Origin of the sequence: Aeromonas sp. Y289-2 (assembly GCF_027705925.1) — a bacterium.
Classification (GTDB): Bacteria; Pseudomonadota; Gammaproteobacteria; order Enterobacterales; family Aeromonadaceae; genus Aeromonas; species Aeromonas veronii.
In genome coordinates, this window is the sequence record NZ_JAPDCH010000020.1 from 1 (window position 1) to 49,214 (window position 49,214).

General features: G+C 60.6%; 46 protein-coding genes. 16 read left to right on the forward strand and 30 right to left on the reverse strand.

Translation table 11 applies throughout. The features are described from left to right. Positions 1-381 precede the first annotated feature (381 nt). Positions 382-1,428, reverse strand: coding sequence for an NAD(P)H-dependent flavin oxidoreductase (locus OKC43_RS19935; RefSeq protein ID WP_236272223.1), 1,047 nt, complete (start codon positions 1,426-1,428; stop codon positions 382-384). Positions 1,429-1,559: 131 nt separating this feature from the next. Beyond that, entirely contained in the window at positions 1,560-2,201 is a 642-nt protein-coding gene (locus tag OKC43_RS19940; RefSeq protein WP_103252389.1) for a ribonuclease T2 family protein, read from the reverse strand. A gap of 203 nt (positions 2,202-2,404) precedes the next feature. On the opposite strand from OKC43_RS19940, the gene OKC43_RS19945 reads away from it, so the two are divergent. After that, positions 2,405-2,965: a gamma carbonic anhydrase family protein gene (locus OKC43_RS19945; protein WP_005343397.1), complete on the forward strand. Its 561-nt coding sequence runs from the start codon at positions 2,405-2,407 to the stop codon at positions 2,963-2,965. Positions 2,966-3,034: 69 nt separating this feature from the next. On the opposite strand, the gene OKC43_RS19950 is transcribed toward OKC43_RS19945, so the two are convergent. Both OKC43_RS19950 and OKC43_RS19955 read right to left on the reverse strand, forming a co-directional pair. Then, positions 3,035-6,073: a cytochrome c peroxidase gene (locus OKC43_RS19950; protein ID WP_236272224.1), complete on the reverse strand. Its 3,039-nt coding sequence runs from the start codon at positions 6,071-6,073 to the stop codon at positions 3,035-3,037. A gap of 191 nt (positions 6,074-6,264) precedes the next feature. After that, positions 6,265-7,173, reverse strand: a complete 909-nt coding sequence (locus OKC43_RS19955; RefSeq protein ID WP_236272225.1) for an SAM hydrolase/SAM-dependent halogenase family protein — start codon at positions 7,171-7,173, stop codon at positions 6,265-6,267. 198 nt (positions 7,174-7,371) lie between these two features. Here OKC43_RS19955 and OKC43_RS19960 point away from each other — a divergent pair, with 198 nt between their 5' ends. From OKC43_RS19960 to OKC43_RS19970, 3 genes are all read left to right on the forward strand, one after another. Further along, positions 7,372-7,836, forward strand: a complete 465-nt coding sequence (locus OKC43_RS19960) for a hypothetical protein (RefSeq protein ID WP_047438433.1) — start codon at positions 7,372-7,374, stop codon at positions 7,834-7,836. Between the two features lie 126 nt (positions 7,837-7,962). Beyond that, positions 7,963-9,462 carry a GGDEF domain-containing protein gene (locus tag OKC43_RS19965; protein WP_236272226.1) on the forward strand — a complete coding sequence of 500 codons (1,500 nt, stop codon included), beginning with the start codon at positions 7,963-7,965 and terminating at the stop codon, positions 9,460-9,462. Positions 9,463-9,560: 98 nt separating this feature from the next. Next, a complete protein-coding gene (locus OKC43_RS19970) occupies positions 9,561-10,811 on the forward strand; it encodes a DEAD/DEAH box helicase (protein WP_270804090.1) in 1,251 nt (416 codons plus the stop codon). A 79-nt stretch (positions 10,812-10,890) separates the two neighbouring features. Here OKC43_RS19970 and OKC43_RS19975 read toward each other — a convergent pair whose 3' ends face one another. Both OKC43_RS19975 and cphA read right to left on the reverse strand, forming a co-directional pair. Continuing rightward, positions 10,891-12,162, reverse strand: coding sequence for a hypothetical protein (locus OKC43_RS19975; protein ID WP_236272228.1), 1,272 nt, complete (start codon positions 12,160-12,162; stop codon positions 10,891-10,893). Between the two features lie 215 nt (positions 12,163-12,377). After that, positions 12,378-13,142 carry a CphA family subclass B2 metallo-beta-lactamase gene (gene cphA, locus OKC43_RS19980; protein ID WP_181269177.1) on the reverse strand — a complete coding sequence of 255 codons (765 nt, stop codon included), beginning with the start codon at positions 13,140-13,142 and terminating at the stop codon, positions 12,378-12,380. A gap of 546 nt (positions 13,143-13,688) precedes the next feature. Here cphA and OKC43_RS19985 point away from each other — a divergent pair. Then, positions 13,689-14,192, forward strand: a complete 504-nt coding sequence (locus tag OKC43_RS19985) for a hypothetical protein (protein ID WP_005354488.1) — start codon at positions 13,689-13,691, stop codon at positions 14,190-14,192. 167 nt (positions 14,193-14,359) lie between these two features. On the opposite strand, the gene OKC43_RS19990 is transcribed toward OKC43_RS19985, so the two are convergent. Further along, entirely contained in the window at positions 14,360-16,072 is a 1,713-nt protein-coding gene (locus OKC43_RS19990; RefSeq protein ID WP_236272229.1) for an amidase, read from the reverse strand. A 126-nt stretch (positions 16,073-16,198) separates the two neighbouring features. Then, positions 16,199-17,296 carry an agmatine deiminase gene (aguA, locus tag OKC43_RS19995; RefSeq protein ID WP_088868542.1) on the reverse strand — a complete coding sequence of 366 codons (1,098 nt, stop codon included), beginning with the start codon at positions 17,294-17,296 and terminating at the stop codon, positions 16,199-16,201. 155 nt (positions 17,297-17,451) lie between these two features. On the opposite strand from aguA, the gene OKC43_RS20000 reads away from it, so the two are divergent. Next, a complete protein-coding gene (locus OKC43_RS20000; RefSeq protein ID WP_033115874.1) occupies positions 17,452-18,405 on the forward strand; it encodes a LysR family transcriptional regulator in 954 nt (317 codons plus the stop codon). A 58-nt stretch (positions 18,406-18,463) separates the two neighbouring features. On the opposite strand, the gene OKC43_RS20005 is transcribed toward OKC43_RS20000, so the two are convergent. Beyond that, positions 18,464-19,030 (reverse strand): TetR/AcrR family transcriptional regulator, encoded by a 567-nt coding sequence (locus OKC43_RS20005; protein WP_216949235.1) that lies wholly within the window; start codon positions 19,028-19,030, stop codon positions 18,464-18,466. 199 nt (positions 19,031-19,229) lie between these two features. On the opposite strand from OKC43_RS20005, the gene OKC43_RS20010 reads away from it, so the two are divergent. Continuing rightward, complete coding sequence (locus OKC43_RS20010; RefSeq protein ID WP_181269180.1) at positions 19,230-20,267, forward strand: alkene reductase; 1,038 nt, start codon at positions 19,230-19,232, stop codon at positions 20,265-20,267. 114 nt (positions 20,268-20,381) lie between these two features. Here the strand turns inward: OKC43_RS20010 and rpoS are convergent, their stop codons facing one another. From rpoS to putP, 10 genes are all read right to left on the reverse strand, one after another. Then, positions 20,382-21,365, reverse strand: a complete 984-nt coding sequence (rpoS, locus tag OKC43_RS20015) for an RNA polymerase sigma factor RpoS (RefSeq protein WP_005362773.1) — start codon at positions 21,363-21,365, stop codon at positions 20,382-20,384. Positions 21,366-21,410: 45 nt separating this feature from the next. After that, positions 21,411-22,481, reverse strand: a complete 1,071-nt coding sequence (locus OKC43_RS20020) for a LysM peptidoglycan-binding domain-containing protein (RefSeq protein ID WP_042081491.1) — start codon at positions 22,479-22,481, stop codon at positions 21,411-21,413. 9 nt (positions 22,482-22,490) lie between these two features. Then, positions 22,491-23,072 (reverse strand): YqaA family protein, encoded by a 582-nt coding sequence (locus tag OKC43_RS20025; RefSeq protein ID WP_021229508.1) that lies wholly within the window; start codon positions 23,070-23,072, stop codon positions 22,491-22,493. Further along, positions 23,069-23,686, reverse strand: coding sequence for a protein-L-isoaspartate(D-aspartate) O-methyltransferase (locus OKC43_RS20030; RefSeq protein WP_005335507.1), 618 nt, complete (start codon positions 23,684-23,686; stop codon positions 23,069-23,071). The genes OKC43_RS20025 and OKC43_RS20030 overlap by 4 nt, the downstream gene beginning before the upstream one ends. 7 nt (positions 23,687-23,693) lie before the next feature. Further along, positions 23,694-24,455: a 5'/3'-nucleotidase SurE gene (gene surE / locus OKC43_RS20035; RefSeq protein WP_005335515.1), complete on the reverse strand. Its 762-nt coding sequence runs from the start codon at positions 24,453-24,455 to the stop codon at positions 23,694-23,696. Beyond that, positions 24,436-25,494, reverse strand: a complete 1,059-nt coding sequence (gene truD / locus OKC43_RS20040) for a tRNA pseudouridine(13) synthase TruD (protein WP_005354508.1) — start codon at positions 25,492-25,494, stop codon at positions 24,436-24,438. The genes surE and truD overlap by 20 nt, the downstream gene beginning before the upstream one ends. Continuing rightward, positions 25,494-25,970 (reverse strand): 2-C-methyl-D-erythritol 2,4-cyclodiphosphate synthase, encoded by a 477-nt coding sequence (gene ispF, locus OKC43_RS20045; RefSeq protein WP_005335518.1) that lies wholly within the window; start codon positions 25,968-25,970, stop codon positions 25,494-25,496. Before ispF ends, truD begins: the two co-directional genes overlap by 1 nt. 146 nt (positions 25,971-26,116) lie before the next feature. Further along, entirely contained in the window at positions 26,117-26,809 is a 693-nt protein-coding gene (gene ispD, locus OKC43_RS20050) for a 2-C-methyl-D-erythritol 4-phosphate cytidylyltransferase (RefSeq protein WP_236272230.1), read from the reverse strand. Further along, entirely contained in the window at positions 26,802-27,119 is a 318-nt protein-coding gene (gene ftsB / locus OKC43_RS20055; protein ID WP_005335520.1) for a cell division protein FtsB, read from the reverse strand. The genes ispD and ftsB overlap by 8 nt, the downstream gene beginning before the upstream one ends. 208 nt (positions 27,120-27,327) lie before the next feature. Then, complete coding sequence (putP, locus tag OKC43_RS20060) at positions 27,328-28,845, reverse strand: sodium/proline symporter PutP (RefSeq protein ID WP_005354514.1); 1,518 nt, start codon at positions 28,843-28,845, stop codon at positions 27,328-27,330. Positions 28,846-29,171: 326 nt separating this feature from the next. On the opposite strand from putP, the gene OKC43_RS20065 reads away from it, so the two are divergent. Continuing rightward, positions 29,172-30,065, forward strand: coding sequence for a VirK/YbjX family protein (locus OKC43_RS20065; protein WP_236272231.1), 894 nt, complete (start codon positions 29,172-29,174; stop codon positions 30,063-30,065). Positions 30,066-30,134: 69 nt separating this feature from the next. On the opposite strand, the gene OKC43_RS20070 is transcribed toward OKC43_RS20065, so the two are convergent. The 8 genes from OKC43_RS20070 to OKC43_RS20105 form a co-directional block, all read right to left on the reverse strand. Beyond that, a complete protein-coding gene (locus OKC43_RS20070; RefSeq protein WP_167574124.1) occupies positions 30,135-31,061 on the reverse strand; it encodes a L,D-transpeptidase family protein in 927 nt (308 codons plus the stop codon). A gap of 187 nt (positions 31,062-31,248) precedes the next feature. Continuing rightward, on the reverse strand, positions 31,249-32,490 hold the full coding sequence (locus OKC43_RS20075) for a mechanosensitive ion channel family protein (RefSeq protein ID WP_005335524.1): 1,242 nt from the start codon (positions 32,488-32,490) through the stop codon (positions 31,249-31,251). Between the two features lie 143 nt (positions 32,491-32,633). Further along, positions 32,634-33,833: an acetate kinase gene (locus OKC43_RS20080; RefSeq protein WP_236272232.1), complete on the reverse strand. Its 1,200-nt coding sequence runs from the start codon at positions 33,831-33,833 to the stop codon at positions 32,634-32,636. Between the two features lie 221 nt (positions 33,834-34,054). Continuing rightward, positions 34,055-34,525, reverse strand: a complete 471-nt coding sequence (locus OKC43_RS20085) for a YhcH/YjgK/YiaL family protein (RefSeq protein WP_157162005.1) — start codon at positions 34,523-34,525, stop codon at positions 34,055-34,057. Positions 34,526-34,839: 314 nt separating this feature from the next. Then, positions 34,840-35,946, reverse strand: a complete 1,107-nt coding sequence (locus OKC43_RS20090) for a 1-acyl-sn-glycerol-3-phosphate acyltransferase (RefSeq protein WP_005362790.1) — start codon at positions 35,944-35,946, stop codon at positions 34,840-34,842. A 130-nt stretch (positions 35,947-36,076) separates the two neighbouring features. Beyond that, positions 36,077-36,775: an aspartate/glutamate racemase family protein gene (locus OKC43_RS20095; protein WP_159144311.1), complete on the reverse strand. Its 699-nt coding sequence runs from the start codon at positions 36,773-36,775 to the stop codon at positions 36,077-36,079. A gap of 126 nt (positions 36,776-36,901) precedes the next feature. Then, positions 36,902-37,492 (reverse strand): LysE family translocator, encoded by a 591-nt coding sequence (locus tag OKC43_RS20100; RefSeq protein ID WP_005335534.1) that lies wholly within the window; start codon positions 37,490-37,492, stop codon positions 36,902-36,904. A gap of 125 nt (positions 37,493-37,617) precedes the next feature. Continuing rightward, entirely contained in the window at positions 37,618-38,214 is a 597-nt protein-coding gene (locus OKC43_RS20105) for a LysE family translocator (protein WP_115523076.1), read from the reverse strand. A 116-nt stretch (positions 38,215-38,330) separates the two neighbouring features. Between OKC43_RS20105 and OKC43_RS20110 the strand changes: the two genes are divergently transcribed. The 3 genes from OKC43_RS20110 to OKC43_RS20120 all read left to right on the forward strand — a co-directional run bounded on the left by OKC43_RS20110 (position 38,331) and on the right by OKC43_RS20120 (position 42,059). Next, positions 38,331-39,707 (forward strand): aminotransferase-like domain-containing protein, encoded by a 1,377-nt coding sequence (locus OKC43_RS20110; RefSeq protein WP_236272233.1) that lies wholly within the window; start codon positions 38,331-38,333, stop codon positions 39,705-39,707. 54 nt (positions 39,708-39,761) lie between these two features. Continuing rightward, positions 39,762-40,229, forward strand: a complete 468-nt coding sequence (locus OKC43_RS20115) for a hypothetical protein (RefSeq protein WP_236272234.1) — start codon at positions 39,762-39,764, stop codon at positions 40,227-40,229. A 168-nt stretch (positions 40,230-40,397) separates the two neighbouring features. Then, entirely contained in the window at positions 40,398-42,059 is a 1,662-nt protein-coding gene (locus OKC43_RS20120; protein WP_236272235.1) for a hypothetical protein, read from the forward strand. A gap of 115 nt (positions 42,060-42,174) precedes the next feature. On the opposite strand, the gene OKC43_RS20125 is transcribed toward OKC43_RS20120, so the two are convergent. Further along, positions 42,175-42,588, reverse strand: a complete 414-nt coding sequence (locus tag OKC43_RS20125) for a CBS domain-containing protein (RefSeq protein ID WP_021229522.1) — start codon at positions 42,586-42,588, stop codon at positions 42,175-42,177. Positions 42,589-42,742: 154 nt separating this feature from the next. On the opposite strand from OKC43_RS20125, the gene OKC43_RS20130 reads away from it, so the two are divergent. Genes OKC43_RS20130 through OKC43_RS20140 form a run of 3 tightly spaced genes read left to right on the forward strand, consistent with a single transcriptional unit; the run spans position 42,743 to position 45,955 of the window. Beyond that, entirely contained in the window at positions 42,743-44,653 is a 1,911-nt protein-coding gene (locus OKC43_RS20130) for an ABC transporter ATP-binding protein (protein ID WP_236272236.1), read from the forward strand. Beyond that, the gene (locus tag OKC43_RS20135) at positions 44,646-45,107 is read left to right on the forward strand and encodes a DUF2390 domain-containing protein (protein ID WP_236272237.1); all 462 of its coding nucleotides are present in this window, start codon (positions 44,646-44,648) and stop codon (positions 45,105-45,107) included. The genes OKC43_RS20130 and OKC43_RS20135 overlap by 8 nt, the downstream gene beginning before the upstream one ends. Then, complete coding sequence (locus tag OKC43_RS20140) at positions 45,101-45,955, forward strand: 23S rRNA (adenine(2030)-N(6))-methyltransferase RlmJ (RefSeq protein WP_236272238.1); 855 nt, start codon at positions 45,101-45,103, stop codon at positions 45,953-45,955. Before OKC43_RS20135 ends, OKC43_RS20140 begins: the two co-directional genes overlap by 7 nt. Before the next feature lie 104 nt (positions 45,956-46,059). On the opposite strand, the gene OKC43_RS20145 is transcribed toward OKC43_RS20140, so the two are convergent. Continuing rightward, entirely contained in the window at positions 46,060-46,266 is a 207-nt protein-coding gene (locus OKC43_RS20145) for a hypothetical protein (protein WP_236272239.1), read from the reverse strand. A 191-nt stretch (positions 46,267-46,457) separates the two neighbouring features. Here OKC43_RS20145 and OKC43_RS20150 point away from each other — a divergent pair, with 191 nt between their 5' ends. Next, positions 46,458-46,823 (forward strand): DUF2061 domain-containing protein, encoded by a 366-nt coding sequence (locus OKC43_RS20150; RefSeq protein ID WP_236272240.1) that lies wholly within the window; start codon positions 46,458-46,460, stop codon positions 46,821-46,823. A 187-nt stretch (positions 46,824-47,010) separates the two neighbouring features. Continuing rightward, complete coding sequence (locus tag OKC43_RS20155) at positions 47,011-47,607, forward strand: MliC family protein (RefSeq protein ID WP_236272241.1); 597 nt, start codon at positions 47,011-47,013, stop codon at positions 47,605-47,607. Between the two features lie 39 nt (positions 47,608-47,646). Here OKC43_RS20155 and OKC43_RS20160 read toward each other — a convergent pair whose 3' ends face one another. Then, positions 47,647-48,822, reverse strand: coding sequence for a retropepsin-like aspartic protease (locus OKC43_RS20160; RefSeq protein WP_236272242.1), 1,176 nt, complete (start codon positions 48,820-48,822; stop codon positions 47,647-47,649). Between the last annotated feature and the right edge of the window lie 392 nt (positions 48,823-49,214).

Consider the following 49,214-nt stretch of genomic DNA (forward strand, 5'->3'; position numbering starts at 1 on the left):
TGTGTTGCTGCGGGAGTGGAATTCTACTCAACCGCCTTCTCGAGTCAAGCCTTATTTTCAAGGGCTTTTCGAGGTTACCGACAAGGTTGTTTGCGTTACCGCTTGCCCTGTCGATGGAGGCGCATTATAGGGAACAGATTCTTTCTGGCAACCCCTTATCGGCAATAAAATTGCAAAAAACAGCACTTTTTTAGTTATTCATATCAACTCACAGCCTTTATACAGGCTTATCCACAGCCCAGGGTGAAGTGAGGACGTTTTACACCGGATAAATGCCTTACAAGGGTACTGGCCTGGCACTCATCCACCATTGCCGCACCGTCGCGTCCGACGCACTGCACCAACGGCCGCTTCTATATAAAGAGGCGTATATAGCAGTGCTTATCCCAATCCAGCCTCTTTGACCCAGCACGCTATCAGCTCGCCAGCGGGAAGATCCCGGCAGCCCGATACATTCTGGCCAGCCCAGAGCGGAGAGAAGCCACTGTCCCCCGCCTTCTCGGCGGCGACGCGCAGCGGTGCCAGTGCGCCACTGGCATAGGGGAAGTGAGGGGCAAGATCCGAGAGCGGGCCCAGCTCTTTCATAAGACGGTTGACGATCCCCCGCGCCGGACGGCCACTGAACAGATTGGTCAGTGCCGTCTGCTGGCCCTCTGGTGAATGGATGGCGGCGCGATGCAACGCCGAGGTGGTCGCTTCATGGCAACAGAGAAAGGCGGTCCCCATCTGCACGGCGCTCGCCCCCATTGCCAACGCGTTGGCGATCCCCTTGCCATCGACGATACCGCCAGCGGCAATCACCGGCAGATCGGTCACCGCGAGGATTTGTGCCAGCAGGGTCAAGGTGCTCTGCTGCAAGGCGAGATCATCGGAGAGGAAATGACCGCGATGACCGCCTGCCTCCAATCCCTGAGCGATGATGGCATCGGCGCCGTGTTGAGCGAGCCATACAGCCTCCGCCACCGTGGTGGCGCTGGCCAAGACCTTGGCCCCCGCAGCCTTCACTTGAGCAAGCAGCTCGGGAGCGGGCAGGCCGAAGTGGAAGCTGACCACCGCCGGTCTGAACTCAGCCACCATGGCGGCATGATCCTCATTGAAAGGTGCACGGCTTGGCGCCGTCGTAACGGTTGGGGGAAGTGTGCCGAACTCGGCGTAGTAGGGAGCAAGCCGCTGCTGCCAGCGGGCTAGTGCAACGGGATCAGGTTCCCGTTGCTGATGGCAGAAGAAGTTGATGTTAAATGGTCCAAGGCCACTTTGGGCAAGTCGCTCCAGCTCGCTGCGCAGCTCCGCTGATGTGAGCATAGCGGCAGGCAAGGAGCCCAAGCCGCCCGCACGGGTCACGGCCAGCGCCAGCTCGCTACCCTGCACACCGGCCATCGGCGCCTGAATAATGGGATAACGCATTCCCAGCTCGGCAAACAGGCTCATCCGTTCACCCCGAGCAGCATTGCCCGCTCTTGCGGGCCAAACCGGTTGTTGCCATCCATCTGTCAGACTCCTTTCCGATAGCTATGGTTACACATCAGGCCCGCAAGGGGCCCGATGAAGAGAGTGGAGGCTTAACGCACGCTGCGCAGCAGGAAGTCCGGCTGACCGCAGGAGCGGCGCTCGCGCTTTTGCATCTCGGCGGAGCAGGTGACCGCATCTGTCCCCTCTTTATTGACGCAGATATAGACCTCCCGCAGGAAGCGGCCACCATCGGCGCAAGCCACCGTGATGTTGTCGGGGACCAGCCACTCGTTGGCGCTCGCCAGATCGGCCTTGAGCTGGAAGCTGGTTTTGCGCAGCGGCTCTTCCGGGGATTGATAAGCCGCCGGGATCTTCACCTTCTGGCGCAAATCACTCGCCAGCTTATGGAAGGCCTGCTGGCTCAGGCCGGAGCAGGTGCCGTGCTTCTCCCACTCATGGCGATAGAGGAAACGGCTGGGGTAGAGGTCAGCAAACTCGCTCTCCATATCGGGATTGAGCCGTTCGCGGGTGCAGTTGCTGGGGTAACCGCGATCGTACTGAGGCCAGAGACCGTGCAGCACAAAGCCCAGCTTGCGGGAACACTGGTCCCGATCCGCCGGTTTGACGGCACAATGCTCGGGCGACCAGGAGAGCGCCATGGCGTAATAGTCAAACGCCCCCGCCTCCCCTTTGGCCTGCACGGCCGAGGAGAGCAATAAACCACCCGCCAACAGGGCAATCATCTTCTTCATCTTTATATGTCCATCTAACGCGACTCGGGATAACAGCCATGCTCCCATATTCTGGCGACCGGAAACAGCCATGCTGAGACGCCGCGCGACAAGGGTCAGACCAGTCAGGGGTTTCACCAGAGGGCGAGCAGGGGTAAGCTGACCGACCGGTAGGCTCCTCGTCCACCACTAGATAATCCCTCTTGGCAACCACAGGATGTAACATGATCCGCAAGAATCCCTCCGGCCATCTGCCTGTCATCGACGAATCCGCCTATATCGACAAGACCGCCATCATCTGCGGCAAGGTGATCATCAAAGAGAATGTTTTTGTCGGCCCCTATGCAGTGATCCGCGCCGACGAAGTGGATGCCAACGGCGAGATGGAACCCATCGTCATCGGCGCCAACTCCAATATTCAGGATGGCGTGGTGATCCACTCCAAATCCGGCGCCGCCGTCACTATCGGCGAGTACACCTCCATCGCCCACCGCTCCATCGTCCACGGGCCGTGCGAAGTGGGAAACCGGGTCTTTATCGGCTTCAACAGCGTGCTGTTCAACTGCCATATCGGTGACGGTGCCGTGGTGCGTCACAACTCGGTGATCGATGGCTGCGATCTGCCGCCGGAGTTCTACGTCCCCTCCACCACCCGCATCAACCAGCAGAGCGATCTGACCCATATCCCGCGGGTTTCGGTAGATGCCGCCGAGTTCTCCGAGGATGTGGCCCATACCAATATCGATCTGGTCAAAGGGTACAAGGCGCTCTCCAACGAGTTCTAATCCCTCTGTATTCCCAGAGAACAAAACGGGCGCCTCGGCGCCCGTTTTTCATCTGACGATCTATGAAGGCTAGATGGCCCTGACGCAGGTGGCGGCATGAGCCTCGTCCGCCAGATCCCACAGCGGGTCGCCGGTGCTCAGGTCGAACAGCGGCAGCTCACCATCGTCATTGGCAGTCGCATCGCTGCTCCAGTAGCGGTTGTAGAGCGGCCAACCCTGCTGCTGGAGCAACTGATCCGTCGCGCCATCCTTGTTGTAGGCGGCAAACAGCACCTCCAGCTCGGCCCGGGTCGGCAGACGCCAGTCATCGTGGCCGCGCGCCACCAGCTGCTGGCAGTAATTCCGCGCCCGCGCCTGACCCATGGTCACATACTCCAGCGGGAAGGGATTGTAGTCGCCATCGCTATCACTGCTCACTCCGTCATAGGAGATGGACAGACGCTCCGCCTCGTCCCTGGTCAACTGGCAGACAAAGGCCAGCTTGCCCGCCACCAGCTCGGGTTGACGGCAGCCCCGGGCAAAATCGGGCTGGGCATCGACCACCTGCACCGTCATGGTCAACGTGTGACGAGCCGTGGTCGCCACCAGTCGTGCCGTACCGACCGCCACACCGCGCACCTCGCCCTGCGGGCTCACGGTAGCGAACTCCGGCTGTTCGCTGCGCCAATCAACAGGCGCATCGAGCGGACCGAGAGAGCCATCGCTCAGTTGCCACTGCAGTTGCAGAGGAAGCGTCCGCCCCACTTCCAGCTGAGGCTGGGCAGGCAGCACGGCCAAGCCGGTGATCACCGCTCCCACCGGAGCCGGGTCATCCACCTCACTCACCCCCAGCTCGGCAACAGTGGCCGGGGTGCGGCGCGGCTCGGCCGAGGCACTGCGCAAAAACTCGCCGATGGCATCGAGCTCATCATTGCTGAGGCCAAGGGCATGCAGGTGATCGGAGGCTTTGGGGAAGAAGGGATCATATTGATCCGCACCGGTCGGGAAGCCGACCCCGCTGCTCCACTTGGTCACGCCAAAGTTGTACATGGCCACCACCCCCTGCACCGAGCCGCCGATACGCTGGGCCAGGATCGGGAAGATGCCGTTGTGCATATAGGGGCCGGTAAAGGCGACGTCCCGCAAGCTGGGGGTCTTGAAGCGACCGATATCTGCTTTGTTGCGGGTCTGCAGGAAGCGCCCGCGATCTTCCAGTTTGCCACGACCGTAATAGGTGAGCCCCACACTCTCGAACCCGTGCTGACTCAACAGCGGGCCGGAGTGGCAGTTCATGCAGCGGCCATCGGTGCGGTAGAGGTGCATCCCCCACAGCGCCTTGTCACTGAGTGCCTGACTATCCCCTTTGACGAAGCGCTCAAAATCGCTGTCTCGGCTGATGATAGTGCGCTCGAAGGTGGCGATCGCCTTGGCGATCCGCTCCAGCGTGATCCCCTGATCGCCAAACGCGGTGGCAAAAGCAGCCTGATAGTCGGGGCTGGCCTGCAAACGGGCCAGCAGCTCGTCATGACTCAGCGCCATTTCGATGGGGTTCTGGATCGGGTGAAGCGACTGCTCCTCCAGCGTGGCGACCCGCCCGTCCCAGAACTGGGTCGAGCTGAAGGCACTGTTGAGGATGGAAGGAGCGTTGCGATTGCCCTTCTGGCCCAGATGACCGACCGATACGCTCAGGCCGTCGCTCCACCCCTTTTGCGGATCGTGGCAACTGGCACAGCTGATATCCCGCCCCTTGGAGAGCTGCTTGTCGAAAAATAACTGCTGACCCAGCACCACCTTGGCCCGGCTATAGGGGTTGTCGGCCGGGAAAGGAACCGCCGGCAACGGCCCCAGCTCCTGCCACTCCACCCCTTCATCCACCCGGGCGGCAGGCCATTGGGCCGATGAACCGCTATATTGGGCGCGCAGGGCCGCCATGTCCGGCTTGCTGCTGTCGCGCACCACGGAGGGACGCACCGGATAGGGTGCCAGCGCATACCAGAGCAGACCCCCCTCCCCCTCATCCAGCCAGATTCGGGTCGCCAGTTGATAGAGATGGGGTTGACCCGCACCATCCTGCAGCCAGATCTGGGCGGGCAGGCCAACAGCAAAGGTATTGGGATAGCGCCATGCCGACTTGTCACTACTCAGCAATCTCTCGAACTCGGTGAGGGTCGGCAGGCGCCAGTCGCTGCGGCCGCAAGCGGTCAGCCCCGCAGCCAGTTGTGGCTGGCTGGCAACCGCCAACGCACTGGTGTCACTGCCATACAGCCAGTACTGGCTACCCTTGACCCCGCTGACCGTGCGCACATCGTGCAGGCACTGCCAGGGGCCACGCACCACCAGCAGCCCCTGCTCATCGAGATGCAGCAGATCTGCCGTCTCCGGCTCGTCCGGCTGACTTGGATTGGCGGGATAGAGCTGGGTACGGGCGGACTGGATCTGGGCACTGTTACTGCGCTGATACCAGCTGCGCGCCTGCTTGTCATCGCGCAGGGCCAACAGCATCTGCCAGCTGTCGGCATAGTCGAGCACGGCGCCCGGCTGGCGCTGGGCCAGCAGGAAGGCTGCATAATCCTGAAGAGCCGCCTGTTGTTGCACGCGGATCTCCTCTGCTCTACCCCACTCGGCCTGACTGAGGGAGCCATCTCCGCTCTGATCCGCCAGCAGGAAGAGCGCCGTCTCCTCCTCGTTCAATCCCAGCCGCGGCACGCTGTTGCGGCGCGCCAGAGTGATCCCGGCCGAGAGATCCGCCACCCGCACCGATACCGCTCGCAGCAGATAGCCCTCGTCGCTGCCAAGCAGCTCCAGCGGCTGATCCAGTTGCAGACCTTCAGGCAAGGTGATGCGGGCAAGCTGGCCCGGTTCGATGGCCTGTTGCACGCGGATCCCGGTGGCGACCTGTCTCACCTCAAGCTGTGCTCCCGCCCCCAGTCGATCAGCCACATTGACCTCAATGGTCAGAGGAACCCGGGTATGAGTTTCCGGCGGTACTATTGGCGGAGTGATGGGCGGTTCGGTCGGCTTGACGACCGGCGGGGTCACCTCGGGTGAGGGGGCCACAGACGTATTGCTGTGATTATCATTGCATGCGGTCAGAGCCAGCAGGCTGAGCAGTAAGAGGCTGGTTTTCATTCGGTATGGTTGGGTGGTCAGACAAGTGCGCGATTATCCAACCAAATACCAATCATTATCAATTGCATTCAATTAATATGCTTTTTGACAACAACTCCTTATCCGCAACGCCTTACCACCCAATGAGAGAGGGCTGCCTCTTTGGCTGCCCTCTCTTGCTTCAAACCCGCTTGTCGAAAGCCCGACAATCTTCAGGAGCACTTCTTCAGGCTGATATGCCAGTTGGCACCGGATTGCACCTGATGCTTGGCGGCGAAGCTGTCCATGTTCAGCGCCACCGACACCTGCAGCAGGCTGTTGAGGTAGACCAGCGGCTGACCTTCCGGCACATCGCCGAAGCTGCTGACGTACGGCGCCTTGCCGTCATATTTGACCACATCCCCTTCGCGGATCTTGATGCAGGCTGTATCCCCTTTGTTGATCCCCGCCTTGGTCAGCAGGGCATCGTCGATATTGGTCCAGACGTTGCCGTACTGCACATCGAGGATCGGGATGGTGCCCTTGAGGGTGCCATCCTTCTCTGCTACCGCAGGCTGATAGGGGATCTTCACCACTTCGGCGGGCAGCAGCGGGCCGACCTGCTCGTAGCTGATGGCGCCGGAGGCGAGCCGTGCGCCGGTATAGGCGTACACATCGCGGCCATGGAAGGTGTAGGACTTCTCGGAGCCCTTGAGGCGGTTGAGCTTCTCATCGATCTGGCGTACCGCCTCGATGCCGAAGTGTTCGGCCACCAGGGTCAGGGTGCCGTTGTCCGGGGTCACGATGTATTGGCCGCTCTTGGTCTTGAGGACCACTGACTTGCGCTCGGTGCCGACACCGGGATCAACCACGCTGACAAACACGGTGCCCTTGGGCCAATACTGCAGGGTCTGGTAGAGGCGGTAGGAGGCTTCCCAAATGTTGTAAGCCGGGATCTCGTGGGTCAGGTCATAGAGCGGCAGGGTGCGATCCACCCCGAAGGCAACCCCCTTCATGGCCGACACGGCGCCATCTTTGAGGCCGAAATCGGTCTGGATCACCAGCGCTTCGTTGGCGGCGGCGATGCCGCTTGCCAGCATGAGGGCGAGCACGATGGCGCGGGGAGCGGTGCGAATATCCATATCTGAACTCCTGAATCATCTGAGGATAACGAAACGGCAACAGCCATTTAGACATCCAGACTGCCACCAATGGATTTTTTTGCAAGGGGTTTGCAACAAAGTGAGGGACGACTCGCAGAAATTGTGCTCGCCAAACGGCGACAGCGGGGGTATCAAAGGCAGAATTGGAAAACGTTTACAATACAGGAGCTCAGCACCATGACACAACCCGTACCGGAGATGATGACCCTGCTGCTGGAGATTGGTGAACAGAGCAGCCAGCTCTGGCTGAGCCAGCCAGATGCGGCCCCGTCACACTACCTGCTGGCCTTTGGCACCCACGCCATCCAGCCCGGACCGTTTCGCAATGCGCCACCCACCCCGCTCGAACTGGAGCGGGCCATCATGGTGGTGGAAGATGAGCTGATGCGCATCGCCCCGCAGATCCCGCCCGGCTTGCAGCTGACCCTGCGCAGCCAGCCGTCGCTGGCCGAAGTGCTGGGGGACAACCAGCTCGACCGGGATCTGGTGGAGCAAGCCTTTGGCCAGCTGGCCGCCATGGCGGAAGGGGATCCCCTCGCCGCCAGCTTGCTGCCCCGCGACGAGCACTTTGCGGCCGTGCTGCTGATCGTCAGGGAGTGGCTGCACCATCTGGCCAGCGAGAGCGTGCTGATTGTGGAGTAGGGATAAATAAGTGGTGAGGGCTTCAGCTTCTGGCAAGGTTTGTCGGTGGATCCTGTCGGGATTTCCTTCGCGTATACTTTGCCCGTATGGCGCCCGCGCCCCTATCGGTACTGCACCCAGACACCTATGACCTTATTTTCAGGTAACCTCCCAGCCTTGCGCTGGCCATCGGCGTGTGCTCGCCAGTTCATCGTCAAAGTGGCCGGATTAGCCCTGCTCGCCCTGACCGGGCTGGGCATTGTCTTCTACTACACCTATCTCACTATCCAGCACGACATGGATCTCATCACCGCCAGACAGAAGAACGTGTTCGAGGTCTTCTACCAGCGAGCCAAGATCCTCAAGGTGGAGAACATCACCAGCTATCTGGCACAACACCATCTGCTCGATCAGCCACCGCCCCCGAATAGCGTCGGCAGCGACTATCTCTACGGGTATGACCTCAAAAGCAAATACCGCTTTGCCGATATTCCGCTGCAATACCCGGCAGCCAATATCCTCAACACCTTCCGCTATGCCCTCTCTTATTCGGAGGTGATCAATATCTACACCATCTGGAATGACTACCGGCTGATCGGCATGGTGGCCGACAACAATGTGCTGCCCGCCAGACTGGCGCCGATCAAGGTGGATCTGATGACACTGCCCGCCTGGTATCACTACTTCGGTTGCGCCAGCTTTACCCCCGGCCGCCCCTTGTGCAGCGCCGATGAGGCCTTTGTCTCCGATATCGAGATCGACAGCTTCAGCATGCGCAACACCATAGTGATGTACTTCCCCTTCATTCATCAGTCGGGGCGCGGCGGTTACAAATACGGGTTGCTCGGTATCGACATCGCCGTCGATGAAGCATTTAACGATGTGCTGCGACCCTTCGACACCATCAACCCGACCCGCACCAACATATCGTTTGAAGCCGCCGAGCCCTGCCGCCCGAGGCATCTCTGCCTGAGCAAACCCTTTATGCGCACCAAGGCGGGGGATGATCTCTATCTGAAGTGGTCCTACAGCTGGTTCGATTTCGTCAAGCTGGCCCTGCAAAGTGCGGCCTTCAAGGTCTATCTCATCGTTCTGTTGCTGGGCATGGTGGCCTGGAAGCAGATCTACCTGCGGCTGCGCACCCTGGCGCACACCGACCACCTGACCCGGCTGCCACGCAGAGATGTGCTCTGCCAGAGTCTGCTCCATGAGCACGACTATCTGATGATCCTCGATATCGACAACTTCAAGTCGATCAACGACACCTATGGCCATAGCGTCGGTGATCTGGCACTGGTCGCCTTTGCCCGCCACCTCAGAAGCAATATCCGCAAGGTAGACAGCGCCATCCGTTGGGGCGGCGAGGAGTTTATCGTGCTGTTCAAGGGGATGGAGGATGACGAGATGATGATCCACTCCGCTGGTCGCCTGCTGGATCGCCCATTGGGGATCCCCGAGCTGCCCACCCCCATCACCTTCTCCGCCGGGGTGATCCGCATTCGCGACTACCTCACAGTCACCGAGGCGGTGCATCTGGCCGATGAGCTGCTCTACCACGTCAAACAGCACGGCAAGCACAACATCGCCTGCTACGAGGGCAAAAAGATCCGGCTGATCCGCCCATTACCGGACGACGCAGAGGCATAGCCGCCTTCTGCCGCGCCCCCTGCTTCTGTTACCATCGCGGCCACGATCACTCACTGCATCGTGGCCGCAGGCCGCGATAACCCCGACTGGTGCCCTCTATGTCCACAGCCTCCTTTGCCGAACTGGCCCTCTCCCCCCGCTTGCAGCAGACCCTGACCGAGCTCGGCTATGCCGCACCGACCCCCATTCAGGCTCGCGCCATCCCCGTCATTCTGGCAGGGCGGGATCTGATGGCGGGGGCCCAGACCGGCACCGGCAAGACCGCCGCCTTTGTGCTGCCGCTGCTGGAGCAGTTGCTGGCGCAGCCGCAAATGGCGTCCCAACGCCCGCTCCGCGCGCTGGTGCTGGTGCCGACCCGCGAGCTGGCGGTGCAGGTCGCCGAGAGCGTGGCGCGCTACGGCCAGGGGACAGGTCTCACCAGCACGCAAGTCTACGGCGGAGTGAGTATCGCGGCGCAGGTAGAGGCGCTTCAAGCCGGGGTGGATATCCTGATCGCCACCCCGGGCCGTCTGCTCGACCATTTGCGACAGGGGGCGTTGAGTCTGGCCGCGCTGCGCCATCTGGTGTTTGACGAGGCGGATCGCATGCTCGACATGGGCTTTATGGACGAGATCAAGGCGCTGCTCAAACAGATCCCGGCGGATCGCCAGACACTGCTCTTCTCCGCCACCTGCGACGACAACCTGTTTGCCCTCTGCAAGGTGCTGCTGCGCGACCCGGAGCTGATTGAAGTGGCGCCGCGCAACACCACGGCGGCCGAGGTGGAGCAGCGGGTTTATACGGTGGACAGCGATCGCAAGCTGGCGCTGGTCGAACATATGCTGAAAGTGAAAGGGTGGGCACCGGCGCTTATCTTCAGCCGCACCCGCCAAGGGGCTGACAAGCTGGCCCAGCAGCTTGGCAGGGCGGGCATCAATGCGCTGGCCTTCCACGGCGATCTGTCGCAGAGCGCGCGTGAAAAAGTGCTGCTGGAGTTTCGCGCTGGCACCCTGCAGGCGCTGGTTGTCACCGACGTGGCGGCCCGCGGCCTCGATATCAGCGATCTCAACTACTTGATTAACCTCGAGTTCCCGTTTGTGGCGGAGGATTACGTCCACCGTATCGGTCGCACCGGCCGCGCCGGCAACAAGGGGCTCGCCATTACCCTGTTCAGCCCGGAAGATGCACCGCTGCTGGAGAAGGTGGAAGCGGTGCTCGACACCCGCTTGCCCCAGCAGTGGTTTCCCGGTTTTGAGCCGGATCTCACCCGCTTCGAGCCCGAGCCGCGCCGCAACAGCAAGGCGGCCCAGAAGCAGCGCGCCAGAAAGCAGGCGCTCGCAGGCAACAAGGGTGGCAAGGGCAAGCGTTAAGCCTGCCCTGCGCCGCCAATAAAAAACGCCCGCACGGGCGTTTTTTGTTATCTGACAGAAGCCTGCGCTTGGCGACACCCTAACGGGTCGCCAGTACCAGTGGCAGGGATCGCAAGATCTGCCGCTCCGCCAGGGTCGAGAGAATAAACATCACCATATAGCCGAGGCCCAGCGCCACGATAATCGCCACCACGTTGGCGGTGAACTCGGCCACCAGATAGTAGGCGGCAACCAGCGCCACTATGCCCGCCAGCCGGATCAGCAGGCTCTGGGTAAAGTGGCCGTGAGCCTTGATATAGGCGAGCTGATAGCCGTTGAGCATCATAAAGATAAAGAAGATGGAGAAGTGGAACAGCACCGGCACCGCCCCCACGTAGTCGGCGGGGAAGAACAACAGCACCAGCGGCTTGCCCGCCAGCAACATCAAGCCAAAGAAGGCCAGACTGACGATGGCGGAGAGGCGGAAGATCCAGCGGCGGATCAACCTTATCTGGCGGTGATCGCCGTTGCGCAGATTGACCGCCAGCTCTGGCAGCACAAAGCGGTAGATGGGGAAGACAAACAAGGTGGTCATATAGGTAAAGATGGGGCGCACCACCACCTGAAAATCCCCCAGCTCGTCGATACTGAAGTGACGGATGGTGAGCAGCACAGTGATGTAAATCATCAGAATGCTGGCCCCCGCCTCCAGCGAGGCGGTAAAGCTCTTCTTCACATAGCTCACCATCTCGGGGCCGAGCGCTACCTTGGCCAGCGGCTTGGTGGCGATGGCCCGGCGGCGCGAAACATACATATAACCGGCGATGGCGAGTGACGAGAAGGTCAGCCCGTAGAAGAGCGAAGGGAGCGCATCCATCCCGAGCCCGAAGTAGCAGGCCATAAACAGCAGGCCGTTGGCCAGCGGCTCCAGCCAGGTGACCCGGTTGGAGAGCTGATACATCCGGTACATGGCCACCAAATTGGTGAAATAGACCTTGAGCCCCAGCCCGAAGATAACCCCCACCAGTTGCAGATACTCCACCCGGATATGGAGCCCGTGCTTGATATAGGGGATCACCGTCCCCCAGGTGAGCAGCACGATGCCGATGAGGAAGTAGCGAAAGATATTGATGATGTCCCGATCGTTTTTGGTCTGGGAGTAGCTCACCACCATGGAGGAGCGAAAACCTGTCATCAGGATAAAAGAGAGGGAGATCAAATCCACCACGCTGTTGAACAGCGCCAGCTCTCCCTTGGCGACCCACTGCGCCAGCCACACCTTGAAGGCGAAGCCGATAACGATGCTGACCAGCGAGGCCCACATCCCGGTGATAAAGGCCTGCTTGAGGCGCGCGAGAGAGGCGTATTGCATAACGAAAATGGATAACTTTCAGGGAAAAGAGAGAGGGCCATCTTATGAAAGCCTCCCTCCCTTGAACAGCGTTAATGCCACACACTCACAGCCACCAAAAAAGCCGCCAATGCAAAACACCCGCTTATTTCCTGAAAGCGGGCGTTTTGTGGTGTGCCGTTATGGCTGCTGATTGCAGCAATGGCAAGGCTTGCTGCCAGTCTGTCGCGCAGCCGTTATGACTGCGGCGCAGCCTTGATCAGCTCTTCATAGTGATCAATCAGCTCGGGGCCGTGCAGCGGCGAGTCGTGACCGCCGATCACCGTCTTGATCGGCAGCTTCATCGCCTTGAGTCGCTCAATGGTCTGCGGATAGGCCTTCACATTGGCAAAGCTCAGGTTGCCCAGCTTCTCCTTGAGGATGCAGTTGCCATAGAGCACCTGCTCGTCGGGGAAGTAGACAAAGATGCCGTCCGGCGTATGGGCCGGGCCCGCGTAGAAGGCGCGTACCTTGCCCTCTTGCAGGGTGAAGTCGCCATCGTGCACCACGTTGGGCAGCACCAGCGGCAGATCCGGATACTCCGGCAGCCCCTTGCGGGTAAAGGCGACAATCTCGGCCCAATCGCTCTTCATCAGATCCCGGGTCTGGCGCGTCGCCACCACCTTGGCGCCGATGGACTTCCAGTAGGCGTTACCGCCCGCCCGATCGGTGTGGTAGTTGGTGTTGATCACCTCCAGCACCGGCTTGCTGCTGACTCTTTTTATCAGCTTGTGCAGCTCGCGGGCGGTATCCGGCGTCCAGGTCGCCCCCACCACCGTCACCCCTTTGGCCCCGAAATAGACCATGGAGTTCTCTTTGACGTAGTAGTTATCCTCCACCACATAGACAGGGCCACTCACCTGCTTGAGCTCGATCCCCGCCGCCCGCACGCTGCCACCCCAGAAACTCGCCATCAGCACCACGGCTCCGGCCAATGTGCACTTCATCCAACCTTTCATCATCTTGCTCCCTCGAACCAACCGCCCCCTCGCCACCCCTGTGGCAAGCCGGGCCTTTTAAGCAGTGGGCAGAAGATACGGGGGATTTGTGAGGGGAAAATGAGGTTGTGTGAAGAGAAGGTGAAGTCTGGGGGAAGTCAGAAAAAATCAGGGGAAATCGGCGGCGAGCCACGACCAATATGGCGATTGACGGTGCAGGGAGTGGAGCGATGTAAATGGTCAAAACATGCAATCACTGCCTTGCTGTAGGGACGATTAGCGCAGCGTAATCGTCCGTTTACCGCGAACATGGTGATGGAAAAATGTTCAAGCAACCTTGGATGCCTGCGTCATCTCGGCAACCTCCCTTTCGCGATCGTCCGAATACGCTTCGCTATTCGAACCTACAGCCCTCTCAAAAATATGCTTCGCTAACCTAAGGCCGCATAGTCATATTGAAAAAAATGTCAAAACAAATACAATAATAATTATTTTAAAAAGCAAACCGCCTAAAAATATTATCCAACCCTACAGAACACTACTTTTAACTTATATAAAGCAAGAGCCAAAATGATTACAAAAGACAACCAAAGACTTGCAGAAATACATATTTCAGAAGCAAGAAAGCATGCATTGCAACTATTCGCATTTACAGGCTCGGTGTTTCCATCAGAATGGAGCTCATCTTGGAATGAAGTGATTACTAGCAGCTTGATTGAGTTTTCTTTTCATGCAAGAAAAGTAAATGAATTATGTGGTTTTAGAAAAGACAACTTCAATAATATTAACAATTTAATTGTACGTATTAGTAGTAATGACCCAGGCAATTGGGAAACTAATTATCATAATGCCTTGAACGCATTTATGCATATAAAGTCATATATCATTGGAAATGTTCAAGTGATGCACAGAATCATATTCCCTCGTTCATCGGCATGTTTGCAATCAACCTATGTAATAATATCAACAGATAGACATGCAGAAAAAACTATCAGCATTTGTGGTTTGGTTTTTTGCTTTTTAAATGAAGTAATCCCAAAAATAAAAGAAAAGCACCCAGAAATAAAATTCTAATCAAAAGAAACGTGTGACTTATCAATGAACAACATAGTCATTAGTAAGTTTATTAAGAAGTCGCAAAAATTATTGCATTGTAACCAATTGTGATACTGAAAATAAAAACCACCTACATAGCAGGTGGTTTTTATTTCGTCATCGTAGGGCTAGCACAGGAGTTTCTCCTAACTAATATCCCCCAACGGCGGCGTCCGTGGCGGCACCATACGCTTGCTGCCGGTGGACTCGAAGGCCGAGGCGAAGCGCAGCAGGTTGTTGTCGTCATAGGCGCGACCGGCGAAGGTCAGGCCCACTGGCATACCGATATCGGCCATCACCCCCATGGGGACGGTGACGGTCGGCACGCCGAGATGGCGAATGGCGAGGTTGCCGTTGGCAACCCAGATGCCGTTGCTCCAGGCGATATCGGCGGAGGCCGGATTCACATCCGCATCAGCCGGGGCGACGTCGGCGACGGTGGGGAACAGCACGGCGTCGAGTTTGAGCCCGTCCATCCAGTCTTCCAGGTCCAGCTTGCGGGTCTTTTCCAGACCACGCAGGCCGTCCGGCACTGTGGGGATCTCGTCAAAGCGCTTGAGGCCGCGCTTGGCCATATTGACGTACTCGTCCATGCCAGCCGCCAGATCTCCCTCGCGGTTCGGCAGGGTGCCGGGATCGTGGGGGAAGATCTTCGGCCCATCGACATCGGCCAGCTTGTTCAACTTGGGATCGCCGTTGGCGCGCAGGAAGTCGTCGAACGCCCAGCCGGAGAGCTCCCACAGCTCGTCGTTAAGGAACTCCGGGCTCACGATGCCGCGATTGAACACGGTCGGCGCGCCGGGTCGGTCCCCTTCGCAGTTGGAGACCAGCGGGAAGTCCACTTCGATGACTTCGGCGCCAGCGGCTTCCAGCGCCTTGCGCGCATCTTCCCACAGGGCAATCACGGAGTCGCGGGTATGGATGCGCTGACCGGTCGGGCCGCCGATGCCGGGGTTTTCGCTGGTGCCGGCCAGTTCATCCTTGTTGATAAACATGCGCGGCACGCCGAGGCGTTTGCCCTTGAGGGCTTCAGGCTTGGCAGCCAGATCCAGATAGGAAGCCGGACGCACTTCAGAGGCCTTGGGCAGCTGCACCCAGGGCTGCATGCGCCACAGATCGCCACGGGTATCGGCATCGTCAGCCACTACCACGTCGAGCACTTCCAGCAGGTCGTTCATGGTGCGGGCATAGGGCACCACCACATCCATGGTCGGAGTCAGCGGCCAGTTGCCGCGCACCGAGATGACGCCACGGGACGGGGTGTAGGCACACAGACCGTTGTTGGAGGCAGGTCCACGGCCGCTCGACCAGGTCTCTTCCGCCAGACCAAAGGCGGAGAAGCTGGCGGCGGTGGCGGTACCGGCACCGTTGGAAGAGCCGGAGGCAAACGGCGCGGTCAGGTAGTCGGCGTTGTAGGGGCTCTCGGCACGGCCATAGACGCCGCGCTGCATGCCGCCATTGGCCATCGGCGGCATATTGGTTTTGCCAAGGCAGATGGCACCGGCGGCGCGCAGCCGCTCAACGGTAAAGGCATCGCGCTGGGCCACCAGATCCTTGAAGGCCGGGCTGCCGGAGGCAGCGGTCAACCCCTTGACCAGATAGCTGTCTTTGGCGGTGTAGGGGATGCCGTCGAGCGGGCCCAGGGTCTCGCCACGAGCGCGGCGGGCATCGGAAGCCTCGGCCTCTTTCAGCGCATCGGGATTGGCTACCACCACGGCGTTGAGTTTGGTGGCAGTCTCGGGGCCGTTGTAGGCCTCGATCCGGGCCAGATAGGCCTTGACCAGTTCGACCGCAGTAGTGCGGCCTGATTCGAGCGCGGCACGCAGCTCGGCAATGGAAACCTCGGTCACTTCGATCATTTAGGATCTCCTGTAAAAGGGTGACTGTTTGTCATGATGATCGCCGCATCAGCGCCTGCGACCATCACACTATCAAGGGATAAAACCCCACTGAGTGGGGTTTTGAATACTCACCGGAACCGGTTCTTATTTGCCGGAGGGGATCTGCTGAGTAATGCAGTGAATATTGCCACCGCCCAGCAGGATCTCGCGAGCCGGCACGCCGACCACGGTGTGCTCCGGGAAGATCTCTTCCAGAATGCGCTGAGCTTCGCCATCGGTGGCGGCATCCAGCAGCGGGTAGACGATGCGATCGTTGGTGATAAGGAAGTTCACATAGGAACCGGCCAGACGGCCTTCTGCCTCGCGCGGCACACCGCTGCCGCTCTCGACGCCGGCAGACTCCTCTTCGGTGCAGTAGAGCGGGCCCGGCTGGGGCAGCTTCCAGATTTTGAGCTTGCGACCCTTGGCATCGACCGCCGCTTCCAGCACCTTGAGGGCGGCCACGGAGCGGGCGTACTGGGGATCGTTCTGGTCGTCAGTCCAGTGCAGGGCCACTTCACCCGGACGCACGAAGCAGCACATGTTGTCGATGTGGCCGTCGGTTTCATCCATGTAGACGCCTTCGTCCAGCCAGATAAAGCTGGTGACGCCCAGATAGTCGCGCAGGTGAGCTTCGATCTGCTCTTTGGTCAGGTGCGGGTTGCGGTTTTCGTTGAGCAGGCACTCGGCGGTGGTCAGGCAGGTGCCTTCGCCATCAACGTGGATGGAGCCCCCTTCCAGAATCAGCGGCGCGTCGTAACGAGCCATGCCGTGCTGAGCCAGCATCTGGGCTGCGACCTCTTCATCCTGATTCCACGGGTAGTAGAGACCGCCCTTGTGGCCGCCCCAGGCGTTGAAGCCCCAATCCACCCCACGGCACTCGCCGGCAGCGTTGGTGACGATGGTGGGGCCGGTATCGCGGGCCCAGCAGTCATCGCTGTCCATTTCGACCAGAGTGACGTGAGCGGGCATGATGGCGCGGGCCTGCTCCATAAACTGGGCCGGTACCCCCATAAAGACCGGGGTGGCACCGCCGATAGCATCGGCCACCTTGGCGAAGGTCTCTTGCGCGAAACGACCGGCTACGCGCCAGTTGTCCGGGCGAAACGGCCAGATCATCCAGACGGCCTGCTGGTGCGCCCACTCGGCGGGCATGGTGAAGCCGTCGGCGGCCGGCGTGGAGTTAATGGTCTTGATGCTCATCGCAAGGCTCCTTGCATGGATTGAGGCCCCCGTTTACGCCCGATGCGGCGCGGGAACCCGGAAAAATAACAGTGGGTCGCAGAGTAAGACGTTGCGCCCCCATCCATCAAATGAATAGGATGGATTGTCCCATAAACACGGCGAATAATCCCCCCATGAAACTGCACCAGCTCGACCTCAATCTGCTGCTCGCTTTTGACGCCCTGATGACGCAGGGCAGCGTCACCCGCGCCGCCGAGGCGCTTTTTATCAGCCAGCCCGCCATGAGCCACTCCCTTAACCGGCTGCGCACCTTTCTCGGCGACCCGCTTTTGGTGCGCACCCCGCAGGGGATGCTGCCAACCCCGCGCGCCCAGCGGCTGCATCTCGGGGTGCAGCAGGCGCTGCGGCTGCTGGAGCAGCAGCTCACCGAGGAAGAAGAGTTCGAGCCGAGCCAGTCGAAGCGGCGCTTCGTGCTCTGCACCACAGATTACGTGGAGTGCGTGCTGATCCCGCCGCTTATTCAGCGGCTCAGACGGCTGGCGCCTGGGGTCACCATCGAGATCCGCATCCTGCGCGACACTCTGCCAGAGGCGGAGCTGGCGAGCGGCGAGATCGATCTGGTGCTGGGGTTTGACGAGTACATGCAGGTGCCGGGGTATCTCGGCAAGGAGACCTGGCTCACCGAGCCGCTGGCCGGGCTGGTACGCGCCGATCTGCCGATTGCCAAATCGGCCCCCGCCGGGGCCGAGGATGATCCCTCCCAGTGGCAGGAGCGCATCACCCTGCAGCAGCTTATCGCCATGCCCCATGTGTTCCACTCGCCGCTGGGCACCTCGGAGGCGAGCCTCGACCGCTATCTAAAGAGCCAGGGCTTTAGCCGCACCATCTCGGTCAACAGCCAGAGCTATATGTCCGCCGCCGCCATCGTCAGCCAGAGCGATCACCTCTTGGTGCTGCCCAGCATGGTGGCCGAGCTGCTCGCCACCCACTGGCCGCTGAAAAGCCTGCCGCTGCCCGAAGACGTGCCCGACTACCACCTCAACTGCGTCTGGCATCCCGTACATGCGCAGCAACCGGCGCTGGTATGGCTGAAAGATTTGATGAAGGAGCTGGTGGGGCCGAGGTAACCCTCCCGCAAACAACAGTGGCTCCCAAGGGAGCCACTGTTGTTTCTGCGATATCGCGTTACGCCCGCAGGGCCCGCATCAGCTGGGCGACTACGTCGTCGAGCAGGGGGCGATCGGGGCGGCACTGAGCGAAAGTGACCAGCCCTTGCAGGTTGATCAGCAGCAGTGCGGTGAGGGTGTGGATATTGCTATCCGGGGCCAGTTCACCCTTGGCCTGCGCCTGTGTCAGCAACTCAGCCAGATCCTGCTCCAGCTCGCCATAGATCCCCTTGACCCGCAGGGTCAACTCCTCATCCTGCTCGCTCAGCTCCATCATGGTGCGGGTCACCAGACAGGAGCCGCAGAGCGCCTCCCCCACAATCCGGTCGAGATAGGCAGCAAGGCCCGCCAGCGGGCTCGGGTTGTCAAGCAGGGAGCGGCGCAGGGTGCGTTTGCCCTCGACATAGTGATCCACCGCCGCCAGCAGCAGGCCGCGCTTGTTGCCAAAGGCGCCGTAGATGCTGCCCGGATGGAGGCCGGTGGCGGCCACCAGCTCCTGCATGGTGGTCTTGGCATATCCCTTGGCGCGAAACGCTTCCATGGCATTTCGCAGTACCTCGTCCCGATCAAACTCGGCTATGCGCATGGTTCCTCCCGTGGGAAATGGTTCACCGGCAAGGGGCAACAGAGCCCGCCGATAAAGAGTGGCTGGAAAGGGCGGCAAGTTTACCCCAGCCGCCCGCTCGGGCCAACCATCTTGAACGCTCATTCAAAAAAAGCTTGCGCCCGACGCAAAAAACGTCTTGAATGCACGTTCAAGAATAACCCGTTCAGGACAACCTATCATGAATACCCTGTTTCAGCCGTATCGACTCAATGACACTCTGACCCTGGCCAACCGTTTCATGATGGCCCCGCTCACCCGCTGCATGGCAGGCCCAGGTCTGGTGCCGACCGAGCAGATGGCTGCCTATTACGGCCGCCGCGCCGACATCGGCCTGATTGTTTCCGAGGCCGTCATCATCCGCCCCGATGCGCAGGGCTACCCCAATACCCCGGGCCTCTTCACCCAGGCGCAGATCGATGGCTGGAAGAGAGTGACCAGCGCCGTACATGCCAAAGGCGGCAAGATCTTCGCCCAGCTGTGGCACGTCGGTCGCCTCTCCCACCCCTTCTTCCATCAGGCTGAAGTGTTGGCCCCCTCTGCCGTGGCGCACGAGGGCACGGTGCCCCGCATGCGCGAGCTGACCTATCAGGTGCCGCGCGCCCTGACCGAGGCCGAAATCGCCCAGCTGGTGCTGGATTACGCCCAAGCCGCAGCCAACGCCATCGAGGCGGGCTTTGACGGGGTGGAGATCCACGGTGCCAACGGCTACCTGATCGACCAGTTCCTGCACCACTCCACCAACCTGCGCACCGACAACTACGGCGGCAGCCCGGAAAAGATGAGCCGCTTCGCGCTGGAAGTGGTCGATGCCATCAGCGCCCGCATCGGCGGTGATCGGGTTGGTATTCGCCTCTCCCCGGGTGCCTATGTCCATCTGGCGGGCAGCCCGGAAGATCGCGCAGTGTTCGACTATCTGCTGGGCAAGCTCAACGACCGCCCGCTGGCCTATATCCACCTCGGCATCTTCGATGACAACCTCACCTTCGATTATCTGGGTGGCCGTGCCTCCGACTATCTGCGTGCCCACTACAAGGGCAATCTGGTCGGGGTGGGTAACTACGACGCCGAGCGCGCCGCTGCGGCCATCGAGGCCAACCGCTTCGATCTGGTAGCCATCGGCCGTCCGCTTATCGCCAACCCGGACTACCTCACCAAGGTGAAGAAGGGAGAAGCACTGGTGCCCTACGCCGATACCATGCTGGCTGAGCTGGTATAACCACGAAGCCATCGCCAGACAACAGGCAATAAAAAACGAGGGGAGCGATTGCTCCCCTCGTGCTATTTGGCTGATGCGCAGATCAGCTGGTGCGGGCTTAATTGGTGCGGATGCTTAATTGGTACGAAACAGCGCCTCGATGGAGAGCCCCTGGCTCAGCAGGATCTCCCGCAGACGACGCAGCCCCTCCACCTGGATCTGGCGCACCCGCTCGCGGGTCAGGCCAATCTCGGCCCCCACATCCTCGAGGGTGGCTGGCTCATAACCCAGCAGACCAAAACGACGCGCCAGCACTTCCCGCTGCTTGGGGTTGAGCTCCTCCAGCCAGTGGACAATGCTGCTGCGCATATCATCTTCCTGTGACTCCAGCTCAGGCCCCATGCCGCGCTCGTCGGAGAGCACATCCAGCAGCGCCTTGTCGCGATCGCCGCCTATGGGGGTGTCCACCGAGGTAATCTTCTCGTTGAGTTTGAGCATGCGGTTCACATCATCCACCGAACGATCCAGCGCGAAGGCGATATCCTCGGCGGTCGGTTCATGATCGAGACGGTGAGAGAGTTCGCGCGCGGTGCGCAGGTAAACGTTTAACTCTTTGACCACATGAATGGGCAGACGGATGGTGCGGGTCTGGTTCATGATGGCCCGCTCAATGGTCTGGCGGATCCACCAGGTGGCATAGGTAGAGAAACGGAAGCCGCGCTCGGGGTCGAACTTCTCGACCGCACGGATAAGACCGAGGTTGCCCTCTTCGATGAGATCCAGCAGCACCAGGCCGCGGTTGTTGTAACGACGGGCAATTTTCACCACCAGTCGCAGGTTGGACTCGATCATGCGCTTGCGGGCGGCTTTGTCACCGCGCAAGGCACGACGGGCGTAGTAGACTTCCTCTTCGGCAGTGAGCAGCGGGGAGAAACCTATCTCCCCCAGATAGAGTTGCGTGGCATCCATCACCTTGTTCAGCTCAGGTGCCAGCAACTCATCGGAGATAATATCTTCCGCCTCGGCGGCTACCTCCTGCAACTCTTCTACCTCGTGAGATTCGGGTTCAGCGTCAAACTCTAACTCTGCATCCTGCATTACCAGTTGTTCTTGGCTCATGGCGTGTCTCCCTGACGTTACCAGAGTAAGACGGTCTCTCTGGGGTTAACGCTTTGGCAAATAGCTCATCGGATTGATCGACTTGCCTCTGTACCGGATCTCGAAATGCAATCGCACATCCGGCGCGTCCGTGCTACCCATGTTGGCAATGACCGAGCCCCCCTTGACGCTGTCCCCTTCCTTCACCCGCAACTCGTCGTTGTGTGCGTAAGCGGAGAGATAGTCATCATCATGCTTGAGGATAATCAGCTTGCCGTACCCCCTTAAAGCACTGCCAGCGTATACCACTTTACCGCTGCTGGCGGCGTAGACGGGTTGCCCCTTCTGGCCGGCTATGTCGATCCCCTTGTTACCCTGTTCTGCAACAGAGAACCCCTCGACAATCCGGCCTTTTGCGGGCCAGTGCCAAGCAAGTCTCGACTGGGAGTTGTTTATTTTTTGTTCTTTGGACTGAGCGTATTCCTTCGGTGCTGCCGGAGCAACGGATTTCTGAGAGATGAACGGCGTGGTCTGACCAGATCCACTCGGCTCGGCCAACGGACGCGGACCGCTGCTCGGACGGCTCACGGCCACCGGCGTCACGGTTGCCGGACGAGTCGCAGCTACCATCTGGGTCGAACCGCCGCCTGCGGTCTGGACATTGAGCACCTGACCCGGTTGCAGCGCATAGGGGGCGCTCAGGTTGTTGCTCTGGGCCAGCGCCTGCGGCGTCATGCCGAACTGGCGGCCGATGCTGCTCAGGGTATCGCCGCGGCGCACCTCATATGTACCGGCACTGCGGCTGCTGCCAACACTGGCGCTGGAGCCATCGAGTCGCAGACGCTGCCCCGGATAGATGTTGTAGGGCGGGCTGATGTTGTTGAGGCTGGCCAACGAGGGTACGTCGTTGCCGGAGTTGAAGGCGATGGAGTAGAGGGTATCGCCCCGCTTCACCACATAGCTACCGCCCTGAATGGGGGCGCTGACCTGGGCACCGCTTTGGCGAGCCGGAATGGTCGAGACAAACTGCCCCTCATCAACACCATCTACCGGAGCTGCATTTTTACTGGAGGAGCAGGCAAGCAGCAGCCATGACAACACCACGACACTGCTTCCTTGCCAAATACGCGAACGCATAATGGATCCTTAACGACTAAACCAGAAATAGGCCACCACGGCCAGACCAATACAGAGCCAACCGAGCACATCTACGTAGTGCATCAGTTTGCGTTCCATCTTCTCGCCACCCCAGCGCATCAGGCCCGCAACCAGGAAAAAGCGCATGCCACGACCGATGAGGGAGGTGATGATGAAGGGCAGCAGAGCCATTTGTAACAACCCTGCCGTCACGGTAAACACCTTGTAGGGGATAGGGGTGAAGCTGGCAATGAAAATGACCCAGATCCCCCACTGCTCAAACCAGTTGCGAGCAATCTCGATCTTGTCCTGATAGCCCACAGACTCCACCAGTGGCAGCACGACCGGATCCCACAGGGCATAGCCAAGGGCATAGCCAAACAGGGCGCCCAGCACAGAGAAGAGGGTGGCCAGCGTGGCGTAGTGCCACGCCTTGTGGGGCTTGGCGAGCGCCATCGGTGCCAGCATCACGTCCACCGGGATCGGCCAGAATACCGACTCGATAAAAGCGGTGATGGAGAGATACCAGGGGGCATGCTTGTGGCGAGCCCACTGCATCACCAGTACGTACAAACGGGAAAACAACTTCACTCAACATCTCCGTCAATCAGGGGAACAAAACGTACCGGCTCCAGAATACGGCTGGTCAGCTGGGATCCGGATCGTTCGATCAGCTGCAGGGTCTGCTGGCTGTCACCCACGGGCAACACCAGTCGGCCCCCTTCGGCCAGCTGATCGGTGAGCGCCGTCGGGATCTCGCTCGCCGCGGCCGTCACCAGAATGGCGTCATAAGGCCCCTTGTTGGGCCACCCCAGCCAGCCGTTGCCGTGCTTGGCCGAGACATTGTGCAGATCGAGCTGGCGCAGTCGGCGTCTGGCCTGGAACTGCAGCGACTTGATCCGCTCCACGGTATACACATGCTCCACCAGATGGGCGAGGATCGCCGTCTGGTAGCCCGAGCCAGTGCCAATCTCCAGCACATGGGCCGGATTGTTTTGCATCAGCAACTCGGTCATTCGCGCCACCATATAGGGCTGCGAAATGGTCTGGCCGTGGCCAATGGGCAGGGCGGTGTTATCCCACGCCTTGTGCGCCATGGCCTCGTCCACAAACAGCTGGCGCGGCACTTTCGCGATGGTCGCCAGCACGCGAAAATCGCGAATATCCTGCGCAATGAGCTGATTTAACAGGCGCTGTACTATCACACCACCCTCATCCCTGCAGATCTAACCAGGCCCCCAGACCGGCGAGACTGTCGTAGGCAGTCATGTCGATGGTCAGAGGGGTAATCGAGACATAGCCCTGCTCGATGGCAGCAAAATCGGTGCCTTCACCGGCATCCTGCTGGCTGCCGGGGGGGCCGATCCAGTAGATGGGCTGGCCACGGGGATCCTCGGTGCAGATCACCGACTCCGCCCGGTGGCGGTTGCCAAGGCGGGTGGTCTTGATCCCCTTGATCTGCTCGAGGGGCAAGTCCGGCACGTTGACGTTGAGGATCTGATCGGCAGGCAGGGGGTGTTTCATCAGCCCCTTCACCAGCAGGGCCGCATAGTGGGCCGCCGTGGCGAAGTGGGTCTTGCCCACCAGCGAGATGGCGATGGAGGGGTAGCCAAGATGGCGCCCCTCGGTGGCCGCGGCGACCGTGCCCGAGTAGATGACATCATCCCCCAGGTTGGCACCGTGGTTGATGCCGGCCACCACCATGTCGGGTTCAGGACGCACCAGCTCGTTGACCGCCAGATGCACGCAGTCGGTCGGCGTGCCCTTCACCGCATAGCTCTCGCACCCATTAAAGCCGTTTTCTGCAATGCGGGTAACCCGCAGCGGTACTTCCAGCGTCAGGGAGTGACTCGCGCCGCTGCGGTTACGATCCGGCGCCACCACAATGACCTCGCCGCAGGCGCGCAGCGCCTCGCTGAGGGCACGAATCCCCTCGGCATGCACACCATCATCATTACTGACCAGAATTCGCATCGGTCTGATTCCTGAAACCGTGATCGGCCTCTTCGGCCTGCATTAACTCGCGCACCACGCTGGTGGCAAACGCGCCCGCCGGCAGGAAGAAGGAGAGGGTCAGCGCCTCGCCGTCCAGCTGCCAGCTCATCTGCTCCGGCTTGAGCAGCAGGGGGCGCCTGTCCTGATCCAGCCCGGCCTTCTCCAGCCCGTCACACCAATCGCTGTAAGGAGCCAGCACACCCTGTTCGAACTCGGCAGCGGCGCCCTGACTGGCCAGGCGGCCACGGCCCCACTGGGGCGCGGTAAGCTGCACGTCGCCGGAGGCAAGACGCGCTTCCAGCTCGGGGGTCACGCTCTCTTCGCTGAAGATGGAGTGGCTGCCCTTGAGCATCACGCAATCACCGGCCAGCAGCTGATGAGCCAGCCCCTGCTCGATACGGGCGCTGACAATGGCGTTGAACAGCATGCTGCGGGCGGCAGAGAGGTAGAGGGAACGCTTGTTGCGATCCTTGATCCGCTTGCCGGCAAACATCGCCTTGGCCGCTTCCAGGTTGTTGCCATCGCGGCCAAAACGCTGCTCACCATAGTAATTGGGCACGCCCTGAGTGGCGATGGCCTGCAGGCGCGCTTCCAGCCCGTCGGCCTGTTCCAGACCGGTGAGACGCAGGGTGAAGTGGTTGCCCTTGAGGTAGCCAACCCGCAATTTGCGGTTGTGACGCCTGGCTTGCAGGATCTGGATGCTGTCGCTCTCGATAACCGACAAGTCCGGTTCGGCCTTGCCCGGCAGGTGAATGCCGAACCACTGCTCGGTCACCGCGTGGCGATCTTTCAGGCCCGCCCAGGTCACCGCATTGCGGTTGACACCGGCCGCATCGGCCAGCAGACCCGCCACCCAGGCGGTGTTCTCGCCGGTTTTGCGCACCCGGACGAAGATATGCTCCCCTTCCCCGCAAGGCTCGAAGCCGAGATCTTCATTGACCACGAAATCGGCGGCCTCGGCCTTGAGGATACCGCGGGCAGTGGGCGCCCCGTGCAGATAGGCAAGTTGTTCCAGCATTATTGTTTCACCAGTAGGACGACGGCTTCGGTGGCGATCCCTTCCTTGCGCCCCGTAAACCCAAGCTGTTCGGTGGTGGTCGCCTTGACGTTCACCCGGTTCAAATCACATTGCAGATCGGCGGCCAGCACGGCGCACATGGCGTCGATATGGGGCGCCATTTTGGGGGCTTGGGCGATGATGGTCACATCCAGGTTGCCGATGGCATACCCCGCCTTCTGTACCCGGGCAAAGACATCACGCAGCAGAATGCGACTGTCGATCCCCTTGAACTCGGCAGCGGTATCGGGGAAGTGGCGACCGATGTCACCGGCGCCGATGGCCCCCAGCAGGGCATCGCTCACCGCGTGCAGCACCACATCGCCGTCAGAGTGGGCAACCAGCCCCTGCTCGTAGGGAACCGGCACGCCACCCAGCATGCAGGGGCCAACACCACCAAATTTATGGACATCAAAACCATGACCAATGCGCATCATCAGCGGCAACCTCCCAACATGCTGAAACCAACCCCATCAATTTTGTGTACGTCCACACCATGTCCAATCCGGCTCATGCTAACTCCTTGTTCGGGCCTGTTTGTTCGAGACGCTCTGCTCTGAGCTGTCTGTTCTGACTGAGGGGCTTATGCCTGCTGGCTTAAAAACAGCCCCGCCAGCGACAAGTCTTCCGGCCGGGTCACTTTGATATTGTCGGCGCGCCCCTCCACCATGCGCACCGTGAATCCGGCCCGCTCCATGGCGGAGGCCTCGTCGGTGATGGTGGCGCCCAGCATCAGTCCCTCTTCCAACGCCCGTTTCAGGGTACGGGTCGGGAACATCTGCGGCGTCAGGGCATGCCAGAGCTGCTCGCGCTCGACGGTAGCGATGATATTGCCCTCCCCATCGGAGCGTTTCATGGTATCGCGCACCCGACTGCCGAGAATGGCGCCGCCACAGCCCATGGCCGCGACAATCAGCGCATCGAGATCGCCGTGAGTCAGGCAGGGGCGGGCCGCATCGTGCACCAGCACCCACTCCCCTTGCGCCACATGGAGGCCATTGAGGACGGAAAAGGCGCGCTCGGCGCCTCCCTCGACCCGCACAATGCGCGGGTCGGCCGCCACGGGCAGGGCCTCGAACCAGCGGTCATGGGGCGCAAGCGCCACGATCACCTGGGCGATGGCCGGGTGGGAGAGCAGCCGCTCCAAGGTGTGTTCGAGAATGGTTTTACCCGCCAGTTGCAGGTACTGCTTGGGGCAATCGGCCCCCATCCGGCTGCCGATACCGGCGGCAGGGACGATCGCCGTCAGGCCGGATACCCGGCTGGCATCAGTCATCGTAGGGCTCATCGTCCGGCGCTGTCTCTTTGTCTTTCTCTTTGGGGATGATCCGGTAGAAGGTCTCCCCCTGCTTGATGTAACCCAGATCGTTGCGCGACAACTCCTCGATGGCCTCGAGGCCAGAGGTGAGATCATCTATCTCGCGGTAAATGAGGTCGTTACGATCCTTGAGAGTCTGGTTGTCCCGCTGTTGCTGCGAGATGGCCTCCGACAGGTTCTGATAATCGGATAGCCCGTTCTTCCCCAGCCAGAGGTCATATTGCAGTCCCCCCAGCAGGAGGATCAGGATCAGGGTGAATAGCCGCATGCACTAGGTCTCCTTCAGGCGGCCTAGTGTCCCATATTCGGTGCCAAGACAAAAGAAAGCGAGCACCCGGGAGCCCCCGGCCGAACATAAAAAAGTGCCCAAGAGTGAATCAGATAGCACAAAGCCCCGCCAAACCGGTGCAAGGATGGCCAACCTGGGCGCTCCTTGTCCGGGGGCGGGGCTCTCAATCAGAAAGCGGTAAGGGGGATCAGTTCACCGCGACCGGCTCTCCCGCGCTCTCGGCCGGAGTGTTGTACTCCTCCTCGGCATCGCGGAAACGCTCCAGCATCGCTTTAGAGGGCGCTTCGCCCAGCAGGCTGCCCACTACGATGGCCAGCAGCGCGAACAGGAAGCCCGGGATGATCTCATACAGCCCCAGCCAGCCGAACTGCTTCCAGACGATGACGGTGATGGCACCGACCAGCATGCCCGCCAGCGCGCCGTTGCGGGTCATTCGCGGCCACAGAACCGAGAGCAGCACAACGGGGCCGAAGGCGGCACCGAAACCGGCCCAGGCGTAGCTCACCAGCCCCAGCACCCGGTTTTCCGGATTCATGGCGACGGCGATGGCAATCACCGCGATCAGCAGCACCATCAGGCGACCCACCCACACCAGCTCACGCTGGGAGGCGTTCTTGCGCAGGAACGGCTTGTAGAGATCCTCGGTGATGGCGCTGGAGCAGACCAGTAATTGACAACTTAGAGTGCTCATTACCGCCGCCAGAATGGCGGAGAGCAGCACACCGGCGATCCAGGGGTTGAACAGGATCTTGGAGAGCTCGATAAAGACCCGCTCCGGGTTGCCGGTCACCCCAGCCGCCACTTCCGGGAAGCGGGCGAAGTAGGCCAGCCCGAAGAAGCCGATGGCCACCGCGCCTGCGAGGCAGAACACCATCCATGTCATGCTGATACGGCGGGCATTGGCCATGGAGTGGTGGGAATCCGCCGCCATGAAACGGGCCAGAATGTGGGGCTGACCGAAGTAACCAAGGCCCCAGGCCATCAGCGAGACAATGGCGATCACATCCAGATTCTTGAACATGTCGAGGTTGGTGGCGCTCTTGGCGGCCACCTCGATCATGGCGCTATCCACCCCGCCGACGGCGATGATGACGAAAACCGGGGTCAGGATCAGGGCGAAGATCATCAGGGTCGCCTGCACCGTATCGGTCCAGCTCACCGCGAGGAAGCCGCCGAAGAAGGTGTAGGTGATGGTGGCGGCGGCACCGACCCAGAGGGCGGTGTTGTAATCCATGCCGAAGGTGCTCTCGAACAGGCGGGCACCGGCCACCACGCCGGAGGCGCAGTAGATGGTGAAGAAGAGCAGGATCACCAGCGCCGAGAGGATGCGCAGCACCTTGCTGTGATCTTCAAAGCGATAGGTGAAATAGTCCGGCAGGGTCAGGGCGTTGCGGTTCTTCTCGGTATGCACCCGCAGGCGACCCGCTACCCAGCGCCAGTTGAGGTAAGCGCCGATGACCAGACCGATGGCGATCCAGCTCTCGGAGATGCCGCTGACGAAGACGGCGCCGGGCAGCCCCATCAGCAACCAGCCGCTCATGTCGGAGGCGCCGGCAGAGAGAGCGGTCACCCAGCTCCCCATCCGGCGACCGCCCAGAATGTAGTCATCAAAGTTGCGGGTGGCGCGATAGGCGACGAAGCCGATCAACACCATTCCGAGGATATACACCAGGAAGGTGATTAACATGGGTGTGCTAGCTGTCATGCAAAACTCCGTTTTGTGTCATTTTCTGCCCGCTCTGGTGACGGGCTCATCCCTAAAAAACCGGCCTAGCTTAATCAGCCGTTCGCGCCAGCTCAACCACTTTTAACAAACACAAAACACAATAAAAACCTTTGCGCATCAAATCATCTGCCGCATCAAGAGGATGGTGCCAGATTTCCTGCCGTGGCCGTGACGGTCATCTCGCCGCGCCAGCCGCTACTGAGCGTTATGTTTTCACATTTTGTTACTATCCATTTTTTTACAAGCCAGCGCCCCGCTCCTACACTCCCCGCCCTGTCTCATCACACCAGTCAGAGGTCGGCACCATGTCATCTCATCTGTCACACCTACGAACCCTCGCCCGCCGCCTTCATCCGGTGGAGGAGTCGGGTCATCTCATCCGACGGGCCAAGTATGTGGGGCGTCTCTGGCTCAATCCCGGCGCCCGCGCCCTCTATCGCCAGCAGCAGGAGCAACCGCTGCTGGCGCAGGCGATCAGCCGCTTCCCCGATATTCTGGAAAAGCCGATCCACCCCTATCGCCACAAGGGGCTCAGCAAGCGCCTGCGAGCCGGACTTATCAGCGGCCACTACCAGCAGCTGGCACGCCAGCTGCCCAAGGCACAACAGCTGGCGATCTACAGCGGGCGCGGCCTGCTGCTGGCCCAGTGGCAGAACGACAAGCTGACGGCCCCCCTCACCCTGCAACTGGATTACCAAACCCACATGGGCAAAGAGGGGGAGATGAGCCTGACCCTCAAGCTGGGTGACGCGGCGCTCTATTACATGGCCCTCAATCTGCGCCCCGCGCCAAAGCCGACCCTCGAGATCTGTTCGCTGCAGGGCGGCAAGGGGCAGAGCGAGGAGATCAAGCAGGTCACCAAGGCGTGCGGCGGGCTGCGCCCCATGTCCCTGCTGGTCTATATGGCCGCCGAGCTGGCCCGGGGGTTGGCGTGCAAAAGCCTGCTCGGGATCCGCACCCAAAGCCACGTCTATCAGAGCAGCAAGCGCACTGCCGATAGGGTCAAGTTCGATCTCGACGGTTTGTGGCAGGAGCATCAGGGCTGCGTGCAAGATGAACTCTGGATGAGCCTGCCGCTGGAAGTGCCCCGCAAGACGCTGGAGGAGATCCCCTCCCGCAAGCGGGCCAGCTACAAGGCGCGCTACCAGCTGCTCGATCAGCTCGGCAGCGAGCTGCAGGCAAATCTGCTGCGAAGCTGAATCAGCACAGCAGAAACACAAAGGGCGAACAGCATGCTGTTCGCCCTTTGTCGTGACGGGGATTTGCCGTTAGCGGTTGATCGCCATCGGCATGCCGTTGCGCTGCTCCAGCGCCTGCTTCACCAGTTGGGAGTCGCTGTCGGCGTGGGCAATGAAGCGGGTCACCGCCGGAGTCATCGGCAGCGGTGCCGGCAGCTTGGAGTTGAACTCCTCTTCGCTGCGCGACAGCGGCTGATGCACTTCCAGATAGCGGACACCGTTGGGCTCGAGAGAGACCTTGATCGGCTGGTTGACGAACTGGACGCGAGTACCGACCGGTACCTGCTTGAACAGATAGGCGATGTCATCGTTGCGCAGGCGCACACAGCCGTGGCTCACCCGCAGGCCGATGCCGAAGTTGGCGTTGGTACCGTGGATGGCGTACATCTTGCCGATGTAGAGGGCAAACAGACCCATGGGGTTGTCCGGGCCGGCTGGCCATACCGCAGGCAGGCTCTCGCCACGGGCGGCATATTCGGCATGCATCTTGGCGGTTGGGGTCCAGGTCGGGCCCGCTTTCTTGCGCTGCACGCTGGTCACCCAGTTTTCCGGGGTGTCGGTGCCGAGCTGGCCGATGCCGATGGGCAGCACTTCCACCACTTTTTTACCCTTAGGGTAGTAGTAGAGGCGCATCTCGGCCACGTTCAGCACGATCCCTTCACGGGGTGCATCCGGCAGGATCAGCTGCTGGGGGATCACCAGCTTCTCGCCGGTCTGTACCAGCAGGGGATCCGCATCGGGGTTGGCTTCGGTCATGTTGGTAAGCCCCAGCTGGAATTTGGCCGCAATGGCCTCCAGCGGCTGGCCGTTCTCTTCGGCCGGAACCACGTATTCCAGATTTTCCCCTACCAGACGGCTGTTGGCCGCAGGCAGAGCATATTCAACAGCGAAAACCGGCGCAGCGGTCAGCAGCAGGCTGTAGCAGAGTGTTGCCACACTATTGCGAAGGAGCTTCATAACTTTCCCATGATGATGACTTGAAGTGACGTCTCTGGGCTGGCAGCTGATCAAGAGGGGATCAGGGGCGCGAAGAGAAGGCCGCCATTTTTCTCCTCTGCACGGCAAATTTCAACTGACAAGTGGCGACGGGTCGATGATTAATATGCGGTTTTTTCCGCGTCCTCGACCCGCCCCATTTACCTGTTTATCCCCGTTGCCAGGCACGCATATCGTAACCTGTGGGAGATTGATGCAACCGCAGATGAAATTGCTCAATGATGGCGAAGATATGGTCGAAAATATCGGCCTGGATCCCTTCGTAATCAGCCCATGCGGTAGTCGCGGTAAAGCAGTAAATTTCCAGCGGCAGACCGTCTGACGTGGGTGCCAGCTGGCGCACCATCAGGGTCATGTCCTTGCGAATGCCGGGGTGGGCACGCAGGTAGGCATCCAGATAGGCGCGCAGGGTACCGAGGTTGGTGAGGTGACGGCCGTTGATGGGGCAGCTCAGGGCATCGCTCAGCTGCTGGTTGTAAGCGCTCAGCTCCTGCTCCTTGCGGCTCAGATAGGGTGCCAGCAGTTGGGCCTGCTTGAGCTGCAACTGCTCCTCGGCCGTCAGAAAACGCACACTGGTCATGTCGATATTGACGCTGCGCTTGATGCGGCGGCCCCCCGACTCGGTCATCCCCTGCCAGTTCTTGAAAGAATCGGAGATCAGGGCATAGGTGGGAATGGTGGTGATGGTCTTGTCCCAGTTCGACACCTTGACCGTGGTGAGGCCGATGTCGGTCACCTCACCATCGGCGCCGTACTTGTCCATCTGCAGCCAGTCACCGACGCTCAGCATCCGGTTGGCGGAGAGCTGGATCCCCGCCACCAGCCCGAGGATAGGGTCCTTGAACACCAGCATCAGCACTGCGGTCATGGCACCCAGACCGCTGAACAGGAACAGCGGCGACTTGCCAAGCAGCAGGGCGATCATCAGGATCCCCACCAGAATGCTGCCTACCAGCTTGGCCCCCTGGAAGATGCCACGCAGGGGCAAATCCCGACCAAGGCGGGTGTAACGGCTCACCGACAACAGGCAGTCGAGCAGGGCGAAGAAGGCCAGCAGCAGGAACAGCAAAATCCAGAGCTGGGCCACCATCTCGATAAGTTTGAGGCTATCCGATTGACGGGGCAGCCAGATCTCCGCCTGACCGAGCAGCACGGCCCCCTGCAGCACAAAGGCGAGCCGGTTGAAGAGACGCTGTTGCAGCTGGGGCGGCAGCCATACCTGCTTGGCCTTGCCGAGGATCCCCACCAGCCGGACCAGCAGCACCCGGTGCAGCGCCATGTGCAGCAGCAACGAGGTGATGACGATAAAGCCCAGCGCGATCACCAGCGCCATCAGGCTGGTCACTTCCACCCCAAGGCCCGACAACCAGTTAAAAAACGCCTCTTTCATTGCTCTCTCCCGAACCGGGCAGCCCGCAGGCTGCAAAAACAGTGGTGGTCAGGGTACCGCTCCCCTCCCCCATGTCAAATCGGCGTACGCCAGAAATGACAACGCCCGGCACAGGCCGGGCGTTGTTTCAAAGCGAGGCTGACTTAGCAGACCAGGCTCAGGGCATCGCGGGCGATGACCAGTTCTTCGTTGGTCGGGATCACCATGGCGCAACGGCTGTCGGCGGTGGTGATGCGACCTTCGCCACCCAGTACCGCGGCGTTGTTGGCCTCTTTGTCCACCTTGAAGCCGAACAGCGCCAGACGGTTCAGCACCATCTCGCGCACCATGGCGGCGTTCTCACCGATACCACCGGTAAAGACCACGGCGTCCAGACGACCGTCCATCGCAGCGGCATAGGCGCCGACATACTTGGCCACACGGTAAGTGAAGACATCCAGCGCACGCTTGGCACCGGCGTCGGTAGCGTAGTTGGTGGTGACGTAGCGGCAATCGCTGCTCACTTCGGTCATCCCCAGCAGACCGGACTCACGGGTCAGGGTGTGGTTGATCTGCTCCACGCTGTAACCGAGCTGGTCGTGCATGAAGAAGACCACGGCCGGATCGATATCACCGGAGCGGGTACCCATCGCCAGACCTTCCAGCGGAGTCAGCCCCATGGAGGTGTCAACGGATTCGCCGTTCTTGATGGCGCAGACAGAGGCACCGTTACCCAGGTGGCAGTTGATGATGTTCAGTTCATTCAACTGCTTGCCCAGCTCTTTTGCCGCTTCTTCCGCGATGTAGCGGTGAGAAGTACCGTGGGCACCGTAACGACGGATGCCGTGTTCGCGGTAGAGCTTGTGCGGCAGCGCATAGAGGTAGGCCTCTTGCGGCAGGGTCTGGTGGAAGGCGGTGTCGAAGACGGCCACGTTCTTCTCGGACAGCTGCGGGAACACTTTCAGCGCGGCGCGAATACCGATGAGGTGCGCCGGGTTGTGCAGCGGGGCGAACGGAATGGCGGCTTCGATACCGGCGATCACGCCGTCATCGATACGCACGGAGCGGGAGAACTGCTCGCCACCGTGTACGATTCGGTGACCGATGGCCACCAGTTGCTCGGCAAGAGTCGGATCCTGCGGCAGGATGTGACCCACGATATGGTCGAGGGCCTCCTGGTGAGCGGCACCCGCTCCCAGCATGGCTTCGCCCTTGACCCCGTGGAGTTTCCATTTGATACGTGCATCATCCAGATTGAAGCATTCGGCCAGGCCGGACAGCATGTCCTCACCTGTTTCGGCGTCCATTACGGCAAATTTCAGGGAAGAGCTACCGCAGTTAAGGATCAATACCAACTTGCTCATTTTCTACATCTTCCTGTGCTTCGGCTTTATGCCGACAGTGTCGTGTCATCCAAAAGAGGATGGGATTCCCCTGCCGGGGGCTTATGGTCGCAGGAGGGTGCGTCCAATTTTTCAATTCTTGCTCTTGAAAGAGTGATCGCAACTTGTGGTGCGTATCACTGGTTTCAATGCTTGCGAGTCTCAACGCATCAGCTGCGCAGGGCTCGCCTCAATGGGAGTACTCAGGCGATAGCCAGCAGATCCTTGTGTACCTTGACAACCAGCTTCTTCACCCTGGCGGGCTGGTTGAAGGTACAGAGCGGGCGGTGCAGCTCGCCCGGCCAGAAGATGGCGAAATCGCCCGGTTGCAGCGCCAGATAGCTGGTCTGCTCGTCCTCGACAAACCAGAGGTCGGGATGGGGATGGTCGGCGCCGTCGCTCACGTAGTCGTGGGGGCCCACACCTATCCACTCTTCACCGCGCAGCAGCAACTGGATATCGAGATACTGCTGATGGAATTCGCCACGGCGATCCGCGGCTGGCTCGGTCAGATCCTCGCTCACCAGACAGAACAGGTTGAGACCATCGATCTCGGTCTTGCCGAGCGGAGCGTCACCCCAGTGAGCCACGCTCTTCACCACCTCGGCCATGATGCGGGCCAGCGGGGCGGGCAGCGGCGTTCGCTGCAGGGTGTTCAGGCTACCGGTGATCATGGCGTCTGTTTCCTGTTAGGTATATCTGGGCGGCATCTTTGCCAGCCAATGAAAAAGGACCTGTGACAGGTCCTTCAATAATGCCGTCTGCAATCCGTGCAAACCGGTTTAGAGCTTTTGCTCATGTTCAACTATATGGGCACTGTTACACACTCGTCAGCACCTTGCCAAGAGACATAATCCCATTTTCATAGTGATCGTACCAGCTGAAACCATATTATTCACCACCCTTTCCCCCTCGACTTTGACCAGACGCAAAAACGGGCGCATCAGCGCCCGTTTTTTTCGCAAAACCGTTTAACAACCGGTTTCATTCAAGCCTTTTTGGCGTTTTCCACCGGTTTTGCGTACATGGCTCGCCAGATCGCCTTGTGCTCTTCCGGCACCTCTGACTGACGGGTCAGGAAGGCCGCCTGCTCGATGGTATTGGCCTTGCCGGAGACATCTGCCGCCAGATAGTTGCTGGGGAACAGGTGGTAACTGCTCCAGATCGCCTTGTCGATCAGCGCGGCCAGTTCGTCCGGATCGCTGAAGCCCTCGGTGATCGGCGCGCCGAAGGAGACGTGTACCCGCCCCTTCATGCCGACGATACCGGCGACGATACTCTCGATATCCTCGAACTCACCCTTCTCGTAGCTGCCGTTGACCGACTTCTCGTAGAGCTCGCGCGCCTTCGCCTTGTCGGTCGGGTCCAGCTCGTAGCTGATGCTGACCGGCACGATATTGAGGCTGCGCATGTAGTCGACGAAGTCGATCTTCTGCTTCTTGCCGTCGACGTAGAACATCTTGAGAATGGCGGGATCTGTCTTGTCATCGCCATTCTTGGCGCGCCCTTCCTTCTGGGCAATCCAGATGGAGTGACCTTCGTGGACCGAGTTGCCAATATAGGCAGACAGCTCGCCGAGCGCCTTCATCATCTCTCGCGGCCCCTTGGCGGAGCGTTTGACGATAAAGCTCTTGTTGAGCTTCATCAGCTCGGTGGCGCAGGGTTTGCGCAGCAGGTTGTCACCGATGGCGATGCGCACGGTATCGAAACCGTGGGTGTGCAGCCCCCAGTTGACGAACGCCGGGTCCATGGCGATGTCTCTGTGGTTGGAGACAAACAGATAGCCCTGCTCTTTCTTCAGATGCTCGATCCCGGAGAAGGTCACCCCCTTGGTGGAGGTGGCGATCATGCGGGACATGTACCGGGTGACCCCCATCTGGACCTGATGCACAGTGGTCACTTTTGACCATTTGCGGCGCAGGAACAGGCGGATCATCGGGCGGATGGCCCAACCCAGCCAGCTCATCAGGGAACCGAAACGATACTTGGCGATGGCGCCGATAAATTCATCATCCTGGATCAGCCGTTCGATGGCTGCCGGCACTTCTTCATCGCGGTAGGGGCGAATATCCGCGAATCTATCTACTTCAGTCACAATGTCAGCCTTGCATGCTAGGAAACCGCAGCCAACCCGCGTTGGCCGGGGAAAATTCAGGGCGCAATTTTACACGCTTTTATGGCAAGGGGTATGAGACAAGCATGAATAGTGAGATCTGACCAGTTTATTAATCGGATGCCAGTGCCAGCGCGACCGCCGCTTCGGCATGGATGGCAGTGGTGTCGTAGAGCGGCACGGCAGCTCGGGCATCGCCCACCAGCAGGGCAATCTCGGTACAACCGAGGATCACCGCCTCGGCACCCGCGGCCGCCAGCCCCTCGATAATGGCCAGATACTCGGCCCGCGACGATGCACGGATCTCCCCCAGACAGAGCTCGTCATAGATGATCCTGTGTACACGCTCCCGCCCGGCCTCATCGGGTACCAGCACCGCCAACCCGAAGCGCTCCTGCAAGCGCCCCTTGTAAAAATCCTGCTCCATGGTGAAGCGGGTGCCGAGCAGGCCGACCCGGGTTATCCCGTCCGCCCGCAATTTGGCCGCGGTGGCATCGGCGATATGGAGCAGCGGGATATCGATGGCGGCCTCAATCTCGGGGGCCACCTTGTGCATGGTGTTGGTGCCGATCAGCAAGAAATCGGCGCCGCCATCCTGCAACTTGCGCGCCTCCGCCGCCAGCAGACGGGCGGTAGCGGGCCAGTCACCGGCATGCTGCAACCGCTCGATACCGGCAAAGTCGACGCTGTTGAGCAGCACCCGCGCCGAGTGCAAACCGCCGAGCTGTGCGCGCACCCCGCGGTTGAGCGCCTGATAGTAACTGACGGTGGACTCCCAGCTCATGCCACCCAGCAGACCGATACATTTCATAGGAACTCCTTTCACCCCAAGGGAGGGCAGAACCACGCTACCTTGCAGGCAAGGTCACGCGGGCGAGATAAAAAAGGCCCCGCAGGGCCAACAAGACAGCCGGTAAAGGCCCGGGTCAACCCCGGACTAAATCCAGATCATCCCGACACAGGCGGCCGTCGCCAGCCCCATGCCCAGATTGAAACGCCGCCAACCCCGGGCGGTGCGAATGATTTGCCGCACCTGGGCACCAAAAAGCACCCAGAACGCCCCGGTGTAGAGGCCAGTAATAAAGAAGATCACCAGCACCCAGAGCGCAGAGGGCCAGTAAGCCTCCCCCGCCAGAGTGAAACCGCTGATGGCGGAGAGCGCCATCATCCATGCCTTGGGATTGAGCAGTTGCAGCATGGCCCCCTGATGAGCGGGAATGAGCGGCCGGTTGCCCTCGGCCGGGCCGCTGGCGGTCGCCACCTTCCACGCCAGCCAGAGCAGATAGGCCGAGCCGATAAGCTTGAGGCCATCGTGCAGCAGCGGCACCTTCTCGAACACCACGCCAAGCCCCAGCGCGGTAGCGAGGATCATCAGATTGATCCCCCCGACCACCCCAACCAGCAGGGGAATCGTGCGGCGAAAACCCTGCGCCGCCCCGGCGCTGGTGAGCAACATATTGTTGGGCCCCGGCGTGCCGCAGGTAACCAGGGCAAACCCCGCCAGGGGCAGTAACCAGTTCAGATCCATCTCAACCTCTTGTCGATGCAACGCCCCCGTTATGGGGAAAGCCTTCTAATATGCAGAGCCAACCCCGTGGCGACAAGTCAGAAATGCCTCTTTCTCGGCCAGCTCCCCCATCGGCGCAGCACGGCTCAATACCAGAGCATCACCACGCAGAGCGCCGTCAGCAGACCGAGGGAACCGTTGAGTCGCCGCCAGCCCCGATCCGAGCTGATCCAGTTGCTCAGCTGATGGCCGAACAGCACCCAGACAAAGCAGACCGGCAGGGCCACCAGCACAAACATGACCATCACCGCCAGCTGACTCGACCAGTAACTGGCGCCGGGCAGACTGAACAGACTGATGGCGGAGATCCCCATCATCCACGCCTTGGGATTGAGGAACTGAAAGCCCAGCCCCTCCAGCATGGTTAGCGGACGGGCCTTCCTGGCCGGATCCCCCGGCGCCCCGGCCACCGCGATACGCCACGCCAGCCAGAGCAGATAGAGGCTACCAAAGATCTGCAAACCGAGCCGCAGCAGGGGCCAGCGCTCGAACAGCGGATAGAGCCCCAGCGCCAGCACCAGCTGCAACACCGGCTGCCCCAGCCCCACCCCGAGCAGATGTGGCAGGGTGCGACGCACCCCGAAGTTGGCGCCGGAGGCCGTCAGCATCAGGTTGTTGGGCCCCGGCGTACCGCAGGTGAGTACGGCAAAACCGAACAGGGTGACATACCACTCCATCGTCATATTGTGACTCCTTGTCTGCCACATTGTATCGATACAATGCGTGCTATTTGGTTGTTATCAGGTTGAAATTCACGCTATATTGACAACAAATTTTGATCAATGGATTTATTGTCACCATGACAATCTGGACGCCCGACCTTACGGCCTTCGATGGCCCCCTCTACCTCAAGCTGGTCAAAGCGATCGAACAGGGGATCGCGAATGGCGAGCTGCCACCGCAGACCCGGTTGCCTACCCACAGATCCCTGGCGGATCGTCTGGGTGTCACCGTCGGCACCGTCACCCGCGCCTACAGCGAGGCGGAGCGGCGCGGCCTGCTAGCCGCCCGGGTGGGCCACGGCACCTGGGTCAAGGGAGCGAACACGGATCCCGCCAATGAGTGGGTGATCCGCCAGGAGGAAGGGCACCGCATCGAGCTGTGGCAGAACCTGCCGGTGCAGCTGGATCGGGCGGCCATCATTCGCCCCATGCTGGGGGAAGTGGCGGACGGGGATCTCAACGCCCTGCTCGGCTACGACAAGGAGGCGGGACGGCCGGATCAGCGCCAGCAGTTCGTCAACTGGTTGGCGGAGCAAGGAGTGGCCTGCAGTGAGGATCGCCTGCTGTTCAGCCACGGCGCCCAGCACGGCATCATGCTGGCGCTGCTGGCTACCAATTGCGTGGGGGAGACCATCCTGTGCGAGGGGCTGAGCTACCCCGGTATGCTGGGTAACGCTCGCCAGCTGAAGAATCAGGTGGTGGGGCTCGCGATGGACGAGGAGGGGCTACTGCCCGAGGCTCTGGACGCCGCCTGCCGTACCCGCCGGGCCAAGCTGCTCTACCTCACCCCGACCCTGCAAAACCCCACCACCGCCATCATGAGTCTGGCGCGGCGGGAGGCCATCGTCGCCATCGCCCGTCGCCACGATCTGCTGATCATCGAGGATGACGTCAACGGCCTGCTGCCCCAGCAACCTGTGATCCCTCTGGTCAATCTGGCGCCGGAGCGGGTCATCTATCTGGGCAGTCTGGCCAAGATCGCCTGCGGCGGTCTGCGGGTGGGCTTCGTGCTGACGCCTCCTGCCCTGCGCAGCGCCTTCGCCCAGACAATGCGGCTGTCGAGCTGGATGGTGAGTCCGCTGCTGATCGAACTGGCCTGCAAAATGGTCAGTCAGCGCCAGATCATGCCGCTGGTCGAGCAGCAGCGGGAGATCCTCAAGCGCCGTGGCGAACTGCTGCGCCACCTGCTGCCTGCCGCCCGCTGGCAGCCTGGCAGCATGCACGCCTGGCTGCCGCTGCCTGAGCCCTGGCGCAGCCAGCAGTTTGCTGCCGCCGCCGACGCCCTTGACGTTGGCGTGGCGAGCGGGGAACACTTCGCCGCCGGTCAGTTTGCCGCTCCGCAAGGGGTGCGCCTGAGCCTGAGCCAACCCGCCACCGACGCCCGGGTCGGCGAAGGGCTGGCTCGTCTGGCCCAACTGCTGCAGGGGACGCCCCCCAGCAACCCCCTGCTATAGTCAGGGCCAGCCGAGTTGACCTTCACGCTTCATCGTCATAGCCAAGGAGATGCCGTGCCCCCCATCAGAGCCACCCTGCTGCTTGCCACCCTGTTGTTGGGTGGCTGCGCCTCGTCAACGACCCACCAGCAGCTGGGGGCCGCGCTCAATGGATTGGAAGGGGAGTTGCAACGACTGGAAGAGGAGCTGGCGGCCATGAACGGCTTGCACTATCAAAAGGCGATCGATGCGCCGCTCAGTTTGCGCCGTGCACTCGGGGCGCCGCAGCCCACCCCAGAGGGGCTGGTGCCGGTGACCAGCAAGCTGGAGGATGGGCCACTCCTGCGCTATCAATACCGACTGCCAGCGGGGATGGCGAGTCTGCCCCAGGACAACCTCTGCCAGCGCTACGAGTTCGAGCTGCGTCATCTGGGCCGCCTCGGCAAACTGGAATTGAGCTGGCTGGGGGAACAGGGCAAGGGGTCGCGGCTGATCCGCCAGAGCGATTGCCCCTTCGGGGCGCAGATCCGCCCTCGGCAATAACAGGTTGCAGCCCTGATAGATGGCATAACCGATTGAAATAACAGCCCATAGTGCGCCCTCCAGCACCCTGCTGGCTACTGTCAGCTTTTCACTCAGCGAGTGCTGTGCCTATGTTCCTCTTGGGTCTACCATAATCAACCTAATGGTTTGCTCACAGGAAGTACCTGCATGACGATACTGCTGCTCGAAGAGGATCCCCTGCTCCGTAGCGCCATCACCCGGGAACTGACCGAACAGGGGGTGCCCGCCGACCGGATCCACTACCACAGCCATCCAAACCACGAGCGCAGTGGCCTGCTGGCCCTGCTGCAACAGCACGCCTTCGACGCCATCATCTGTCAGCAGGACAAGCAGCAGGATCTTGACGGAGCCCGGCTGCTGCACGAAGCGCACTATCTCGGCCTGCTGCAACCCGGTTGCGTATTGCTGCTGCTCGATGCCGATCAGAGCGAGCAGGAGTTTCTCCCCTCGGATCTCTACTTCTCCCTCTATCTGCCCCTCCCCTTCATGACCCAGCAGCTCACCGCAGTGCTCGGCCAGCTGGTGAAGTTAAGCAACCTGACCCGCACGCTGGCCGCCCCCATTCTGCTGCGGGAGTGGCAACTGGCTACCGCCCTCTGTGAGGACCTGCTGTTTCAACGGGAGAATCGCTCACTGACCCCCTGGCTGGATCGACTCAAGGGCTATCTGCTGCTGCAATCAGCCGAGCGAATCACTGCCGCCCAGCACTATGCCCTCTGTGCCAACGAATATCAGGCGAGCTGGCCAAGGGCCGGGCTCTTCTACGCCATGCTGGGGCTCGGCAAATTGCAGAGCGCCCAGACCGACTTGCAGCGCCATCAAGCTAGTGTCTCGATGGCCACCCGGCTGGAGCTGCAACTCGCCAGCCAGCTGCATCAGCATTACTGGCTGGCGGCCTGGGAGACCATGAGAGAGCTGCTGCAGATCCGCCCCCATCAGCCACGCTGGCATCAGCTGGCGATGTTGCTCGGGCTGGTGCTGCAAGATGAGGAGAAGGTGCTGGAGCAGGCCAACAGCCTGACCCTGCGCCATTTCAGCGAGCAGCGCGTCCGGCTCGCCATCGACAGCTTCATGCTCAATGCCAGTCTGGCGGTGCTGTGGCACGCCCCCTCCAGCAACCGGATCCGCTCCCTGCAACAGGAGTGGGAGCATCTCAAGCGCACCGTCCACCTGCAGCCCCACGAATATGAGCTGCTGCAGGCGTTGATGCTGGGGCTGGATTACCGCTTCGACGAAGCGCTGATCCTGATTGCCCACCACCAGCCGGATGAGGGGAGCGACAACCACCTCACCCTGCTGCTCGGCTTTGCTGTCAGCCAGTTCTGCGGTTTGCCCCACCACGCCCAGCGCTACCTGACCCAGCTGACCCAATACCGCGTCAGGGTTGCGCCCCACCCGCTCACCCGCCAGCTGTTCCATCATCTGATGGCCGAGCTGGGCCAGCGTCTGACGGCGAGAGAACAACGGCTGAACGAACTGCGCCAGCTGCGCCACAAGGCGATGCAGGCCAGCCAGTATCAGACAGCCCTGCAAGCGGGCTTGCAACTGCTGGAGGAGTTCCCCGCCCTGCCGGGCGATGCCTGGCAACTGCTGGAGCTGCTGCAACACTGCTGGCCTGCGGGTATGGCCGCCCCCAGGGTAGCACTGCTGGTCGATACCCTGGAGCGGCGTCTCAAGCACAGCCCCGCGTTTCTCGATCAACATGCCCGGCAGTACCAGCGCACCCTGCAGGAGATCCGCACCCATCTTCAGCCGCACCTCTCCGGCAGCGGCCCCTCCTGCCTTGTCGCAGGGCAGCCCGAGCCATGATGATGCAAGCAGTGTGCAAACCGGCATTGTCGGCAAAGCCAATATAGAGAGAGGGGAGCCAAGGCTCCCCTCTCTCTATTTGTTCTCTGTCAGCTGATGGTGCTTAGTGCCAGACTCAAACCAGCGCGTCACTCTCCAGCGCCGCCTTGAGAAAATCTTTCCAGCTGATGATGCCGACCAATGCGCCATTCTCCAGCACCGGTAGGCAGGAGACCCCCTTCTCCAGCATCAGCTTGACGCCGTCGCGCACGGTGAGATGGGGAGCGATAGTAACGGGGTGACGGCTCATGATCTGGTGGGCCCGCTTGGTGAGGGTTTCGGTATCACGGCTCATCTCGGCTTCGGAGTCGAGATAGGGGCTGATAGCGCGGAACAGATCCCGATCCGAGATGACCCCCACCAGCTCCCCCTCCTCCAGTACCAGCAGGTGGCGAAAGTGAGCCTGCTCGAAGATATCCTTGATGACACTGAGTCGATCATCCATTGAAACGGTGGCGACCCGGGTCGTCATAATATCCCTGATATGCATGCTAACCTCCCGTAACCAAACTGGTTTCTCTGTTATGGCATGTTTTTGCAGCGCCAGCCAGTGGCCAGCCCTTCGCTACAGTGCAAATCAGCGTCATTTCACGTAAGATCCGCGCCAGTTTTTCTCCTCCATTTTGAGCAAGCAGATCCCACCCATGATAGTTGCCAGTCAAATCGAACTGATCCGCGGCGGCCGCAAGCTGCTGGACAACGCCTCCGCCACCATTCACCCCGGCCACAAAGTGGGTCTGGTGGGCAAAAACGGCTGTGGCAAGTCCACCTTTTTTGCACTGGTACGGGGCGAGCTGGCCATCGACAGCGGCACCTTCAGCCTGCCCGCTGGCTGGCAGATTGCAGGCGTCGCGCAGGAGACTCCGGCGCTCGACTGCTCCGCGCTCGAGTATGTGATCGACGGCGACAAGGAGTTTCGCTCGCTGGAAGCTCAGCTGGAGCAAGCCGAGCAGGATGACAATGGTCTGCTGGTGGCCGAGCTGCACGGTCGCCTCGATACCATAGGCGCCTACAGCATTCGCGCCCGCGCCGCCGAGCTGCTGCACGGCCTCGGTTTCAGCGACGAGCAGCTGAGCTCGCCGGTGCGCAGCTTCTCCGGTGGCTGGCGCATGCGTCTGAACCTCGCCCAGGCGCTGCTCTGCCGCTCCGATCTGCTGCTGCTCGATGAACCGACCAACCACCTGGATCTCGATGCCGTCATCTGGCTGGAGAAGTGGCTCAAGGGCTATCAGGGCACGCTGGTGCTCATCTCTCACGACCGCGATTTCCTCGATTCGGCCATCAGCCGCATCATCCATATCGAGAACGGCAAGCTCAACGAATACACCGGCGGCTACTCCGACTTCGAACTGCAGCGCGCCGAACAGCTGGCCCAGCAGCAGTCCATGTACGAGAAGCAGCAGCGGGAGATGTCCCACATGCAGGCGTATGTGGACCGCTTCCGCTACAAGGCCTCCAAGGCCCGTCAGGCCCAGAGCCGCCTGAAAGCCATGGAGCGGATGGAGAAGATCCTGCCCGCCCACGCCGACTCGGAATTCAGCTTCGAGTTTCGCGAGCCGTCGGCCCTGCCGACACCGCTGATCGCCATGGAGAACCTCTCTGCCGGTTACGGCGACAAGGTGATCCTGGAGAAGATCAAACTCAATCTGGTACCGGGTTCGCGCATCGGTCTGCTCGGTCGCAACGGCGCCGGTAAATCGACCTTTATCAAGATGCTGTCGGGCTCCAACCCGCCGCTCTCCGGCAAGCTCGAAGTGAGCGCCGGGGTGAGCATAGGTTACTTTGCCCAGCATCAGCTGGAGACCCTGCGTCTCGACGACTCCCCCCTCGATCATCTGGCCCGCCTCGCGCCGGACAAGACCGAGCAGGAGCTGCGCAACTATCTGGGCAGCTTCGGTTTTCACGGTGACAAGGCGCTCGACAAGGTAGCCCCCTTCTCCGGCGGCGAAAAAGCGCGGCTGGTGCTGGCGCTGATCACCTGGCAAAAGCCGAACCTCCTGCTGCTGGATGAACCGACCAACCACCTGGATCTGGAGATGCGCCACGCCCTCACCATGGCGCTGCAAGGCTTCGAAGGGGCCATGGTAGTGGTCTCCCACGACCGTCACCTGCTGCGCACCACCACAGATGACTTCTATCTGGTGCACGGTGGCCGGGTCGAGCCGTTCGACGGCGATCTGGACGACTACCACAAGTGGCTCGGCGAGCAGGAGAAAGAGGCCAACGCCAAACCGGCCGATGGCCCCGTCTCTGCCAACTCGGCGGTAGCGCGCAAGGATCAGAAGCGGCGCGAGGCGGAGTTCCGCCAACAAACCCGTCCCCTGCGCCAGAAGCTGGAAAAGCTCGAAGCGAGCATGGAGAAGCTGCAAGGCAAGCTCGGCGACATCGAGAGCCAGCTGGCCGACCCCGCTATCTATGAAGAGAGCGCTAAAACCAAGCTCTCCGAGCTGCTCAAATCCCAGGGCCCCCTCAAGGAGCAGTTGGAAGAAGTTGAGCTGGAGTGGATGAGCCTCTCCGAAGAGCTGGAAACCATGGAGCAAGCCTTCTTTGCGTGACGAACCGCTGATGGCCAGCGAGCGGGTCGCGGTCCACGAATTGCCGACCCCGATCGGCTTCTGGCACTGGAGCGGCAAGGTCTATGGTGAGCGCAGCCAGGATTGGCTCACCGTGCAGGAGCTGGGGGGCAACGTCAATCTGGCGCTGCTGCTGCACCGGCTCGATCAACTCGGCATCGTGGTTGATCTCACCGACCTGCAACCGGCGCTGGTGCAGACCGAGGCGGTGCTGACCCCGTGGCGCGCCCTGCGCCAGAGCGTCAAGGCGCGGCTCGATGAGCAGGAGTATCAATCGATGCTGGCCCACGAACTGGAGCTGGAGCGGCTGCAACAGGGCGTCCTGTTGCAGACCCTGCGCAGCCTCTCCCTGTTTCGCGGCAACAGCCGCAATTTGTTGAACTATCTATCGTTACTGGGTGCCCAGCAGGGCCCCCTCAGAGATCTAATATGCTGAGCTACCGCCACGCCTTTCACGCCGGCAACCATGCCGACGTGCTGAAACATGCCGTTCAGGCCCTGATCATCGAGTCCCTCAAGAAGAAGGAGAAACCCTTCATCGTGCTGGACACCCATGCCGGTGGCGGTCTCTACGACCTGCGCGGCGACTGGTCCCGGAAGAAGGCCGAGTATGCCGATGGCATCGGCCGCCTGTGGGACGAGCGGGCCCAGTGGTCTGCCATGGCCCCCTATCTGGGTGTCATTGAGGAGATGAACCAGAACGGTGAGCTGCACTACTACCCCGGCTCGCCGGAGCTCTCCCGCCGCCTCACCCGCGAGCAGGACAAGCTGGCGCTGATGGAGCTGCACAACAACGAGGTCGAAGATCTGCGCGCCAACATGGGCTATGACCCGCGCGTGGCCGTGCACCACCGTGACGGCTTCGAGGGGCTGATCGCCCTGCTGCCGCCGACCCCGCGCCGCGGGCTGGTGCTGATCGACCCACCTTATGAGCTCAAAGAAGATTACTTCGCCGTGGTCGATACCCTGAAAAAGGCGCAGAAGCGCTGGGCGACCGGCATCTACGCCCTCTGGTATCCGATCCTCGGGCAAGAGGCGGACAAATCCCGCGATATGCTTCGCGCCATCAAGCGGGAAAACTTCGGTAACGTGCTGGTGGCCGAACTGGAAGTGGCCGGGCAGACTGCCGACTGGGGCATGAACGGCTCAGGCATGCTGATCATCAGCCCGCCCTGGATGCTGGACGAGCAGATTGAAGCCTTCCTCAAACCGCTGTGTGCCAAGCTGGCGCAGGGCGCCGGCGCCCAGTACAAGGTGGAGTGGCTCAACAAGGCCGAGGATTAATCCCCCGTCCCTACGGCGCTCACCGGGTTCAAAAGCAAAAGCCCCATCACGGGGCTTTTTCTATTGGTGCAGCCGGTGTATGCGGCAGCCTGAACCCGCGCGCCCTATGAGCGGGCGGGCAGATCCTGTTTCAGCGCAACCAACAACAGGGCCAGCAGGCCAAAGGGCGGAAACAGACAGAGTAGGGAGCAGATAACAGTGATCAGCGCCGGATGCTCGCTCTTGCGGCGCGCCAGTCGCCAGGCGATGAGGCCGACAATGACCATCAGCAACGCAATGAACTGGCCAAGCAGGGTGGCATTGATATTCATGAAAGATCCTTTTTCATGGGCAAGTGTGAAGAACCTGTACTTTATCGCCTTGGCTGCGATTGGCAACCGCTGAACCACACCGGCCACTCGCCCGTTGATAGGTTCTCTCTATTCTGGCAATAGATGAGAATAGTTTTCATTTAATCTCATTTCGGCGGATACTCTCATCATCAACAGAGGGAGCCGCCATCATGAAAAAGACCATCAGCTTTGCCATCCTGCACTTCGGTGTCGCCTTTACGGTGGCTTACCTGCTGACCGGTGAGCTGCTGACCGCCAGCCTGATCGCCCTGATCGAGCCCGCAGTCAACACGGTCGCCTTCTACTTTCATGACCTTGGCTGGCACAAGCTCAAACCAAAGCACAGCCTGCAGGCCAAGACCAGCAGCTTCGCGGTGGTCCATTTCTCGGTGGCCTTCGGGGTGGCCTTCCTGCTGAGCGGCGAGCTGCTCACCGGCGGCGTGATGGCGATGATCGAACCGGCCATCAACACAGCGGTGTTCTTCTTCCACGAGCGGCTGTGGCGCGCCCGCAGTCAGCAACTGGCGCTGGCCTGATCAACCGGGCAACCCGCCTCCCCCCTCTATCGCGGCCACAAAAAACCCGACATTCCGGCGAGGAGTGTCGGGTTTTTCCGTTTGGCAGCCATTCAGCAGTGCAAGTGCGCTCGGCTCCCCTGCTGCATTGCCCTGTAGAGTGTGCTGTAGTAGGCAGATATGCCCTCCTCATTGCTGGAACCTATCGATGAACAAGACCTTGTTTGCCACCCTGCTGTTTGCCCCTCTGCTGGCCAGCGCCACAACTCCCTCCTTTGACTGCACCAAAGCCTCCGGGTCGGTCGAAACCCTGATCTGCAAGGATGCCGGACTGGCCGCCCTTGATAACGAACTGGCGGCCCTCTACCCCAAGGCGATTGCTGCGCTCTCTCCCGAACAGCTCAAGACAGAGCGCGCCATGCAGCGCGGCTGGATCAAGGGGCGTAACGACTGCTGGAAGGGGCAGGATCTGCGCCAGTGTGTGGAGGATAACTACCTGCTGCGGATCACCGAACTGCAGATCAGCGGCGGCCAGCTGATGGTGCCGGCACCGGTCAACTACCAATGCGGCAAGAGCGTCACACTCTCCACCTACTTCTATAACGATGCCAAGCTGCCCGCCGCGGTGATCAACCTGAGCGAGGGCGACAAGCAGCAACAAGTGCTCGCCTATGAAACCCCCAGCGCCAGCGGTGCCCGTTATGAAGGGCAAAACCTCACCTTCTTCACCAAAGGGGACGACGCCACGCTGGAGCGTTACGGCCAACCAACCCTCACCTGCATGGAAAATCCAACCAAGGGCTGAGGCTCATGGGGGCGGCTCGTCTTGCCGCCCCCACCTTGACTAGATGGCGATATCCAGCGGTTTTCCTTCCCGCACAATCCGCAACTTGAGCGACCCCGGCTTGCCGGTGCTGAGCAGTTCACGCACCTTGTCGATCTCGAGGGGACGGTAAGCCACCCCGTTGATTTGCTCCAGAATGTCGCCGTTGGCCAGACCATAGGGGGCAAGATCCCGTTCGTCGCTGTAGTAGACCTGCAGATGCTCGCCATCAAAACGCACCCCGATATTGCGCAGGATTGGCGGCACTTTGCGCGCCAGGCTGTCGGCGTCGTAGCAGATCATCATCCGCCCGGGCATGATCGCAAAGCGATTGAAGCGGTTAACAAAATCCAGCCCCAGACCATACTGCTCATTGCTGTTTTCCGACACGCGCAGTTCACCGAGCTGGCGCTCATCAAAGTGCAGGCCGGTGAGGATATGGTCACGCCCCTCCACCATACCGCTGGCGTCCACCCCTTTGCGTGGCATCGCATCTTCGCCAGAGATCGCCTTCTGGCTCGCCATAAAGTCGATAAAGGCATGGTCGGCATAGCTCTGATCGGCCCCGGTATCCAGATACATGCGCACGCTGCTCTCGCCATGGGTCAGATACACTGCCGGGGAGCGGTTGTAGCTGTCTTCATAGCCGATGCAACTCTCGAACGTGGCAGCCGACGGTGCCGTCAGCGAAGCAGTGAGTTGATGCTTGTCGCGATCAAACTCCCAGTTGAAACGGCGGATGGTGTCGATCCCGAGGATGCCATCGATACGGCTGCCGAGAGACTGGGAGAAGAGATCGAAATCAACGGTTGCCCACAGATCGCTGTCATCAATGGTGACCGACCCCACCGAGAAGGGCTGCGGCTCAACAAAGCCCAGCTGCTCGCTGCCCAGTTGGCTCGAAACGCTGTTCACAGTGGCAAAATCAGCCTGATAGGCCCTGGGCAATTCGCTTAAGGTCAGCGCCTTGAAACGGCTGGCCAGACGACGATCGATAAAGGTGATACTGGCCCCGGTATCGAGCAAAAACTGGTACTGCTCACCAGCTATGGTGACGGGGATCAGGGGGGCGCTTTCGTAATGCACGGTCAGCACCGGGCCGGGTGCATTGCGCTTGGTGGATGAATCCGGGGCTGTGCAGCCTTGGACGACGAACAGGGCCAACATGGCCAGCGCCACTTTGAACTGCGACTTCATAACTCTCCTTCCCGATAGCAGATGCCCCCACGACGCCACCGCATAATGCTATCTTGTTGATTTATAGATAAATAAGCTATTTCCGCAGGGGGCACGGACAATAACAAAGAGTTTTATGCTGGTTCAAGCCAGATATGACCATGAATATTCTATGGAGATAGTTCAAGAATGGTTGTTCACGCTATCTCGGCGCGTCATCAATCGCGGGTGACATTTGATTAATTTATTGATCTTGCACAGAAAATCCCAATGTTGAGCTTTCTCTCCACAGCGCCATGGTTAATATTGCCATTTGGCAACACTTGCCTCGTCGGAGGGTAATCCCCCCGAAAAACTGAGGTGCTCATAAGTAGAATTTTCTCGTATCTTGAACGCAGGAGGTTCTACATGAA

Excerpts from the sequence above, each read along its gene's own strand:
- OKC43_RS19935 (WP_236272223.1), bottom strand. The coding sequence starts at position 1,428 with ATGAGCCTGTTTGCCGAGCTGGGAATGCGTTATCCCATTATTCAGGCG.
- OKC43_RS19940 (WP_103252389.1), bottom strand. The coding sequence starts at position 2,201 with ATGAAGAAGATGATTGCCCTGTTGGCGGGTGGTTTATTGCTCTCCTCG.
- OKC43_RS19945 (WP_005343397.1), top strand. The coding sequence starts at position 2,405 with ATGATCCGCAAGAATCCCTCCGGCCATCTGCCTGTCATCGACGAATCC.
- OKC43_RS19950 (WP_236272224.1), bottom strand. The coding sequence starts at position 6,073 with ATGAAAACCAGCCTCTTACTGCTCAGCCTGCTGGCTCTGACCGCATGC.
- OKC43_RS19955 (WP_236272225.1), bottom strand. The coding sequence starts at position 7,173 with ATGGATATTCGCACCGCTCCCCGCGCCATCGTGCTCGCCCTCATGCTG.
- OKC43_RS19960 (WP_047438433.1), top strand. The coding sequence starts at position 7,372 with ATGACACAACCCGTACCGGAGATGATGACCCTGCTGCTGGAGATTGGT.
- OKC43_RS19965 (WP_236272226.1), top strand. The coding sequence starts at position 7,963 with ATGACCTTATTTTCAGGTAACCTCCCAGCCTTGCGCTGGCCATCGGCG.
- OKC43_RS19970 (WP_270804090.1), top strand. The coding sequence starts at position 9,561 with ATGTCCACAGCCTCCTTTGCCGAACTGGCCCTCTCCCCCCGCTTGCAG.
- OKC43_RS19975 (WP_236272228.1), bottom strand. The coding sequence starts at position 12,162 with ATGCAATACGCCTCTCTCGCGCGCCTCAAGCAGGCCTTTATCACCGGG.
- cphA (WP_181269177.1), bottom strand. The coding sequence starts at position 13,142 with ATGATGAAAGGTTGGATGAAGTGCACATTGGCCGGAGCCGTGGTGCTG.
- OKC43_RS19985 (WP_005354488.1), top strand. The coding sequence starts at position 13,689 with ATGATTACAAAAGACAACCAAAGACTTGCAGAAATACATATTTCAGAA.
- OKC43_RS19990 (WP_236272229.1), bottom strand. The coding sequence starts at position 16,072 with ATGATCGAAGTGACCGAGGTTTCCATTGCCGAGCTGCGTGCCGCGCTC.
- aguA (WP_088868542.1), bottom strand. The coding sequence starts at position 17,296 with ATGAGCATCAAGACCATTAACTCCACGCCGGCCGCCGACGGCTTCACC.
- OKC43_RS20000 (WP_033115874.1), top strand. The coding sequence starts at position 17,452 with ATGAAACTGCACCAGCTCGACCTCAATCTGCTGCTCGCTTTTGACGCC.
- OKC43_RS20005 (WP_216949235.1), bottom strand. The coding sequence starts at position 19,030 with ATGCGCATAGCCGAGTTTGATCGGGACGAGGTACTGCGAAATGCCATG.
- OKC43_RS20010 (WP_181269180.1), top strand. The coding sequence starts at position 19,230 with ATGAATACCCTGTTTCAGCCGTATCGACTCAATGACACTCTGACCCTG.
- rpoS (WP_005362773.1), bottom strand. The coding sequence starts at position 21,365 with ATGAGCCAAGAACAACTGGTAATGCAGGATGCAGAGTTAGAGTTTGAC.
- OKC43_RS20020 (WP_042081491.1), bottom strand. The coding sequence starts at position 22,481 with ATGCGTTCGCGTATTTGGCAAGGAAGCAGTGTCGTGGTGTTGTCATGG.
- surE (WP_005335515.1), bottom strand. The coding sequence starts at position 24,455 with ATGCGAATTCTGGTCAGTAATGATGATGGTGTGCATGCCGAGGGGATT.
- truD (WP_005354508.1), bottom strand. The coding sequence starts at position 25,494 with ATGCTGGAACAACTTGCCTATCTGCACGGGGCGCCCACTGCCCGCGGT.
- ispF (WP_005335518.1), bottom strand. The coding sequence starts at position 25,970 with ATGATGCGCATTGGTCATGGTTTTGATGTCCATAAATTTGGTGGTGTT.
- ispD (WP_236272230.1), bottom strand. The coding sequence starts at position 26,809 with ATGACTGATGCCAGCCGGGTATCCGGCCTGACGGCGATCGTCCCTGCC.
- ftsB (WP_005335520.1), bottom strand. The coding sequence starts at position 27,119 with ATGCGGCTATTCACCCTGATCCTGATCCTCCTGCTGGGGGGACTGCAA.
- putP (WP_005354514.1), bottom strand. The coding sequence starts at position 28,845 with ATGACAGCTAGCACACCCATGTTAATCACCTTCCTGGTGTATATCCTC.
- OKC43_RS20065 (WP_236272231.1), top strand. The coding sequence starts at position 29,172 with ATGTCATCTCATCTGTCACACCTACGAACCCTCGCCCGCCGCCTTCAT.
- OKC43_RS20070 (WP_167574124.1), bottom strand. The coding sequence starts at position 31,061 with ATGAAGCTCCTTCGCAATAGTGTGGCAACACTCTGCTACAGCCTGCTG.
- OKC43_RS20075 (WP_005335524.1), bottom strand. The coding sequence starts at position 32,490 with ATGAAAGAGGCGTTTTTTAACTGGTTGTCGGGCCTTGGGGTGGAAGTG.
- OKC43_RS20080 (WP_236272232.1), bottom strand. The coding sequence starts at position 33,833 with ATGAGCAAGTTGGTATTGATCCTTAACTGCGGTAGCTCTTCCCTGAAA.
- OKC43_RS20085 (WP_157162005.1), bottom strand. The coding sequence starts at position 34,525 with ATGATCACCGGTAGCCTGAACACCCTGCAGCGAACGCCGCTGCCCGCC.
- OKC43_RS20095 (WP_159144311.1), bottom strand. The coding sequence starts at position 36,775 with ATGAAATGTATCGGTCTGCTGGGTGGCATGAGCTGGGAGTCCACCGTC.
- OKC43_RS20100 (WP_005335534.1), bottom strand. The coding sequence starts at position 37,492 with ATGGATCTGAACTGGTTACTGCCCCTGGCGGGGTTTGCCCTGGTTACC.
- OKC43_RS20105 (WP_115523076.1), bottom strand. The coding sequence starts at position 38,214 with ATGACGATGGAGTGGTATGTCACCCTGTTCGGTTTTGCCGTACTCACC.
- OKC43_RS20110 (WP_236272233.1), top strand. The coding sequence starts at position 38,331 with ATGACAATCTGGACGCCCGACCTTACGGCCTTCGATGGCCCCCTCTAC.
- OKC43_RS20120 (WP_236272235.1), top strand. The coding sequence starts at position 40,398 with ATGACGATACTGCTGCTCGAAGAGGATCCCCTGCTCCGTAGCGCCATC.
- OKC43_RS20125 (WP_021229522.1), bottom strand. The coding sequence starts at position 42,588 with ATGCATATCAGGGATATTATGACGACCCGGGTCGCCACCGTTTCAATG.
- OKC43_RS20130 (WP_236272236.1), top strand. The coding sequence starts at position 42,743 with ATGATAGTTGCCAGTCAAATCGAACTGATCCGCGGCGGCCGCAAGCTG.
- OKC43_RS20140 (WP_236272238.1), top strand. The coding sequence starts at position 45,101 with ATGCTGAGCTACCGCCACGCCTTTCACGCCGGCAACCATGCCGACGTG.
- OKC43_RS20145 (WP_236272239.1), bottom strand. The coding sequence starts at position 46,266 with ATGAATATCAATGCCACCCTGCTTGGCCAGTTCATTGCGTTGCTGATG.
- OKC43_RS20150 (WP_236272240.1), top strand. The coding sequence starts at position 46,458 with ATGAAAAAGACCATCAGCTTTGCCATCCTGCACTTCGGTGTCGCCTTT.
- OKC43_RS20155 (WP_236272241.1), top strand. The coding sequence starts at position 47,011 with ATGAACAAGACCTTGTTTGCCACCCTGCTGTTTGCCCCTCTGCTGGCC.
- OKC43_RS20160 (WP_236272242.1), bottom strand. The coding sequence starts at position 48,822 with ATGAAGTCGCAGTTCAAAGTGGCGCTGGCCATGTTGGCCCTGTTCGTC.